Source organism: Citrobacter sp. S46_ASV_140, assembly GCF_018919545.1.
Classification (GTDB): domain Bacteria; phylum Pseudomonadota; class Gammaproteobacteria; order Enterobacterales; family Enterobacteriaceae; genus Citrobacter; species Citrobacter braakii.
In genome coordinates, this window is record NZ_JAHLRC010000001.1 from 169,949 (window position 1) to 222,056 (window position 52,108).

Consider the following 52,108-nt stretch of genomic DNA (forward strand, 5'->3'; position numbering starts at 1 on the left):
GGCCTGCGCGAACGTATCAAAACGCGAAATAACTTCACTTTCGGTAAACTCTACAATGATTTGTTCAGGCACCAGTCCATGCGCCGCGATTTCGTTTATAAGAAAGCTGACTGCATCGGGTCTGTTTACCAGGGTCATGGGTAACAGATTAACCGACAGCATTTTGTGATTAAGACCCAGTGCGCTTGCCATTGCAAATGCAGTCTTTTTGCTCTGCAGATCAGCGGTATACACATCTTCAGGTTTGAATTTGTCAAAATATGTTGCGGGCGTTTCACCGTCTTTACCGCGAATAAGGGCTTCCAGCGCAATGACGCGCTGTGACATAGGATCGATAATTGGTTGAAAAGCAAAGCTGAAATCTGTATCTGACGGGAGTGTGCTTTCATCCAGGATGGTACAGGTATTGTCGGTTATAAAACTCCAGTAATCAGGCGCAGGTATTTCAAAATAGCTCGATTTTTCCGTGGCGAGGACAAATGTGCGGAAAAACTGTAATGCTCTGTCATCATACGTGAGCTGAAATTTGGACGTACCCTTATTGAGTACAGCTTGCAGGACGTCATTCCGTTCATGTTTTTGTAAATCAAATAACTCCATCCCTACATTTCCGAATCTTCTCGCAGGTGCGTAATCACACATCAGTTCAACGATATTGTGGTGCCGGGGGTCGTTACAAATACAACGATAGATCTCTTTTACCTGCTCCTCTGGGCCTTCAAGCAGTTGGAAAAAGTGATGGCCGTTAAAGAGTAAGATCCCCGTAACATCTGATCGCCTGTTTTTGATATTTGCGGCTGTCACCATATCCTCAAGCGCTTTGAGAGGGGCGTCTTCACGTAGATGGCTACGGTAAATAATGGTCGTGAGCATGGACAGTCCGGGATCAAGGAAGGAGAAGAGGTCTGGTCAGTATCAGACAAACCAGGTTACGCCCTGATTTTAATACATAATTCTAACTTTGTCTTTACAAGTAATCGGGGCTAATACAGATCAATTATCATTGATAATACAAAGTGATTTGTACAAAGAAATTGAATTTCATGGAGAACTTAACCATCGTAACAGCATGATTTAATTAGTTTAGCATTTTTTGCTAAAAATTAGCGTGCTATGTTGTACACATTTTCGGTACAGCTTTGCTACTGTTATAAAACTTAATATTCACCAGCATTTTGTTACAGGAGCACTCCATGCAGCAGCATACTGTTCGCACTGATTCTGCAAGCGCGATTTCTCGTTACTTTGCTAAAGCGCATCTGCCAACCCAACAGGAAACGTTGGGCGAAATCGTGACTGAGATACTAAAAGATGGGCGCAATCTCAGTCGCAAATCACTGTGTACCAAACTTCTGCACCGTCTTGAAAATGCATCAGGTGAGAATGAACAGAAACATTACAATGCGTTAATCGGCCTGCTTTTCGAATAAAATAAAGCCCTACTATGATAATGGGTAAGTAGTGAAGGAGTTATGAAGAAACCTGACAGTGAACGCTTGAAACATGAAATTACAGGTTTGGCTGTGCTAGAAATTTTGCGAATGCATACAGACGTTTCGTTAGCTGCACTGATTAAGCAATTGCGGCTTATGCATGCCAGTGAAATGGATGGTACACGTAAACAATTAATTGACAGCGTTATCAATGATTTCACAAATGTTAATCCGGGGAAGATAAGCAGAAAACCGGAAAAAACGAGAGATGAGAGTGCTTTCAGTGCCAGCAAAAACCCTAAATTACATTAAAGATAATTCTCCAGACTATACAAGCGAGGTTACCATGCTTCATGAAATTAATGTCCACAGTGTAATGACGGATAAAGCTTTATCAAGTTACTTCCATAATGCAGGTGAACTATTAGCAGATGAGTCAGTGGTATTGGGGCAGGCGGTAACAAATGTAATTCTGGCAGGTGATAATGTTAATAATAAAAATATCATTTTAAGCCTGATTAGTTCGCTGGAGTCAACAACTGACGTTGTCAAGGCAGACATTATCAGAAAAACCCTGGAAATAGTGTTACGTTATACGGCTGATGACGTCTAATGAGATAACACATTAATATAAATACACAGCACAATTATTGTATGATGTAAGTTCTGTCGCTTCGCTTTTTGGATTAAGACTATACATAGCATCCTCTTATTTTTATGACTGCATATTATGGAGTTGATATGGCTAATTCAATTCCGGAAGATTTTATTTTCCGCTGCGCTTTGTATAAGGATATAGAGCGTAATGTCATGTTAAAACAGGGTTGTATCAGTAATGATGTTCTTATTCAGGCATTCAGCACGCAGTTGAAGAATGAGAAGAATGTGATACTGACCGATCTCTATTCACAGATTCTGGCACATCTTCAACTCGATAAAACTTCGCAGCCCGGTGAGGTCAATGGTGATTTTTCGTTGAGGTCATAATGATGAACATCGTGCAGGAACATGCTGGAAACGCAGTTTTATGGATTGATGATATCTATATCAGGCAAGGGTTAAAGAATATCCTTGCAGATATCGTTTTTGAAGATGACAAGGCGCGACTTGTTTTCTTCACCGCTAATCACTTTGACGCGGTAAAAAAGCAAAATTACGATCTGAATACGTATCGTCTGGTGCTGCTGATTGATGGCCATCTGTATCAGTATCTCAATGACATCTCACTTTACAGACTGCCAGTAGATAGCGATGTTGCCTCAATCAAGCAATTTATTATTGATATTACTCGTGCTGGTGGTAAGCACGAGCATCAATCGGAACTCAATATCTCCTTGACTGCGCGAGATAAATATATTTTAACGCAGCTAGGGGAGGGGCGAACTGTTTTTGAGATATCTGCCATGTTAAATCTACACTTAAAAACCATTTACCAGGCCAGGCAGAATCTGATCAAGAAACTTGGTTGCTCAGGGCTGATTGATTTTCAGGGAATACTGCAAGCGCAAATATTCCGGAACTGGCTGAAGCATGCCTGATCATCGATACGCTAAACTTACCTTCAGCGATTTGTGTACGTTTAAATCAATCGCTCGGGTTATCTCATCGATGATGTCTTCTGTTCTGAAAATAAATTAACGCGCATTATAAGAGGGCGATGATACAGCCTTGTCGGGATGCTTATGATTTATTTATAGATTTCAGCAACCCCGTGCGGTTCAGCTCGTTAATAATGCACTCAGGTTCTTCACACAGAGGCATATTGTCTATATCTAAAATGCCATCATTTTTTTGTGGATCATCAGCCTGCAGGTCTGCAAACAGTGGAGTAAGATCCGGCTGTGCTTCGCCTCGTTCGGCCACCAGCTCAAACGTTTTATTTTTTGCCGCCTCGTTAGTCAGGGCACTGACCAGAACCTGGGCGATTTGCTGCCTTGATATCACACCATCTTCTGGTGTTCCTGCATGGCGACGATCCCCCTGGAGCAAAACGATTCTGTGTTCATCATCATTGTTGTAATCAAACCAGCCGGGTCTGACGATGGTATAGGGGTGACCACTCGCTCTGACCAGACGTTCGGCACGTCTTTTCCAGTCATGAACCTCAGTGCGTTGATTCCAGGTACTGAGTCGTTCAGTCACGCCAATCGTGGTCATTAAACCGATGCGTACAGGTGTATCCCTGAAGAGTCGTAAAGTGTTACGCACACCGCCGTAATCTATCGCTCTGGCGCCAATACGCCCCTGGCCATCGGAACCGAGCGTGAAGATGATGGCATCAATATCTTTCGGCAAATCGGTAAGTGTTTCAGGCATTGAAACATCGCCGTAAAAAACATCCGTTCCACGCGGAAGTAATTTTACTTTCCGTTTATTTCTGACCAGCGCCACGGGCTGATGACCCATTTCGATAGCGGTATTCACGACATGAAGACCAATACTTCCGGTCGCGCCTGCAATGAGTATTTTCATGATAAACCTTATGATAATTCAGACTTATTTTCTCTACAGCCAGAATATCAATTATCATTATTGTCAGTAATAGGGCTAAAATGATTGTGTCTATGAACACCCTTCATGAGTGCGCGATGAAGGGAATGCCACCATAAGGAAATCGCCGATGCTTAAAGAAAACTTCAACGAACTGCAAATCTTTCTGGTGGTGGCAAGGGAGCGAAGTTTTACCAAAGCAGCGGGCAAACTGGGTGTATCTCAGTCTGCACTCAGCCATGCGATGAAGGCGCTGGAGGAAAGGCTCAATATCCGCCTTCTGACCCGTACGACCCGAAGCGTTGCCCCTACGGAAGCCGGTGAGAGAATTATTGCCTGCCTTGAACCGCGTATTGCCGATCTTGAACAGGAGCTGGAATCGCTGGTTCAACTGAACGGCACTGCCTCCGGCAATATCCGCTTATCTGCTGGGGAGCATGCCGCGCGAAGTCTGGTATGGCCAAAGTTAAAACCTTTCCTCAAAGAATATCCGGAAATTAATCTCGAACTGGTGGTTGATAACGGCTTTGTCGATATTGTTGAGGGCCGTTTTGATGCCGGGATCCGCCTGGGCGAAAGCGTGGATAAGGATATGGTTGCTGTAAGAATTGGCCCGGACATGCGCATGGCCGTGGTGGGAGCACCGTCTTACTTCGCGGCAAACCCTGCACCTGAAACGCCGCACGAGCTACAAAATCATCGGTGCATCAATATGCGCCTGCCGACTGCCGGTGGGCTTTATCACTGGGAGTTTGAGAAGGAAGGGAAACCGTTACGGGTCAGAGTGGAAGGGCAGGTAACGTTTAACCAGCAGGCAGAAAGGATTGATGCTGCTTTATCCGGTTTTGGCATTGCCTGTATGCCTGAAGACAGGGTGCAGGATTATATAAAGTCAGGAGAGCTTATTCAGGTTCTGCAGGACTGGTGCCCATCTTTTCCCGGCTATTATCTCTACTACCCGAGCCGTAAGCAGCACCCGCCCGCATTTGCGCTGATGATCGATGCACTTCGCTACGCCCAATAACGGGTCCGTAGACCCGTTCGGGTATTAACGGCCTACGCGGGCCAGGTGCTCAGGAGAGTAACGTTCACCGACGATGTTAATCGTTTCCAGCGCCTGGGTTATCTGCTGCGTATCCTTCTGCGAAAGAATGATGTCGGCAGCCCCCAGGTTTTCCTCCAGCCGGTGCAGTTTGGTGGTACCAGGGATAGGAACAATCCACGGCTTTTGTGCCAACAGCCATGCCAGCGCGATTTGCGCAGACGTCACACCTTTCTCTGCCGCCAGTTCACCCAGCAAGGTGACCAGCTTTTCATTGGCTTCAATCGCCTGCTCGGCGAAACGCGGCACTTGGCTTCTGTAATCATCCTTGCCAAAAGTGGTTCCTGGCTTAATCGATCCCGTCAGGAAGCCTTTGCCTAATGGGCTGAAGGGAACGAAACCAATACCCAGTTCCTCCAGTAACGGCAGGATTTCCTGCTCAGGTTCGCGCCACCACAGAGAGTATTCGCTTTGCAGCGCAGTAACCGGTTGAACAGCATGTGCACGACGAATGGTATGTGCGCCCGCTTCGGACAGACCGAAATGTTTGACTTTGCCTTCCGCTATCAGGTCTTTCACCGTTCCCGCAACATCTTCAATGGGGACATCCGGGTCGACACGGTGTTGGTACAGCAGATCAATGACATCAGTCTTAAGGCGGCGTAATGATCCTTCCACAGCTTCACGGATATGTTCAGGACGGCTGTTTAAAATCTGCTGCTTGTTGTCCGCACCGAAGGTAAAACCAAACTTGGTGGCAATAACCACACGGTCACGAAACGGTTTTAAGGCTTCGCCTACAACCTCTTCATTAAGAAAGGGGCCATACACTTCAGCGGTATCGAAGAAGGTGACGCCACGTTCAACCGCAGCGCGAATGAGCTCGATAGCCTGACGGGTATCGGTCGCCGGACCGTAGCCATGGCTTAAGCCCATGCAGCCGAGCCCAAGCGCGGATACTTCGAGTCGGGATTTACCCAGATAACGTTTTTGCATTGAATGAATACCTCTTTTATCGCGACTTAAACATCAAGTTTGCGGCCGGTCAGCCATTCCACCATCGCCGGATCGCGGTGAGAGAAGAAGGCGCTGGTTGCAGTGTCGAGCGTGGCAATCAGCAACATATCCTCAGGACTAAGTTCAAAATCGAGAATGTTAATGTTCTCTGCCATGCGTTCTTTGCGCACCGATTTCGCCAGTGAAATGATGCCTCGCTGGAAGATCCAACGCAGAACAACCTGGCCCACGCTTTTGCCGTACTTCTGACCAATTGCCGTTAACACGGGATGCTGGAACAGACCATTTTTCCCTTCAGCAAACGGAGCCCAGGCTTCCGGCTGAATGCCACGGCTTTGATTCCAAGGAACGGCATGCAGCTGCTGGTTGAAGGGGTTAACTTCAATCTGGTTTACCGCAGGGGCAACGTTGTTGAAGGCGATAAGGTCGGCCAGTCTGTCAGGATGGAAGTTGCTGACGCCAATGGCGCGAATTTTTCCTGCCTGTTGCAATTCTTCCATGGCACGCCATGCCCCATGAACATCACCGTAAGGCTGGTGAATCAGATACAGGTCGACATAATCAAGTTGCAGCCGATTCAGGGAGCGTTCGAACTGGGCTTTAGCGCCTTCGTAATGAGTATCCTGCAGCCACAGCTTGGTCGTTACAAAGAGTTCGTTACGGGCGATACCGCTTTGTTTCAGAGCGTTCCCGACCTGGGTTTCATTCTGGTAAGACGCGGCGGTATCGATCAGGCGGTATCCCGTATCGATGGCATCAATCACGGCTCTTTCGCATTCAGCGGCATCAGACATTTGAAACACACCAAAGCCCAGCAGGGGCATTTCAATACCGTTGTTCAGTTTTACAGTTTGCATGACGTTATCCTTTGGCTGTTGTCGAGGAAAAGCATAACGCAAAGTTATTTATTCGATTAGATGGGGTAATTAGCTAGGGTTTATTAGATGTGTTCATTAATTTTGTGGCGTGCTGACGGTCGGCGTTGTGCCAGATATCGTCATTCACACCCTGAGACCTTCAACAAAGGTTTGTCTGACGAACTTAGCACACAGCCTTATTTCTTGCGTGGCCGAAAATATACTCATCACTGGCATCTATTAGCGATTTATAGCTGATGGGTTCTCTATGAGCCCCGGGAATGGCTTTCCTGATTAGCAATAATCGTGGCCACCTGCATCACCTCTGCTGGTGGTCGCTGCATACTGATTTGTCTGGCCATATAACGCATATAAGGATCGACATGACTGAAAATTGCCTTGTAGCCCGCACACAGGTGATTATGCCAGCGCTCGCCCATTTTATGTATCCGGTGCTTCGGGCAACCGCCATGACAGGCAAATCGCCACTCACAGCGCATGCACTCTGAACTCACCTCTGTTTTAGCAAGCCCAAACTTGCGTTGCTGTTTGCTGGCGACCATCTTCGCCAGGCTATCCCGGCGCAGATTTCCCAACCGGTGCTCAGGGTAAACGTAATGGTCGCAACTGTAGACGTCACCGTTTTGCTCCACGACCAGACCAAAACCGCAGGAAGACTGCATTACGCACAATGATGGTTTTTCACCAAGCCAGGCCGCCAGCGCGCTATCAAACATCTGTACATACACGCGGCCAACGTCCCTGCGTATCCACAGGTCAAATACCCCCTTCATGAAGTTCCCCCATTGTTCCCCGGATACTGACCACTCCGTGACGGAACCGGCGAGTGTCTGCGGGTAGAGTAATTCACCATACTTTTCGTTAGCCGGGCGCTGCTCGACCGCCGGGATAAACTGAACAAACTCAGCCTTCAGTTCCTGGGTCAGATACGCGTAAATCTCTTGCGGATGTTCAGCTGTGACATTATTGACGACAGTCAGAACATTCACATCAACATGGTGTTTCTTCAGCAAATCCATCGCCCGCAGTACGTTGCCAAAAACAGACTGCTTACTCCGGGTCTTCCTGTAGCGGTCGTGCAACCAGGCTGGACCGTCAATCGACAGGCCGACCAGAAACTGATTTTTCGCCAGGAATGCAGCCCATGCCTCGTCAATCAGCACGCCATTGGTCTGGATGCTGTTACTGATACGCTTCTTCCCGGCATATTTGCTCTGCAACTGCATCGCCTTTTCATAGAAAGCAATACCGGCAAGCGTTGGTTCGCCTCCCTGCCAGGTAAATTCCACCTCTGGGCCAGGGTTCGCCTCAATGTACTGCCGCACATAGGCTTCAAGCGTGACATCATCCATATGCCGGGCGGGTTTACGGGGTTTCAGCGTGCTCTGTTCTTTTTCCAGATAGAAGCAGTAATCGCAGGCGATATTGCACTGATAGCTGACGGGCTTGGCCATCAAATGGAATGGTTTGCTCATGGTCGCTCCTGAATAAATCACACACGAAATTTAGTGATATTGCTCACTCTTTTATCACTGTGTTTTGACTTTGGCCAAAAAAGACTGAAACATAGTTTTCATTGATATCAATATAACATGAAATATAAACTTCATAACACCAACATTAGGGGTCTTTATGAGCAAACTGTTTGCCGGAGCACAAAATCTGGGTAAATCGTTTATGCTGCCGATTGCCGTCCTGCCAGCCGCAGGTCTGCTTCTGGGATTCGGTGGCGTGTTCACCAATCCGGTTACCATCTCCACCTATCCAGCCCTCAACAGTGAAGTGATTCAGGCGATTTTTACCGTCATGAAACTGTGTGGTAGCGTGGTCTTCGATAATCTCTCTCTGCTGTTTGCCGTGGGCATTGCTGTAGGTATGGCACGAAGCGACAAGGGAACGGCCGGTCTTGCTGCAGTACTTTGCTTTATCGTCATGAACAAGGCGATCAACGCGTCACTGTTGCTATCTGGAACGCTGGCCTCAGAGAATCTGGCCGCAGCCGGGCAGGCGAGTGTAATGGGGATCACTACGCTACAAACCGGCGTGATGGGCGGGATCATTAGCGGTCTGCTGGCCTTCTGGGTTCAAAAGCGGTTTGGCAAAACCGAGCTACCCAGTCTGCTGGCCTTTTTCAGCGGCTCCCGTTTCGTGCCTATTGTCAGTTCCTTTTTTGCCATCTTCCTCGGGGTGGCGCTGTTCTGGGTCTGGCCTCATATCCAGACGGGCATTACCCATCTGGGGGGGCTGGTTGAAAAAACCGGTTATGTTGGGACCCTGTTCTACGGCATGATCCTCAAATGCCTCATTCCCTTGGGCCTTCATCATCTGTTCTACCTGCCATTCTGGCTGACCAGTGTGGGAGGGGAGCAAATGGTGAACGGACACCTGGTACAAGGAACGCAAAAAATCTTCTTTGCCCAGTTGGCCGATCCCTCTGTGACGCAGTACTACATCGGGGTATCCCGTTTCATGGCCGGGCGTTTCGCAGACTTTATGTTCGGCCTGCCGGGTGCAGCGCTGGCTATCTACCATTCTGCCCGTCCTGAGAACAAGAAAAAAGTTGCCAGCCTGATGCTTTCCGCTGCGCTAACTGCGTTTGTCACCGGCATTACTGAGCCGCTGGAATTTGCGTTCATGTTCTGCGCGCCGTTGCTGTATGGCATGCACATTGTGCTGACCGGCGTTGCATTTATGTTTACACACATCCTGCAAATCACGGTTGGACAGACATTCTCCGGTGGGCTTATCGACTTTCTGCTGTTTGGTGTTCTTCAGGGTAATGCCAAAACCAACTGGCTGCTGATGCTCCCTCTCGGTGTGGTCATGTTCTGCCTGTATTACTTCTCCTTCCGCTTCCTTATCAAATGGCGTCAACTGAACACGCCGGGCCGTGAAGATGACGCAGAAGATGAACAGCCGGTAGCGGCATCTGTCAGTGGCAGTGAACGGGCTGCTGGGATCGTGCAGGCACTGGGGGGCCGGGACAATATTGTTGATGTGGATTGCTGCGCTACTCGTCTTCGTATCACAGTCAAAAACCCACAAAGCGTTGTTGTGGACGCCTTTAAACTACTCGGCAGCCGTGGGGCGTTTATCCGTGGAGAGGGGGTGCAGGTAGTCTACGGCCCACACGTGACGCTGATTAAAAACGAAGTCGAAGAATTTATCGGTTCATAAAGAAGAGACGTTTTATGAAAGCTGTAATGCTGATGTTTGATACGCTGACGCGTAACCACCTCGCCCCTTATGGGGGCGATGCCATCACTCCCAATTTTACCCGGCTAGCCCGTGAGTCTGCGCAGTTTGATAACTTCTATGTCGGCAGCATGCCCTGCATGCCAGCCCGACGCGAACTGCATACTGGGCGTTATAATTTTCTGCACCGCAGTTGGGGGCCATTGGAGCCGTTCGATTTCTCAACGTTCCAGGCGCTGAAGCAGGCTGGCATTCATACCCATATGGTGACCGACCATAAACACTACTGGCGTGATGGCGGAGCGACCTACCATACTCGTTATTCCACCTTTGAGTTTATCCGCGGCCAGGAAGGGGATTGCTGGAAAGGGCAGGTTGAAAAACCAGCCATCAACTGGCAGGGAATGGAAGACGAAGAAACCCTGCGCCGTCGCAGCGGGCGTATGATCCAGGACCTGATTAACCGTGCGGCGATGCCCATCCAGGACGATCACTTTACTCACCGTACCATCAGTGCCGGTATAGATTTCCTGGAAACCAATAAAGATCAGGATAACTGGTTCCTGCAGATCGAATGTTTCGATCCCCATGAACCGTTCTTCGTACCGGAAAAATACCTTGCACAGTATGGCTGCACCCCTGATGAATTTGACGGGTGGGTGCCTTACTACTGCGGCGCACCTGGCGGCAGGGATGATGATAAAGTCCGAAAATTCTACCAGGCACTCATCACCATGTGTGACGACTACCTTGGCCAGGTGATGGACAAGCTGAAAGCACTGGAGCTGTGGGAAGACACGTTGTTCATCGTCTGTACCGACCACGGATTCCTGTTGGGAGAGCATCAATGGTGGGGCAAGAACATCATGCCGGTGTACAACGAAATCGCAAACACACCGTTCTTTATCCGCGATCCACGTTGTAAAGCAGAAGGCGTACGCCGCAGCGCGCTGGCACAGACTATCGATATTCCGGCAACTCTGCTGGAGTATTTCGACGTTCCACGTCCGCCATCCATGACCGGTAAGCCGCTGCGTCCGGCTGTGGAAAATGATACCCCAGTACGTGATTATGCGATGTTTGGCTACTTTGGCGGCCACATCAATATCACCGACGGCGAGTACGTCTATATGCGCTGCCCACGGGAGGAAGGGAAGGGGGGGCTGTATGAATATACCCTGATGCCGGCCCGAATCGACAGCATGTTCAAGATGAATGAGCTGCAGAATATCACTATCCATCCCGGCTTTGATTTCACCCAGGGCGCGCAGGTCATGCAAATTCCTGCAACCTTTGGTTATCTGAATCCGTGGCGGTTCGGGGATAAACTCTTCGATCTCAACGCCGATCCGCAGCAGATGCGTCCTCTTCACGACAGTAAACGTGCGTTTCACTACGCGCAGGCAATAACCGGACTGATGGAACGGCATGATGCACCACCAGAACTCTACGTCCGTTTTGAACTGGACATGCTAACGCCGGAACGCGAAATTGCCTTCGCTGAGCGCTGGGCCAGACAGCGTCCATGGACCGGGAAAGCCTATCGCTGTGCGCATCATGGCGTGGAAGAGGCATTACGTTTTGTCCTCAGTGCAGCCAAAGAGCAGGGCATAACGCAGGATGAGTTGCTGAAGCATTTCCCGGCCGGACATTCACTGGCTGAAAGGGATATCTTCACGCTGATTGATGCTTGTTTCACCGGAGACCGGCATAAGGCGCTGGTTTATCAGAGCCGATTGCTGCTGAGGACAGAGTAACCATGAACGTCTGGCAGCTTGAAAATAACCGCTTTCTGGTCGTGGTGAACGCGGCGGGCGGTGAGCTATCTTCTCTGCGCGATAAATCCACGGGGCGTGAATGGTTGTGGCAACCGCAGCCAGGCGTCTGGAATAACTCGGCTACGCAGCTGTTTCCTGTGGTCGGGGCGCTCATCCATGAAGGACTGCGTGTAGACAATCGACATCTGCCGTTACCAGCGCACGGTTTTTTACGACATCAGACGTTTACCTACCTTGAACAAGGTGTGAACCATCTGTTGCTGGAAGCCTGCTCCACCTCTGAAACCCTTGGCGTATGGCCATGGTGCTGGCGGATTCAGTTACGGCTCATGTTGCATGAGTTTGGGGTCAGTGTGACACAGCGAGTTTTTAATGATGACCGTCAGCCATTCTTGTATTCCATTGGCTGGCACCCCGGGTTTGCGCTGCCTGTGTCCAGCCAAACGGGATGGCAGGTGAAGTTTGGTGAGCTGGCGGTCAGAGGGCCTTTTCCGACGCGTAACAGAACACTGGTCACGGAAGACCTGACTCGAACAACGCAGTCCTTTGCACTGACAGAGGCAGCCTTTCGCGAGGGTGCCATTTACTTCGGTGACTGCCAGCAGCAACAGATCAGGGTTTGTTCACCCGACGGCACAATCGTCATGACGCTTGAAACGGCTGAATATGACTGGCTTGCGCTCTGGGGCGTTCCCGGTGCTGACTTGCTCTGTATCGAGCCACTCGCCGGGACGACCGATGCGCCAGATTTTGACGGAACGGTGGAGAAGAAGCGCGGAATACGACTGCTTGCACCGAACCAGAGTCAGACATTCTCCGTGAAACTGCGTTTTACGGTGGACGCATGCGAAGGGGATTGACAGAATACCCGTTATTTTTCATGCAAAAGGATCGGGTGTTGCGATGAGCGTAAATCGTGAAAATGTGCGGGTGTATATCAGTAATGTGCTGGGTGGACTTGGTGAAACTGACCAGCATATTGCCCGGTTTATTCTTGAGCAGCCCGCTACTGTAGCGCAAATGCCGGTACGTAAACTGGCCGAAGCCATATCAGTCAGTGAAGCGACGATCGTGCGCTTTTGCAAAAAAATTGGTTATACCGGGCTGCTTGAGCTGAAAGCGGCGCTTAAACGTGAGCTTCTGGCCGATCGCGAGCAACTGCTGCCATCGTCCCCGGACATCTTCCTGGATGATTCCCGCAACGATGTGGCGCAGAAAATAGCCATGACGGTGGAAACCACCCTGAATGAGACCATCGGTCTGCTGGACATGAAAGTGGTCAATCCAGTAGTTGAGCGATTTTTGACCGCGAACCGCGTTTTGTTCGTGGGGTTTGGAGCCTCAGGTCTTTCCGCAATGGAAGCCCGCGACAAAATGAACCGTCAGGGCATTGATTCGGAAGCCTATACCGACCGTTTTACCATGACGTTGAAACTCGCCAACCTCAAACCAGAAGATCTGGTGGTCGCATTTTCTCATTCAGGCGAAACACCGGAAGTGGTTAATGCCTTCCGGCTGGCCAAAAAAGCGGGCGCGCATTGTCTGGCAATAACGCACAGTCCGCAGTCACCGCTGACTGAACTGGCAGACACCTGGTTGCTGACCAGCGGTAGTGCTGGCCCCTACCAGGGAGACTCGATCGCCACCCGTATGTCACAGCTGTTCATGATTGAGTTTCTGTGCACAGAAATCACTCGCCACAATCTGCGCGACAGCGAATCGACCGGACTGTCTATTAAAGAATTGTTGATAAAAGAAAGGATTAAACGTGAGTCTACAGGATAATACTCCGTCAATGCGCCCAAAGGGTAAGTGGTGGCTTGAGGGCAAAACCCCCGATTATCGTTTTACGCTCGCCAACGAGCGTACATTTCTTGCCTGGATCCGTACTGCGCTGGCACTCATGGCCGGTGCTGTCGGCATCGAGCAGTTTTCCCCCCAATTATCTTCTGCGGAACTGCGTATCGGTATTTCAACACTGCTGCTGGTCGCTGCATCAGCGATGGGATATATGGCCTGGCGACGCTGGCGCAAGAATGAATATGCTATGCGTCTTGAAAATGATTTACCTTACACCCGTTTGCTGGTGGTTCTGTCAATACTGATGCTGGTTCTCGCAATATTGCTGGGTATATTACTCTGGCAGGGAAGACCATTATGAAAAGAGATCCGGGCTTACAACCAGAACGTACACACCTGTCATGGCGAAGAACAGGATGGTCAATGCTCGCGCCAGGTCTGTTGTGTTTTCGGGGATGGAGTCATACTGGTAATCTTCTCTACGGTGTGGCGGGTATGCTGCTGATGGCTGGTTCTTTCGCTATTTTCTGCGGAGCCCTCACTTGCCGGCATGTAGTGATCTCATTCAATGTAATGATTGCAGGTGTATTGCTCTTGTTATCTCAGTTATAAGCGCACCGTGAAGGACGTAGAGGTAGAATTTAGTTTACAGGAAGGATTTCGTCCCAGGGCAGTCACTCTTTCACTCGGTTGGTGGGCCTGTTTTAGTTGACCACTACCCTTTGAAGGGATCAGGACATATGAGCCAAGAACGACTTTCGGTGAAATTCTTATCTTGCACCGTGGTAGTGGGGGTAATCCCCCACGTTGATAAGAAGAATCAGGTCAAATGAGACTCGCTGTAACAAATATACCAGCGAAGAAACCACCGTTCCGAACTTCTGTGCGGATTAGCGCAGGTGAAAGGTCATAAACGGTGCGCCAGCATTGGCTTTATCCTAGCCTTTATTAAGTCAGCAGCGAAAACCTGCATTGCATGTTTCCGGCTTCGGGATCATCGCTACAGTACCCTGTGCATACCATTCTCATCAGTTGAATTAAAGATTTCACAGCCTTTGCCGATATCACCTTGGTTCTTGCTTGTGATGCGTTCAGTGTTCAGCGCTGTTTACTGTAGCCCTCCGGACTGATTACAGACCGCCTCTTAAAAGCCAATCCTTACTCTAAAGGGAACTCATGAGATTAAAATACTCAGCACTCTTACTCGCCGTTGCCATAACAGGCTGTGATAACAAAAAAGACGTGATCGGTTGTTCCTCTGAAATGACCCAGTCAGCCCTCATGGATTTATTAAAAAAGTCTGCTTATGAAGGACTCTCTGAACAGGTCGATAAATATCCTGACGTCACTAATCAGACCAAACGAAGTGCTTTGGACAAGATCAAACTGGCCATCTCTGAAATCTCCACAACCTCAAGTGACACGGGTAGCACAATGAAAACTTGTGAAGGGACCGTGACGATGACCCTACCTGCGAACGAGTACGCCCAGCTTTCTGATGCTTACAGAAAGAACTTTAACCGTAATCTCGACAAGCAAATGGAAAGCCTGTCTTTGGATAACAACGCCAACGCCTTTTCAAAACGCATCTCCTACACCGCACAGGCGACCGACGATCAGAAAAACGTTTTTGTAAAAGCCTCTTCTGATAATCCGATATCAGTGGGTGCCGCTGCACTGACATCGCTTTCCATCATCAATCCGATCGTTGAGCAGCAGAAAATCCAGCAGGCTAAGCATGCCCAGCAAAGCCAAATTGAAGCGGAACAACAGGCGCAACTCAGGGCGCAGCAACAGGCTAAGTATGAGGCGGCTCAGCAAATAGAGAGGCAGACACAGCTTCAGGCTCAAGAAAAGGCGGAGCAGCAGGTTCAGCAGCAAAAAGCTGACAGCCTTGATCTGTCCCGAATGGCGTTTGCGAATGCCGACTCTGATTTGAATACCGCCTGGAGCACGTTAACGCCGGCGAAGAAAAAAGAATTGCTGCCTTCTCAGCGTCAGTGGATCAAAACTAAGGATGCTATGTGCGGCAAAGTTTCAATGCAGGGAACAGATGCTGAAATCAAGAAAATGATCGACTGCCAGACGCAAATGACCCTTTCCAGGACCGATTTCTTCAGAAACCAATAGCTGAAGTCCCCTTCAGGCTGGTGGCCAGTGCTAAGCTGGCGCCAGCGTAATGTGGGATAATTTCAGTCGTTTCCTCTGGACCACGCCGGATATATTGCTCGCGGTTAGAACGGGATTTTGGGGCGTAGGTATTTCATTAAAGGCGATGGCCAGTGTAGTCATCAAGTGCATTTGCTGTTAGAGATATGCAAGAATTAAGACATCTTGCTTTCCGTGATTACCAATAATGTTCATCGTTGCAGGCACTCAAAAAAGAATTCATCGAGCATCATTTGCAACTGGTATTGCTTGTTCGAGATCGATAAATAAAAATTAAAAATTTTACTGGAAAATACTGTCTAATTAATCGGAAACGTACCTATGCCATGAGTAAAATGTCTGCTCCTCGCTCACAATGGACCTTTAGATCAGTTAGCGAGTCCGCCCTATGCCATGAGCTGAAGTTCTAAAAACTAACTTCACTAATTTTTCATGATTAGAATCAATATAACCTCTTCCCCTTAATTAGCATCATACTGATTTGAGACAGGATAACATTATTCATTGTAACGTATCAACTTAACAATCTGTAAACTAGATAAAGCAACGATAATACTTCTGTATTATTGACGGTGACATGTACATTGAATATATATCTACCTGCAAATTATGCAATAGTCCATCTTAATTAATACCTTATCATAATTTCAACATTGAATACCTGCTGAGATAATCTATTCTAGTTAATGGCATATGATGAATTTATAATTTGTGCCATAATTTCCCATTAACATCATTATGCCCTTGACATTAAGGAGGGAATGGTGAAAAGACTTAATTTTCTCTTAACGATATACTTAACTGTGATACCTATTGCATCAGTAACCTCTGCGTCAACACTACCCACTGATGAACTGATTGAACAGGCAAAGGTTATAAGTGATATTAATGATGTAAAGCTTAGCCATAAGGTAGTAGTAAATGGCTTTGAGGAGTTTAAAAAAACGGTCTATAAAGAACCATTTTCTAGTGGTGTTTATATTGTTAATGGTGATACACCTATTGCTAATGAATCTGATTTGCGAGAGTTTTATGAAAGAGAACTTGCAGCCAGTTGGAAAAGTGTTTTATTCGGTTTGAATATAAATGAAAATACATGGCTTATTGTTGATGCCCCACAAGGGAATATAAGTAAATGGGACAACGTAACAAAAAGGAATATCACATATTGTGTCAGTACCTCGTTTGGAGAGAAATATGATTCCGTCGTAGCAGCAATGCAAGATGCAGCTAAAGCATGGTCAGAGGCAAGTGATGTAAGATTTATACATTCTTCATGGCTTGACCCACTTTGCAATGAGAATACAACTGATGTCATATTTGATGTTCGGCCTGTAGATGTCAATGGGCAATACCTTGCACGTGCGTTTTTCCCAAGATACGAAAGATTGCAACGAAATGTTCTTATCGACAAATCAGCGCTGAGTCTTTCCCCTGGAAAATTAACCTTGACCGGCATACTCAGACATGAACTAGGACATACGCTTTCATTTAGGCATGAGCAAACCCGCCCTGAAGCAGGCAAGTGTTTCGAGGACAAGGACTGGAAACCTTTAACTTCCTATGATGGGTTTTCAGTAATGCATTACCCTCAATGTAATGGGTTGGGTGACTGGTCACTTAATTTAACAGAAAAAGATAAAATAGGTTCTGCATGCCTTTATGGCCCAGTCCCCAATGCTGTTTTTGATCCTGCTGTATGCTCAATAAAAGGGTGATTATAATGAAATTATTACCACTCCTATTTTTAATTAGTATGCCATTATCTGGTATTGCTGCACAGGTGCCTAATAATGATTTACATGTGGATGGATATGATTCAAAAGGATTCCCTAATTTTGATAAGAAAAACCTTGGATCTGCTTTAAGTTCTGGTGGTCAGTATGGAAGGAAAAAAATTGCACAGTGGGGAGATCCTCTGACACCACCGCAAACAAGAATAAGATGTATTGGTGAAGCATGGGGTAACTGGCCATGGGGAGGTGAATGGCGTACCTGTAACCAGTGGGCAACAGATTACCGGACAATGCAGGTAGAAGTATATATGAATGGAATTGGGCCCACAGATCTTTCAGAAGCCGCGCGCAGCGTAGTGGAAAATATAGTAGCGACGTGCGTTGGTCTCTCCTCCGCCGTTGCAGTTGCCGCACTTTGGGCTACACCATCACCAGAGCCAACTGCCCGAGTTGCTGCGGCATACGCAGGCGCATCTGCCACTTTCACTGGATGCCTTTCCGGTAAGGCTACTGAACTAACTGCCGTTGGACTGGCTACGGCTGCAATAAAACTGGCCTTTGAACAATCCGCTGGGTGGTCAAACTGGAGTAATGAATAAAATAATAGACGGTCACATATAACTTCTTGATTATTATCACACTAATCATACCCAAAGCTTACTTTTAAGATAACCCTTTTACTCTAAAAAAGAGTAAAAGGGTTCAGTCATGAAAACACGAATGTTATCAGCCGGCTTGTAGCGTCATTCTTGTTAGTGTAATGCCATTGATCTGTAAAAATATTACCGAAAGACTAGAGGTATGAATCACTGTGATTAACTTTGTCAATTATGAATAATTTATTATCAAAGACGTTCTCAAACTTAACGTCCCCTTGATTAAGGATAGTGTTGTATCGACCCGTTGAACTCAAACGTTATAGCAGACTTTCGCTCCCCCATTTTATTTTTTTGATATAACTGATGATTGTATTGAGCCCTCAATAATGAAGGCTCAATATTATCTCTTTCTATTGCAGGTCTTTCTCCTTCAGGAATTTACTCACCATATCAGCAATCTGCACGTTATTCAGATCCGAGAACGGGAAGTGGGTATTCCCTTTGATTCCTTCCTCAGGCAGATGCGTCACAGTGACATCCCCGCCATGCTTGTTCACCACGTCACGCCACTCGCGAGCCATTGCCAGACGCACGCGCCAGCTGTCCTGCGCGGGCATGGCGACAGGTTTATCAGGGATGTTATCGCCGTAAATAATCAGAATCGGAATTTTAGTCAGTGCCATAAACTGCTCCATCGGCACCGGTTCACCCTTCAGCGTGTCGAACGCGCTTGGCATTGGGGCAGGGAGCTCTTTCTCCGGGAAGACAAAGCTGCTACCAGGCTCGAAGGCGACAATCGCTTTGACCTTGTCGTTTTTCATCGCCGTGTACCAGCCTGGTCCGCCACCCTGAGAGTGGGTGAAAAGGATAGCCGGGCCGGATTTATCCACGACGGCGGACATCGCATCAGAGATAACATTGATATCAAACGGCCCGGTATTCGGGGTCATCTGACGGAAATACTGATTTAGCGCTTCTTTATCGTGAGAAAACTGAACGCCCTGAAAATACTCCGGCCACACGCCAACGCGGAACTGGTTAAACCACATCTGTTCATCCGGTTTAGGCGTAACCGTACCTTCTACCGTCGTGCGCCCGGCGCTGCCCCGGCGGGGCTGATCGACAAGATAAGTTGAGAATCCACGACGCAGGAATATGTTCTGGAACCCTTCGCGACCATCCGGCGTGGTTTCCCAGGTGCGGGAGAACTGACCTGCGCCGTGCAGCATGACGATAGGGTATTTATGCGGATTTTCCGGAATTTGGTAGAACACAGACGCATGATCGCCATGCCAGGTTTGACCTGCAGAGTCCAGCGGCGTTTTCGCGTCAAATTTCCCTGGTGCGGTGATGATTGTGCCACCAGCAGAAAAGCTTCCCTGTTCCTGAATGACCAGCGGCTCGGCGTATACCGACTGAGCCACCATGCCACCCGCCATCGCGCAGATGGCCAGCGTTTTTAAGACAGTTTTCAAGATTACATCCTCTGTTATGTTTGCCGTTCAATCATATCTGAGTTGTCAGCGTGAATTATTTAGCACCTTTGATTGCCCTTATTTGGCAGATTCATGAATGCGGAGGATTAGCACCGTATCGTCTCAAACCAACGCCTAACTGTTTGTTAACGCCCGTTGCAGCGCCTGTTCCGCCCGCGTAGCCGCATCTTCTTCGCCATGTTCACGCAGAACTTGTGCCAGTTGGCGCAGTTGCGCTGCCGTCAGGCCGACTCGCATGCTGGCTCGCGTATGCGATAACAGCTGAGCTTCAACGCCCGGCGTGGCGGCTAATGCGCCAACCGTTGCCAGCTCGCGGCTTTGCCAGTCGAGGTTATCGCGGGCGAAAATGTCGCCGAACAGATGCGTTTGTAGGAATTGATTAATGACCGGGGCAAAATCAAACAGAGGTCCCTGGACGGGGGCGCCGGAGATTTTAGTCTGGTTTGCGGTACCGACACGGCGAAGCTCATCTCCGACAGGGATGGCGGCGACCGGCTCTTTACCTTCAACGTCTTCAACGCCTCGTTGTTTACGTGCTTCGACGACTTTCATCAGTTCATTCAGCGCGTTCAGGCTACGGGGAAATCCCGTATAGGCATAAAGCTGGACGAGAATCTCTTTGGTCTCGTTTATCGTGAGTCCTGCATCAAGCCCCTGATTCAGTGCCGCATTCAGCTTATCCATCTGACTGCTGGCCATTGATGCCGCAATCAACGGGATGGCTTGCTGGCGAGCTGACAGCGTATCTGAAACCGTTTGTTCGTGGTTCATTTCTGAGGTTCCTTTATTGACGGGCGCAGCATGTGCCGTGAGACCCAAACCAAAGGTCAGCAGTACCGCTGCCGTTAATGCCTTAATGGGCGTGGTATTGTTCATCTGTCACTTTCTCCATCCAGTTAACGCTTTTGCCATCCACAATCCCGGTTATCGCCAGGTGCGTCATTGCGCTGCCGGGTGCCGCCCCGTGCCAGTGTTTGACGCCCGCCGGGCAAGAGACAACGTCGCCAGCGCGGATGACCTGCACCGGCTGGCCTTCTTGTTGGGTAAGCCCAACTCCCGAGGTCACAATCAGCCGCTGGCCTGCCGGATGCGTATGCCAGGCGGAACGAGCACCTGGCTCAAAGGTGACATAAGCCCCGGAAACGCTAATTTCGTTATCTGGTTTGAAGAGAGGATCAACCCGGACGCGACCGGTAAAGTTCTCTGCTGGCCCGTACACCGCATTCTGGCTTCCGGCGGTGGCGATATGGACAGCGGGATTTTGCTCCGCCGCCCAGGATGAAAACGTAAAGAGGGGCAGTAACAGCCCGAGGTAACGTAAATGTCTGATCATGCAAAGCGTCCTTATCTACAATGATGGAGAGGGTCTGCAATGATTCTAATCAGGGGGAGATGTCGTCAGACTGACGCCAGCCTGACAATTCTGTCAGTTAACCCTTATTATGGTGACGCTGCTTTGTCTTTTCTAAAAATAAGGCCCCAAAGCGAAAACCGTGTCATTAATGAAAATAAAACAATAATGGCCAGGTAGCGTAGATAAAAAAGAAGGGCAGATTCATCGTAATCGAAAAAGGAGAAATCGACCTTTATCAACAAATAATCGAGATAGTCTTGGTTCAGTAATTCGTACAATCCCAGTAGAGCAATTAGCGAAAAAACTCCTGGCATCATGACATTTGCAAAGAATGAATTGCTGGAGATGTTCAGGACCCGGCAGAAAAAGGTCGCCAGCATTTTCCAGTGCAACCCGATATGCAGCGCCAGAATGAGCATTCCCCAGTGGACCGACGTCATGTGTACTTTCCTGACCCAGCTCGCCGGGTTGTGGAACGCCTGGTCCAGAAGGATATGTCGGGACAGCATCATGCCCGAGACAATTGCGGTCAGAATGACAACGAATGTCACTGCATTAATGATTCTGTTAACTACCAGCATGGTTAACGGAATATTGGGCGACAGTGACCACAAGCGATGCCGGTTAAGATATAAATGCAGCATGATGAGCAGCGTAAAAATAATACCCGCCCATTCATGCACGATTTCACCGTGAAGGTGAAATCCCATCAATACCAACAGAAGTAACGTCATCAGCGCATCCTGCATGACCTGGAAAATATAAATTTTCTTCATGTCGAGGGATTAACGCTGTGGCTGGACTTGTTTTACCCATTGCTCAACCTGCGCGGGTACGTCAGGAGCTGAAATATCGTTGCGCGAGATCGCGAGCGCACGAGTGATTAATTTGGCCTGTGGCTGCATGCGAGCAATTTCTCGCAGGGAGTCGGCTAACCTGCTGCCACCATGGGTGGTAAAGGGAACGACCGTTTTGCCTGCAAAGTCATTTTGCTCAAAGAGGCTGTATATCACCATTGGCATGGTATACCACCAGATGGGGTAGCCGACGTAAATGGTGTCGTAATTGCTCAGGTCAGGGAGCGGCGTTTTTAGCGAGGGTCTGGCTTTCGTTTGCTGTTCCTTTTCGGCAACGCGCAAAAGTGCATCATGCTGGCGAGGGTAGGGAGTGGCGGTTTCAATGCGAAACAGGTCGCCGTGAGTCTGCTTCTGAATCAGTTGCGCAATAAACTGCGTGCTGCCGGTCTCCGGCGTATTTTTTTGTAATACGCTGGCCCCGGAAAAACCATCCACGGCACCAGGTTTCATCTCCTCTGGCTGTGAAAAGTAGATAATCAGCGTGCGGGCGTGTGCGGATAAATCCTCTGATGCGAACGCGGGCTGCCCCAGAAGCCCCATGACCATCATCGCCAGAAACCCGCTAAATACCTTTTTCATTCTCACTGTTTCATTCCTTCAATCAGCCGTGGTGAGTATCAGCAGTGATTCTGGCGCAGATAGCCTGACATCAGACTGACGACTCTCTGACAATTTTGTCAGAAGTCTTTGCGCGCGGAGATCCCGATTTTGTCTCTGAAATCAGTCTCCCGGTTCGGATAGCGTCAGGCTGTTTAGCAAACGTCAGGCCAAAGGTATTGATACCGTTCTCGCTACGGGCAAAGACATCTCCCCGGTGCATAATGGCGACGGCACGGACAATCGACAGGCCCAGCCCATGATGGGTATCACTCCTGGCCCGGGAGGTGTCAACACGATAGAACCGTTCGAAAAGCCGGAGTAAGTGCTCTGGCGCTATCGGATCGCCAGGGTTAGAAACGTCTACACAGGCTTGATTGCCTTTTTCGCTTAAGCGTACCGTAACCGTGCTATTGGAGGGGGAATGCCTGGCGCTATTTTCCAGCAAATTAGCCAGTGAACGGTGAAACAGCCGCCTGTCGATATGCGCCGTGACGTCGCCCTCAACCTCCAGCGAAAGCTGTTTTTCAGCAAAAGAGGGTTCAACATATTCCGCTGTTTTCAGGGTTTCTTCTCGCAGGGAGACTTGCGTAAGCTGGGAAGCATGTTCACCCGCGTGCGCATGAGACAGGAACAGCATGTCGTTAACTATCGACGTCATGCGTTCAAGCTCCTCCAGGTTTGAACCCAATAACTCTTCCAGTTCATCATGTGAACGTCGCCGTGATAGCCCGAGTTGCGTCTGGCCGATCAGGTTAGTCAGCGGGGTACGAAGTTCATGCGCAACATCGGCATTAAAGCTCTCGAGCTGTCGCCAGGCGATTTCCTGACGCTCTAACACACCGTTAAATGATGATGCCAGTTGCTGCAGTTCTTCGGGCAACGCGCAGGTATTCAGGCGCTGGCCATGGTCACCTGGTGCAAGGTGTTGTGCCTGCTGACTGAGCATGCCCACCGGACGCAGGCCAATCCGTGAAACAACGTATCCCAGTAAGGCGACAATCAGTACGCCCAGCGCGGCAATAATCAGCAGCGTTCGTGTGAACGCATCAAGTGTGCCCATATACGGCGTAGAGTCGATGGCAACCACATAGCGCAGCTCAGGCCTTTCACCGTTGGCGGGGATGGTTTTCACTAACAGGAACAGTGAGCATGCACCTTCCGATGCGCCGGGCACTTTATTAAATCCCTCCAGCAAAGAAGACCACTGAACGCCCACCGGTGGTATTCCCCCCATGCTAAAGCGCGGGTTATCGCTCACTATCCAGTAGCGAACGCGCTCACCTTCAGAATTGGTTAGCAGAGTAAATTTATTAGCCAACGTCGACCAGCCGTCAGCCGAGGTTCGTGCGGTGATCCACGGGCTCATTAATGATTCCCGGAACAGCAGCTCGTTGTGCATCTGCTTTTGCAAAGAGTCATGTAAGGAGCTTCTGAGCAGGATACCGATAATAGACACAATCAGCAGCGCGGATAAGGCAAACATCAGCGCCAGGTGAACGGAGATGGAACGTTTAGGCATGCTGAGCCTCTTCATTTATTCCGACCGGACTTCGAGGACATACCCCATGCCACGAACGGTATGTAACAGTTTGACGTCGAATGGGGCATCCACTTTGGCTCGCAGACGTTTAATGGCGACTTCAACCACATTGGCATCGCTGTCAAAATTCATGTCCCATATCTGCTCAGCAATCATCATTTTTGACAGGATCTCCCCCTGATGCCGGGCGAGAAGACTTAACAGGGAAAACTCTTTTGCGGTCAACTCCAGTCGCGTTCCGGCGCGAAATACGCGGCGGGCCAGCAGGTCGAGATGCAGATCGTGAATTTGCAGCTGGGTGATGTCTGCGCCATCCGTAGCGCGGCGACGCACCAGTGCCTGAATACGCGCCACCAGTTCAATCAGTGAAAAGGGCTTAGGGAGATAATCATCAGCGCCAAGCCGAAGCCCTTTGACGCGCTCGTCGACCGAACCGCGGGCCGAGAGCATTAGTACCGGCGTCTGTTTGACGGCTCGCACCCCCTCAAGTACCCGGTAGCCATCCATCCCCGGCAGCATCACATCAAGGATTATCGCGTCGTAGTCAAGCTCCAGCGCGTAATGAAGACCTTCAGCGCCATCTGCAGAGACATCTACCGTAAATCCGGATTCACTCAACGCACGGTTGAGATAGGTTGACGTTTTTTCTTCATCTTCGACTAGCAACAGGCGCATAACGGGATTTCCTCTTAACTGTTCAATCGGGCTTATTCTGCCTCTTGATTGCCAACATAAAGCTGACGCTTACCTGACAGCATTGTCAGAAACATGAAGCCATCTCTGCCTGCTTGCTGACAAAAATGTTATTTACCTGTCACGATGCTGACAGGCCTCTCTCTCTAACCTGAGTCTGCACATTTAAATCCGCAAGCCTGAAACTCATCGGGAGAGACCATGAAATTCAATCTGTTAACTGCAATACTGCTCACGGCAATAACCGGAGCCACCTCAGTCAATGCGGCTGATTACAAAAAAAATCCATTCACCCTGGCCTATGACGGTGCCATCACTGAGAACGTCAAAGGCAAGGTCAACATTCATCCGGTGAAGTACGATCTGCATGGCATTCAGATAGCTGCGAATGTCTATACCCCTGTTAACTACGATCCCGCCAAAAAATACCCTGCCGTAGTGGTTGCACATCCGAATGGCGGCGTAAAAGAGCAGGTCGCAGGCTTGTATGCCCAGCGTCTCGCCGAGCAGGGCTACATCACGATTACTGCCGACGCGGCTTATCAGGGCGCGAGCGGTGGGATGCCTCGCAGCGTGGATAAACCCGCTAATCGCATCGAGGATATCCACGGCATGGCTGACTACATCAGCCAGTATCCGGGAGTGGATACTTCCCGCCTCGGTCTGCTGGGTATTTGCGGAGGTGGCGGTTATTCACTTGTTGCGGCCGAAACGGATCAACGGTTTAAATCGATCGCAACCATCAGCATGTTTAATTCAGGCCTGGTGCGGCGCAACGGTTTTCAGGACTCACAGCTGGATACTATTCAGCAGCGTCTTCAGCAGGCTTCTGACGCACGTGCTCAGGAAACTTCCGGAGGTGAAGTCCTGTACTCCGGTGATGCCAATCTGACTGATGAACAGATCGCTAAGTTACCTTTTGCCTTATATCGACAGGGCTATGAGTACTACTGGAAAACTCACGCGCACCCGAACTCTACGTTTAAATACACGACAAGTAGCCTGTTGGATTTGATGAGTTTTGACGTTACGGACCATATCAATCTCATCAATAAACCGCTGCTGATGATTGCTGGTACAAAAGCCGACACGCTCTATATGACGGAAGATGCGTTTGCGAAAGCCACCGGTACAAAAGACAAAGAACTCTTCTTGATCGATGGCGCTACCCATATCGAGACGTATTGGGTTCCTGAGTACGTCGACAAGGCTTTGCAAAAGCTGGACGTCTTCTTCGATAAGAGTATTTAACCCCCTATCAGACGATACCTTTGGCCAGCCACTCAGGCTGGTCATATCAGGACATAATGAGTGTGTCCGCATGTGACCAAGACTAACGAAGTCGGGAGGAAAGATAATTACGCACATTAAATAGCCGCTATGAATGAAATTCATAAAACGGCAGGGACATCTGAGGATTATTATTTGCCTGTAAGGTTTTACTTCGTGGTACAGGCCAACTTTAGGTTTAGCATTACGGCATTGAGTGCCTCCTTATCCAGCATGGCTTCGGCTTGCAGCTTCTTGAGGCGGGCGTTCTCCTCTTCAGGCGACTTGTTCGTCGGAAAAAACTTTAAAATAATACTTAACGCGTTAAGTGCTAATACCCGACGCCTTTCAGGTTACTTGCAGGACGGTCACAGCGGGAAAATGCAAACACGGTTGTGCTATTAGTCCGATACCCACCTTTTAACTTGCTAAGAAAAGCTATAATCTGATGTCGTCAACGCAAACAATAAGCTCAATGAGAGAATATACAGGAACTGAACTGGAATAATCACACTTTCAGGAATACAAAGGAGCACCAGGATGATATATCTGAATTTTGACAGAGCTTATCTCTGATAAGCCAAATTAATAGTCACGCTCAGATGCTCAAACTTGCATTTTTGTGGTTTATGTAAATATAAGGGAAAATATATGAAATTCAACAATGTAAGACTGTTAGTCAAAGATTACCGCAAATGTTTCAATTTCTACACCCAGAAGCTTGGTTTGGAAGCTGTCTGGGATATTGAAGATTGCTATGCCAGCTTCAAAGTCGCCGAAGGTATAGAAGGTCTTGCTATCTTTACTTCTGATCTGATGGCACCAATTATTGGAAATGCTGACAGAGAAAAAACGATAATATATCGCGAAAAATCAATGGTTTGTTTCGAGGTTGATAATGTAGATGAAAGCTTTGAGGCCTATTCGTTAAAAGGGATTAAATTCATTAACGAGCCAATGGATATGCCAGAATGGGGTGTGAGAGTGGTTCATCTGTACGATCCGGAGGAAAACTTGATTGAGTTATTTACGCCGCTTGGAGGCTAACAGGGGTGTCATTACTTGAGGCATAACACCCGACTGTTGATACACGTTTATCCGGACCAACACTAAACTCGTTGGGGACTGCAGACGTTTTGGCTATCGCCATATATGACACCTCTGTATGGCTGAGGTCAGCATGCCTGCAACTGCTCCGTCATGCGCCCCCTAACTTCTCGTTCGTGCTTCCTATTTCAAGCAGATTCCCCTCTGGATCGGAAATATAAAAATTTCGGATGCCAAAAGAAAGCATCATTGGTCTACCTGCAGAAAGTTGCAATTTCGACTTTAACTCTTTACTTGCAAATAATGGTTATTATCACCTGATAATATGACTGAGCTAATTCACTTATTACTTAACCACCTTTAGCTAAATTCGCAAAATCCCTTTTATTTCTACTGTAGTGGTTTATTGAATTTGGCCACCTGAACAGAGGTGATATGCTCATCTCAGAACAATACAGGTGTCCCAACGAAAAAAAGAAATTTCAGCGCAGAGTTTAAACGCGAATCCGCTCAACTGGTCCTTGGCCAGAACTACACCGTTGCAGCTGCGGGATGAACGACAGTGTAAAATGCCAAATGCCTCCCCTATAACCCCGGAACAGGTACGTATAACAATGGTAACGCCCTGTTTGCGTGGATGCTCCCCTGCTTTTTCTGTGTTAATTCGGTATATTCATATTCAGAATCGTTAAACGCAACTCTAACCGCTGGTACCTAAATATGGATATTGACCATTTTAAGACGTTCCACCAGGTTGTTATCAGCGGCAGTTTTACTAAGGCCGCACAGGCACTCTTTTTATCTCAGCCCGCCATCAGCATGCAGATCCAGGCACTGGAAAGCTATCTGAAGGTGTCATTATTCGATCGTTCCCGTCGGCAAATTAGTTTGACCAAAGAAGGCGAAGTCCTGTTTGAATACACACAGCGTATTTTTCATCTTTTTGATGAAGTACAGAGCGTGTTTCAGGACATCAGTAAACTACAGGTAGGCCGTCTGACCATCGGGGCGACGGGCGTGATGGGCACTTACTATCTCACGCGTTTTATTCAGCGTTTCCACGAACGCTTTCCGGGAATTGAACTGGAAATTCTGACCGGTAACTCGCACCACATTGCGGAACTGGTCGCCAGCGGCGAGGTTGAGATCGGTTTTGCCGGACGTTCCGTAATTCGCTCTCCGTTACAACAGGTATTTCTGCATCGGGAAAACTACAAAGTAGTGGTGGGCAAGCACTCCCCCCTGGCGGCATGCGCCAAGGGGGATATGAGTCCGGATGAATTGCTACAATCACCTTTCATTATGCGTGAGAAAGGAACGCGGATAAGAGCCAAAATAAATTCGTGGTTTAAACGTCACTCAGCGAACACCGCTCCGCAAAACTGTGTGACGCTCTCTAATCTGGAGGCGACTAAACGGCTTATCGGCAGCGGTTATGGCGTAACCGTGATTCCTCATCTGGCGATATCCGATGAGCTGAACAGCGGTGAGCTGGTTGAACTTCATGTCAAAGGTTTTAATCTCGCGGTAGATTACTACCTTGTTTACCAGGGGGAGCACTCACTGTCCCGCGCCGCCCTCGGCTTTATTTCACTGCTTTATGATGACACTCCAGATAATGAGTGGGGGAGTTTTCCTGAGCTGCTGGAAAATATATTCCATAATCATCGCTAAGTGGCATTGTTCATTATCCTTGATACAACAAGGACTCATACGCTTATGTCTGAAAAAACAGCCTATAAGCCGAACACATTGTTTACGCCCCTATCAAATTTAACTCTCTAAAATTAATGAGAAAATAATAAATATGATCGACATCAATCTATAAACTGAGCTTATAGGTCTGATACTGATTTACAATTTTTAATCCTGCCAGAAGCCTGCCTAATATGGAGTCAATTAAGAGAGATAGTGAATAACTATCGACAGATGTTCCGACAATGAGAGGCTTAAGATGGCTAAAGAAATTGAAAGGAAATTCCTGGTGTGCTCAGAGCAGTGGCGCGCACTTGCAGAGGGAACCGTTTATCGTCAGGGATATCTCAGCAGTATAAAAGAGAGAACCGTTCGTATCCGGACGATAAACGATAAGGCGTTCCTGACCATCAAGGGAGTTACCGTTTCTGCAACGCGAACTGAATATGAATACGAAATTCCGTATGCCGATTGCTGTGCCATGCTGGATGAGCTGGCAGAGCGTCCCATTATCGAAAAGAAACGCTACAAAATCCCGGTGGGTGATGTGGTGTGGGAAATCGACGAATTTATGGGGGTTAACGCCGGACTGATCGTCGCAGAAGTGGAATTGAAAAGTGAAGAGCAGCAGTTCGATAAACCCGAGTGGATTGGTGAAGAGGTGAGCGGCGATCCGCGCTACTTCAACTCCAATCTGGTCGCCCATCCTTTTACCGAATGGGATAAATAGCGGCATTCACCATTCTTAATGGAACAGGAGAATTACAATGGCTACGCATATGGATAAGAATACCGCCACGTCGTCGAGCGACGCTGAAAAAATCATTCCTCGCGCGGAGTTCCGCGTATTCGGCCACGGCATTATCGAACGGGTAAAAGAAAAAATGTGGGATGCCAAAGCCACATTATTTAAGGCTCGTAAGATGCCGGAAGAGACCTACTTTCTGTCGCTACATACCGATACGGTTAACGTTAAAGTCCGCGACGGTCTGCTGGATATCAAAACGAAAACCGGCGAAACCCCTGAAGGCTATGAGATCTTCCAGCCGCGCGGCAAGTTTCAATTCCCGGTGCAGCGCGAGGAGTTAGCCACCATTTTGCAGCACCTCCAGGTCAACATGGCGCTGGATAAAGAGAGCTATACCCTGGAAGAATTTACCAATATGGCGCGGGCCAGTAGCGATTTAGTACCGGTTAAGGTAGAGAAAATGCGCTACGGTTTTTCCGTTAACGGCATCATCAGCGAATACGCGCAGGTATGGTTTAACGGTGCGATGGTCGAAACCGCCTGTTGCGAAAGTGAAGATTATGCCGGAATTAAGGCAGCGGTTGCGGCGCTGGGGCTCGACGAACTGCCTAACACGAATTATCTGAAAGCCGCCAGACAGGTTGTTGGCATGTGAAATTCACGCCTCCATGGGTAGCTTGCTGCCCATGGAGGCGCATAAGGAGACATGGCCATGTCAGACAAAGGCGCTAAGAAAGTTTTCGATCCGCTGGATATGAGCAATTATTCTCTGGAGAAATTCAAGGAGATTAAAGCCGGTATCTGGATGGAGCGGATCAAATTCATCGGTATGCCGCTGGCTATCCTGCTGTTCCTGTTCTTTCATTTACAGTGGGTCGGGCCTATCGAAATGTTCGATACCCAAACCAAAGTTCCTCCGGCCAACTGTTACAGCGCAACGGGAATTTTTCTTGCCTCGCTGGTGCTGTGGTTGACGGAGGCGATTCCGAACTATCTCACCTCGCTTATCGTGGTCGTCACGGTGATCCTGACCGGCACAATGAAGATGCGTCCTGCGTTTGCCATGCTGGGTGAGCCAGTAATGATCCTGAACATTGCCAGCTTCATCATGGCCAGCGCTCTGGTGGTGACAGGGTTGGCGAAGCGTATGTCGCTCTGGCTGTTGGTACGCATGGGGAATAATATCTCGTTGCTGTTCTGGTGCTTTATATTACTCAACCTGATTCTCGGGGCGTTCATCAGTGCGACCTCAGCGAAAACGGCGCTGTTGTTACCGCTGTTTATGGTTATCGCCGCCATCTACGGTGCGACCGGCGGGGAAAAACGCAATAACGTCGGGCGCAACATGGTGCTGCTGAACCTGCTGGCGAATAACGTGTCGGCCAGCGCCTTTATTACCGGTTCCGCAGCTAACCTGCTGGCGGTCGCGATGATGGAGCAGGCGGGATTCAAAGTCTATTACGGCGACTGGTTCATTGCCCTGTGTCCACTGGCGCTGATTCAGTGTGCCATTGCCTGGTACACCGGAACTCGCTGGATTTTCCCCATTAAGAAAGAAGATGCTAAGCCGAAAATTGAAGGCGGCATGGATCGCCTGAAAGGGGAACTGGCGCAGCTCGGTAAGATTAGCGCGGGTGAAGTTCGCGCGGCGCTGACCTTTATTATCGTCCTGTTGCTGTGGGCAACCGACCGGGTGCACGGTATGCGTGCCGAAGTTATCGCCGTGGCGGGTGCCTGCGTTGTTCTGATGCCTTCGGTGTGCAAACTTCCGGCGCTGGGCGTGATGAAGTGGAACGACGCGGACATTCCCTGGCATATGCTGATGTTCAGCTTTGGTGCTTACGTCCTTGGCGGAATGGTCGATCAGACAGATATCGTCGGCCTCTATATTCACAGCCTGTTTGATAAATGGCAGATCGACCCTTCAGGTGGCGGCAAACTGTTGGTCTTTGCCGTACTGAGCGGCGTGTTCGCCATCACCACGCTGGTGAGCGAAAGTAAAACGGCACGTACCATCATTATGTTCCCGATCATTATCAGTATCGCTAAAAAGTTCGGCTGGGACGTGGTGGGATTCTGTCTGCCGATGGCATTCCTGATTAACCAGGTTTACGTGCTCTACTTTAACTCTAAACCCGCAAACATCAGTTACCTGCTCGATCACTACTCGACCGGTGAGTCTTTCAAATATGGTATTATCCAGATGGCTATTATTTGGGTGTTACTGATTTTATGGACTCAATATGTCATGCCGCTGATGGGGTTCAATAGCGCCCTCTGGTAGCATTGATGTGAAGGCGGTAATTCAAATTACCGCCTGATTTGCAGGAGGCAAAGATGCCAGGCGATACGATAAAAGCATCAGGAAAACGCTGTATCGAAATTAAGCAGCGGATTTTTTTCCCGCAGAAAGTCGGCACCAAACCTCTACGAAGCGAAAACTACCATATTGAAACCTGGCTATTCTTTCCTTCCAGTTTGCAGATCAATCGTTGGACATTTCCGCCGCAGGCCTTTCAGCAAAACCTGAAGAACTATATTCGCCTGCGTCCTCCCACCCTGTCGCTGCGTAAATTGTCCGTCAGCGTGCCGAAGACGCTAGGGACAATTGAACGGTTAATTACCGAACAGAGCAAAGATACCTCTGCGCAGGGTTTTGAATACCGACTCAAAATGTTTTGCCTGACCTTCAAACGGGCGCTTCACGTAGAGGTACGTTATATCGGCAAGTTGAGTGAAGACAAACAGGAGCAGGCGCTGCTGAGCTTCGCCGCCACCGCAGAGGATATTCTCAATAACTATCGTCGGATGCGGATAAAAATGTCAAAGGTGGCTGAGGTCAATGCGTTACGCATCATTGACTATGGTGACGAATTCCTCTCACTGATGCTGACGCACTATGGGCGTAAATTGCTCAATGATCTTTCGCCTTCACCGGGATACGATACTCTGCGTATTTTCTGGCGCGAGCAGATGCTGTATCGCAAAGCCAATCATCCGGGGACTTTCCCGTCACCTAATTCGGATAACGAACTGGTGATTTATCACGTTAATACCCTGAAAAAATATATCAGCAGTCCAATGTATCTGGATATCCGGCGTAAAAAAGGCGAGACCTTTCTGGCGCATACCATTGCCGGAATCGCCGCGGCAATTGCGATGATTTTCGCGACGGCGGTGGCGTTTATTTGGCAGGGGAAATACGGAGCGCTGAGCTTTCAACTATTTCTCGCAATGGTGATTGGCTATATCTTTAAAGACAGAATGAAAGAGGGATTTCGGGCGCGATTGTTTTCGACATTTCGCCGTTGGTTACCTGACCGACAGCAGATAATTTATAAAAACCTGCGCTCTCCGGTCGGTAAGTGCAACGAATCTTTCGTCTTTGTGGGGGAGCGTCAGCTACCCGATGACGTCAGGACGATGCGCCGTAAGGTGCACATTCTGGATATTCAAAACTATTATCTGAGCGAAGACATTTTGCACTACTCCAAACACGTTCATCTGCGCGGCGGGGACCAGATGTTTTCCGCCGTGAATCGTTCTGTGATGGATATTACGCGCCTGGATATCACCCCTTTTTTGAAATACACCGATGAGTTGCTGAATGAATTACCGACTCTGGATGATGAGCAGGTGCTGTACGGGGAAAAGGTCTATCACATCAACCTTATTCATCGGGTGACGGATGGCAAAGAGAGTTTTCTGGAGCGGGCACGCATCATTATTAACAGCGCGGGTATCAAGCGCATTGAACCAGTTTTTACTGCCGGGGAATCAGAAAGCGAAGAGGGCTGACGACAGAGATAAAATGCCTGATGGCGCAGCGCTATCAGGCCTGCGGGTTCCACATCTGTAGGCCTGATAAGGTGTTTACGCCGACATCCGGCAATAAAAGCTGAGCAACCGTTCAGCCTGTTTTACGCACAGGGCGATAGTGGGTGGATTCGTCAAGAAAACGGCGGATGTGGATTTCTTTTTCCAGCCGCTGTTGAAGCTGACGTTCGAGCGCTTCAGGAGAGTGCAGATCGGCCAGCCGCTCGTTGATTCTGCTCACGGCTTCGCTGCGCAGCTGTATATGTTCCTGGATATTCTTCTGTGCCCGTGCTGTCCGGGTATCACCGAAGAGCATAAAGGTCATTAATTCACGCTGCTGCTCAGAGTTAAGGGCGTTCAGATATTTGGTGCACAATGTTTGGTAGGTGATGATGCGACGATCGAGTTCGTCAACCCAGGCGGTCAGCTCGTCACGCTGCGCGGGTGAAAGCTCAGCCATTTCCTGCTGACCGAAAAGTGTTGTTCTCAGCGCCTGAAGCCCGGCGAGATACTGCTGCTCCAGAGGAATCACCCGCTGAGCAAAGCATTCATCCAGGGAGGTTTTAGTTTCCTGCGCGATATTCTGATAAACAGGTTGACTCATTTTTTCCTCCCGCACGCGTGGTGCTATTAGATAAGACCAGAATTGCAGCCAGGATGAGTACGATCCCGCGTCTTAATTTAAGCTAACATAATAAATTATAAACAAAAAATCTATTCTGCTTATCTGAATGATAACCTGCTCTGATAGTTCACCTTAGTTTCTTTGCGTCAAAAATAGATTGACCGCCAGGCCTTGTAGGCTGCTACACACACCGTTTTCCACGTTGCCGCTGTGTCTGGTCCTTCTTTTTCGATTAGTTTTCCACGTCCGACGATAAAGCATTTGCTTGTTCATAATCGATTCTGTCGATCGTGCCGATCGGTATTATTCATTATTCCTGTCCGCTATTGGCGTTTACCCCGATGTTTCTCTGGCTGAAGCCAGAAGTCAGCGTCAGGAGGCTAAAAGGACATTCGCGGCTGGCAACGATCCTTCTCTTGCACGAAAAAGAGTGTGTTTTCGAACCTGCATGTTGGAGAACCCGGCAGTGGGGCACTCTACTCGCGGGACAGCAACAGACGACATAGCTGCAATCGATATGTCGCCCGTTAACATTCAAGGATGTTGACATTAAGCGGTGGGATTACGGGGTAAAAGAAGGGGCGCGCCAGCCCAGTTCCAGCGATATTTTTTTAGCGCACTCTTTGACGTGAGGGACGAGTTCTTGCATGCGCGCGTCCGGCATATAGATGACCGTGCTGGCGACGGAGATGGCCGCGACCACATGGTTTCCGGCATCGTAAACCGGAGCCGCCACGCAGCGAATCGTCGGCTCATTTTCTTCAAGATCGAACGCGAAGCCTGCGTCGGCGTAGCCGCGCATCCGGGCGAGGAAGTCCGGGAGATGACATAATTCGCCATGGGCTAAAAAAAGCTGACGCCATTCGGATTCATCCGCGTCGAGTAACAGCGCTTTGCCAATGCCGGTCAGCACCAGCGGCATGCGATGCCCAATACGCGAGCGCATTTCCAGTCCCTGTTGGCCAGGAATTTTATCGATATACAGGACTTCCGCGCCTTCCCGTTGCCCCAGATGAACCGTGTCGCGGGTAAAATCCGCCAGCTGTTGCAGGAAGGGGCGCGCCAGAGGATAAAGCGGCGTATTTTCCAGTGAACGGGTGCCCAGCTCAATTAAGCGTGGGCCGAGCGCATAGCCATCGTGGTGAGTGAAGCGAAGAAAACGCTGTTGTACCAGCGCGCTGAGCAGCCGATGGGTCGTGCTTTTACTGGTTCCGGTAAACTCGCCGACGCTGCGTAAATCCCGACATCCTGACGCGACGGCATCAATAACAGCAAGACCGCGCAGTAGGGTTTGTACTCCCGTAATTTCGGTAGGTTGAGCATCCATAATTCACCCTGATACAGTGGTCATATTCATGTTTAAGATCAGTACGATAACAATAACCGATTCTGTGTGATAAAAATGTAACCGCGCCGTGATTTCGCCACCGCGGGCAGAAATTCCGTGTAACAGTGACGGATTTTCTGCCCGTTTCTGCTCACTCAGGAGAGCAACTGATTTTTACGTGCGCGTCTTGCGGCTATGGCCTTGCGTACCATTGGGCCAAACAGAGTCAGCATCGCCAATAGCAGGAGCGTGGCGGTGATGGGACGGGTATAAATGAAATCAAAACTCCCGTTGGACAGCGACATCGCGCGACGGAAGTTACTTTCCGCCATCGGCCCCATGATGAGTGCCAGCACGACAGGAGAAGCCGGGAAACCGCCTTTTTGCATGAAATAGCCGATCACGCCCGCGACCAGCATAATGCCGACGTCAAACATGCTGTTGTTCAGAGCATAGGTGCCGACGATACACAGTGCGAGGATCAGCGGAGTCAGGACGCTCTTGGGAATGTTGATCATTTTGGCGATGAAACGAACGGAAACCAGGCCAAGAATAAGCAGCATCAGATAGCAAAACAGCATTCCGACAAACAGCATATAGACCGTGTCGCTGTGTTCGGTAAATAGTCGAGGCCCGGGCTGCATTCCCTGTAGCGTCAGCGCGCCCAGCATTACCGCCGTCGTGGCGTCACCAGGAATTCCCAGCGTCAGCATAGGTAACAGCGCGCCGCCCGTGCAGCCATTAGCGCCTGCTTCACAGGCCGAAACCGCTTTGAGTTCACCCTTGCCAAACTGATCTTCCGGCCTGGCAAAGCGCTTCGCTTCATTGTAAGAAACGAAAGCGGCAATATCCGCCCCCGCGCCGGGAATCATGCCAATAAACACGCCCAGACCGGAGGAACGCAGCAGTGTGACAATAAGACGTTTGAACGTAGACCACGGCGGAATGATTCGACCAATAGCGTACTGCACCGTCTTGCTCACTACCTCGTCTTTTTCCAGCGACTTAAGCACTTCTGCAGTGGCGAACAGGCCAATCATCACCGGGATAAAAGGCACGTTCATCAGCTCGACAAAACCGCCGGTGAAACGCGGAAATCCGCCCATCGGATCGAGGCCAATGGTCGCGACCAGCAAACCACCAACGCCAGCGATCAGCCCCTTAATCAGCGATTCACCGGAAATACTGGCAATAATACTTAAGCCGAAAACGGCTAGCGCAAACGTCTCTGCGGCGCTGAATTTTAGCGCCACCTCGGCCAGAATCGGCGAGAGGAACATCAGCACGATTATGCTGAGGGTGCCGCCGAAAAAAGAGGAGAAAGTCGCCGTACCCAGCGCCACACCGGCCTGACCTTTTTTCGTCAGTTCATAGCCGTCAATCGCCGTTGCCGCGGCGGCTGGCGTGCCGGGGATCCGGAGCAGAATGGCAATAATCGAACCACCATAAACGCCACCAAAAAAGACGCCGGAGATAATCAGTAAGCCAGAAATCGGATCCATGCCGTAGGTAAAAGGCAGCATTACGGCAACGCTCATGGTGACAGTCAGGCCCGGTAACGCGCCCACCAGGATGCCAAGCCAGACGCCAATCATTGAAAATAAAATGGCTTCCGGGTGGGCCAGCAAGCTATTTACGCCGCCGAGAATAAGATCAAATTGGGACATAATTACTCCAGAGTCAGCGATTCCAGGAGGCTGCTTTCCGGCAGCGGAACGTTAAGCGCCAGCGAAAAGAGGATATACAGCGTAATGGAGAGCACGATGGCCAGCAGCCCATTAACCCACCAGCGTTGGATACCGGAGATTTTCATAATCAGCATCATAAAAAGTACCGTTGCGGCCAGGTAGCCAAAAAGCTGCATGGCGTAGAGGTATGCCACGCAGGTGACGACGGTACAAAACGGCCCCGTCCAGCGTCCAAACCCCTGAGTGGGGCGAGTGGGTAGAACCATCAGCCGGCGTAACGTGGTACCAGAAAACTGACCAGCAATTAAGATCAACGAGAGAATAATCAGCAACCAGCTATAAACCGAAGGAAATGCGCCCGCCCCGATATCCGTAGAAATGGACGTTGCAGGAAAGCTTTTGGCAATCGCCAGCACCACTACGGCGATCAGACACAGCAGCAGAGCGACCAAAATGTAGCATTGTCGTTCTGCCGTAGACGCTGGCGGCGTTGTCGGAGTTAACGGATTTTCAACCATAAACGACTCCCATAAGGACTATCCGGCCAAAGGGGGATGGCCGGACGTCACCGTTATTTTTGACCGAGGCCCAGTTTTTCGATGGTGACGGAGAAATCGCGCTGCTGCTCTTCAAGCAATGCCTGGAATTCAGCACGATCGAGCCAGACATAGTTGAGGCGCATTTTGGCTAACGCTTCCTTGAAAGAGGGTTCATCGGCAGTGGCGGCGATAGCGGTGGTCAGAAAATCGATCACGTTTTGCGGGGTTTTGCTGGAGATAACCAGCCCACGCCATGCGCCGATCGACAGATCGATGTTTTTTTCCTGAAGCGTGGGGACGTCAGGCATGTTGGCGTCACGTTGAGTGCTCATTACGGCCAGTGTTTTCAGCTTGCCATCCTCAACCTGGTTGAGGACCTCCGCAGTGCTCACCGTAACGGCTTCAATGTGCCCGCCTAAAAGCGCGGTGACGGCTGGCGTCGCGCCATCGAAAGGAACGTGGTTGAAGGTCACGCCGGTTTTATCTTCCAGCGACGCGGCTGCCAGGTGCCAGATTGCGCCCGTTCCTGAGTTGCCTACCCTGACCTGGCCCGGATTCTCTTTCGCCCAGGCGAGGAACTCTTCCAGCGTATTCCATGGTGCGTCGATTTTAACGGTCACGGCGCTGGGTTCCATATTGAACAGACCCAGTGGAGTAAAGTCCTCCGTTTTAAACTTCACCATTCCCAGAGAGGGCAGGATAGTCAGTTCGGCGGTGCCCATCGCCAGCTTGTAGCCGTTAGGGCGCGATGCAGCAAGCTCGCTAAAACCAATTGCGCCGCCTCCGCCAGGCTTATTAATGACGCCAACGCCGACCGGAAAGTGCGGTTTAGAGGCTTCAGCAAATGCGCGCGCCACCAGATCGGTGCCGCCGCCAGCGGCGAAGGGGACGATCAGCTCTATCTGGCGCGTAGGATAATCTGCCGCCTGAGTCGGGCTTGCCAGCAGTAATGAACTGGCGGCTAACAGCGAGGTTAATAATCCAGAGGTAAATTTTTGAATTTTCATAGTCAACTCCGTTTGGTTCTTTTTATGTATTAAGGGGCGAGGACGTTCTCCAGGCGGTCACGAAGTCAGCGGCGCGACTGGCCACTTGCTCTGCTGTCATACCTGGTTGGTAAAGCGCGCCGCCAAGGCCGAATCCACTGGCTCCGGCAGCGCGATAGTCGGATATTGCCTGCGGTGTGATTCCACCAACGGGCAGCAGCGGGATCGCCGCGGGGATCACGGCGCGCCACGCTTTCACCACGACGGGAGGGATCGCCTCAGCGGGAAACTGTTTCACCGCATCCGCTCCCTTCGCCAGCGCGCTGAAAGCCTCGCCTGGCGTCGCCGCCCCGGGGAGGCTTATCAATCCCGCGCGCTTTGTCTCTTCAATTAATACCGGATCGGTATGGGGAGAGATAATCAGCTGGCCGCCGCTTTGCGCCACGTCATGCAGCTGAGTCACGGTCATCACCGTTCCAGCGCCCACCCAACAGTCCGAAGGTAAAATACGACGCAGACGTGAAATACTCAGCAAGGGTTCAGGCGAATTAAGCGGGACTTCGATGATGCGGAATCCCTGTTCATACAGGGCGGCTCCGACGGCTTCAACCTGTTCGGGCGGTATACCGCGCAGAATGGCAATCAGACCGGTTTGACGTAGCGTGGTGATAAAATCCATAGTCAGTTCCTGGTGTTGGTCGAGAAAAAGGTCAACGGGAAATCAGGCCACAAGACTGGCGTAACGCGCTACCTGCCACATTCCCTGTTCCGCCGCACCGGGAGCGATATACACCGGATTGCGGCATTCAAAAATCGCCATGGCGCGCTGGTAGCGCTGACACAACGGCTGCGAACCAATTAAGGTGATGTCGGTATCGGCGGAGATCCCATCCAGCGCGATGGCAAGCTCATTGCCCAGCAGGAGACCCGAGAGATAGTCCGGCTGTTGTTGCGGCGATAGCTGCTGACAAAGGAGCCGGGTACGCACCGAAAAGAGAGAGCCGAGCAAATTGCCTGGCTGCTGGCGGGCGACGCGGATGCCTTCAGCAAAAGCCTGCCAGTCAGGAGCTTCAGGGGGCTGCATCGTCAGCCCCAGTATCGAATGGTGGCGCAGCACATCGTAAAGTTCCCCCGACATAAACGTACGCAGGCGGTCAATTTTCTCCTGCGTGACGCTCACCCATTTTGAATGTGTACCGGGCAGGGCAATCAGCGATTCTCTGCCGCTGGCCTGAACATCACGCAGGCGTTCATCACCCGCGATTGCGCCGAACACCTGGGTTTCTTCTCCACGCATCACTTCCGGCAAAAGGTTCGTTTGCTGAACGCCTGGAATGATATAGAAGCAGCGCTGGTCATCGACATCGACGCGGGTTAACTGCTCCGCCAACTGACGAGCATCGCAGGGCGCAGGCAAATAGGGCGCGGGCTGCCAGCCCTGGGCGCTGCCAATCATGCCGCTGGCAATAACCGGACAGGCGGGATCGCCTGCCAGCCAGTCTGCGCAGGCCAGGTCGAAGGCCAGACGAAAGCTCATCAGCCGATTGGGCGCGTCGGGTAATTTCATGATGCCGTGGGGAAGTTCCCGCCGTGCAGTCACGGTACCGTTTGCGGCTAAGCGGTAGGCGCGTAGCGCGCTGGTTCCCCAATCCAGGGCGATCAATGCAGTCATATCAGGATCCTTTTGCATGCGTAGAGACGAAGGGATAAATCAGAGAGGTTCGATGTGCCACCCAGCCCAGCTCTGCGGAAATGTCCTCAGCGTAACGTTTTACGATGCCGCTGAGCTCCTGCATGCGTTCATCCGGCATGTAGGGGGCGATGCTGGCGACAGAAATAGCGGCGACAACATGATTTCCGGCATCCCGAATCGGTGCCGCCACGCAGCGGATGGCGAGCTCGTTCTCTTCCAGATCCAGGGTGTAACCGCGCTCAGCGTAATGGTGCATGCTGCGAATAAAGGAACCGGCGTCCGCGCCGGGATTATGCAGTCGATAAAAGTGCTGCCATTCCGCCATCGTCGCGCCGAGCATCAGCGCTTTGCCAATGCCAGTCGAAAACAGCGGCATACGGTGCCCAACGCGCGAGCGCATCTCCAGCCCGCGGGTACCGGGAATTTTATCGATATACAACACGTCGCCTTGCTCGCGAATGCCGAGATGGACGGTGTCCTGAGTGAGCTGAGCCAGCGCTTCGAGCAGCGGGCGGGCGGCGATGCGTAGCGGATAACCGGCAAGCGATGCGCCGCCCAGCTCAATCAGTCTTGGCCCGAGAAAATAGCCCCGGCTGGAAATTTGTCGCAAATATCGTTGAGCGACCAGGGCGCTGATCAGACGATGCGTTGTACTGCGCGGTGCGGAAATGTGCTGACTGATTGCGCGTAAATCATGATGTCCTGCGGCAACCGCTTCGATGGCAGCCAGTCCGCGCAGTAACGTTTGTACACCGTTCACAGTCGAAGGAGAGGAGGTCATGATAATTTCCGCCTGGTCGCTTATTTGATGGCGGTATATTTCCATAGTCAATTAACTGGAAATATGAATTCGCTCACACAATACCACATTATAAACTCGTGTTTCATATATAGGGATTATTAGGGTGAATAAAGCGATAGTAATCACAATTGAGGTTCAGGGTGAAATATATATTTTGGACTGTCGGTGATGCGTATTGAGTAGCTTCTCGTTCAGGCGAATGGCTGATTATTAATGGGCATCGCGCGCCGCATTAACTTCATCGTGAATTCACACCATAAGGGAAAAATTATGTCAGGATTTAATTTCGTTAATCCGGTTAATTTCTATTTTGGCCAGGGGAAACTGGCACAGGCGGGAACAATTACCGCGCAATACGGCAAAAAGGCGCTGATCATTGCTTCAGATAGTGCGAAGCCTACGGGGCAGTTGGCGGCGTTGGTTGATGTATTGACGCAGGCGGGCGTGACGTCCGTCTGTTTTGATCGTTTCATGCAGAACCCGCTTTCAACCCTTGTCGATGAAGGGGCTGCGTTCGCCCGTGAACAGCAATGCGATGTGATTGTCGGCATTGGCGGGGGAAGCGCGATGGATATGGCAAAAGGCATTGCCTTTATGGCCTGTAATAGCGGAGGAATTTGGGACTATGTATTTGGACAAACTCCGGCTGATTCGGCGCTACCGGTAGTGTTAATTCCGACTACCGCAGGCACGGGCAGCGAAGCGAATAAAACGGCGGTATTTACGAATCCACAAACCAATGACAAAAAAGGGCTGGTGAATCCGCTGATTTATCCGAAGGCGGCAATTATTGATCCTTTATTAATGCTGACGTTACCCCGGCGCGTTATTGCCGGTCCGGGAGCTGATGTCCTGTTTCATTCGTTGGAGTCATTTATTTCGAAAAATGCCCATCCGATGAGTGAAATGCTTTCATTACAGGCGCTTGAGCTGATTGGCAAATATTTACCGCAGGTTTATGACGATGTCACCAATATTGAGGCGTGGGAAAAAGTCACTTTTGCCAGTTCGCTGGCGGGTATGGCGATTGATTGTGCCGGGACGACATTGCCCCATGCGTTGCAGCACCCGATGGGCGGGTTGCTTGATGTCGTACATGCCGAAGGCATTGCCGCCATTTACATGGCCTTTATGGAATTCACCTGGCAAAGCGCGCCGCAAAAATTCGCCGCTATCGCCAAAGCGCTTGGCGTGAATACCCTCAATATGACCGAAGAAGAAGCGGCGAGAAGCAGTATTGATGCGGTGCGTTCGCTGCTGGGCTACGTCAATATGCTGCCGTCGCTCAGCTCTCTGGGCGTTAAAGAGGAACATTTCGACTGGTTTATTGGCAATGCCACTACCACGATGCGTGTCGTGCTTGCGAATAATCCCCGCGTGCCTGACGCCGATGAGATTCGCGCCATTTATCAGCAAAGCCTCTAAACCCACGTCACCGCCTCAGGAGCAAGCTTATGATTATTATCATCGACAGCGGTTCAACCCAGACCCGGCTCTATTTGTTACGCGATGAGGAGATCGTTGCTGAACATCTCCTCGCTGTTGGCGTTAACTCCGGGAAGGCCCGTTCTCAGGGGGATTTCAGAGACGCCATTGCCGCAGGGATAAGTGAACTGCTGCACGCTAACCAATTGACGCCCGGTGATGTGCGTTTTGCGATTGCCTCGGGAATGATCACCTCTAACCTCGGGCTGCTGGAGATACCGCATATCACCGCTCCGGTGAGCCTTGAGCAGCTTGTCTCCCGGGTGGTGAAGGTAAAAGATCCCGCAATACTGCCTCTGGATTTGGAGATCCGTTTTGTCCCTGGTATCAAAAATGCGCAGGCGGATCGTAGCTGGTCCAGCCTGCGGGATATCGACCTGATGCGCGGGGAAGAGACTCAGGCCGTGGGGCTGATGACGTCGCTTTACAGGAACCTGCCGCTGACGATGATCGAACTGGGTTCAACAACCAAGCTTATCCACATTGACGCGCAGGGAAGAATCGCCGGCAGTATTACCAGTCTGAGCGGGCAGGTTTATGCGGCGCTGAAAAAAGAGACGTTTATTGGCGCCAGTATGCTGGAAGAAGAGGATGACGATTTTTTCTCGGCGGACATCCTGCAATATGCCTGTGATAGCGTGCATCATGCGGGCCTTCTGCGCACGCTGCTGTTTACGCGTTTTATCGAGTTCTCGTTGCCGTGCACCGCAGTCGAAAGAACATTTTTTTGTCAGGCGGCGCTGGCGGCGGATGACATGAAACTCTTTGATGAGGCCGAGCGTTTAGGCTTTTCTCTGCAAGGCGACATTGTGCTGACAGGCAAGCGGCAGCGCTGCGAAATGTATCGTTCTATATGGCGCAGCCGATATGGACTTGAGAACCCGGTCCATTTTATCTGTGATAAAGACGAGATCGCCCAACTGGCGATCAAAGGGGCAGGGTATATTGCCCGTCAGATGACGTAACGCACCAGATAGCAAAGCCTCGCAGGCTACGCGGGGCTTTGTGGTTTTTCACTGTTTCGCATACAGCACATAAGGACCGGATGAGTAAGAGATAACAATGATTTTATTGGGCAATTTCCTCAAGCCTGCAGGCACATCCAGGTCATCCTCAGGCCGCAGGCCATTCAGACGCTTCGCGAAGTATGTCGCGGCCTTCTGGAGGATGGTCAGTTCATCAGCCTGCTCAGCGAGTTGAAGTCAGACGTTAAACCGTGATTTTGGTATTATGTAATTGATATATATTGCTTTGTTTGTTGGATTGTCTTAAATGTACTCATTGTTGTACTCATTTTGGAGTTGGCTTGCTTTCGTAATGTGAAGGTCGTATGTTCGACTCCATTATCGGTACCATTTCAAACTCTTGCCAAGTCTGAACGGCGGGGTAATGTCTGGGATTCACACGGCCTGCATTGATCAAATCACGCCCGTATCAGGCATGAAGAATACCCGGCAACCCTCATGTGCCGGGAAATAGATTGCAAGAATTCATTCTGGCAATAAAAGTTATCGCTATATCCTGAAATGAAATATAAGGTTATTGGCCGTGATTTCTCATGGTAGTAATTGCAGTAAAATAATCATTGTATACATTGTAAAAGCAGGATGGAATTTTAAAAAACCACTGTTGATGACAACTTCATTTTTTATTCGGTAGACACTTTTTTTACACATGTTAATTTCATCAGCAATGCCTTGAATGCTGTGCCCTTGGTTAAAAAGTTCCAGATTTCTCATATTTCGACTGTTGATGACAGGATGGCTTATTTCGGTTGCATTTTGCAGGCTCTTGATAATGTAACCGGATGGGTCTTTTTTAGATAAAAACTGTGGTTCATCTTAAGAAAACGGAGCGGTAAATCAAATATATAGATAAAGTGACATTTTTTATTGATGTCATGATGCAGAAATGTAGTATCTGAAAAACTGTCAACATCGATAATAATAACATCACCTTTATTAATAAAAACAGTCTTTATAATATCTGTAATGCTTTTAAATAACACGGGGTAAACACACAATCCCCCCTCGCGTAAAACGGTAGTGAGTCCGAATGAAAAAAAATGGTCTCGGGAGATTATCATTACGCTCATAATATTTCCTTTTTTCTTTCATGCCTTTGTCATTATTTTAGCGATAGGCATAAATATGCTGAGACAAATCCGCATTAAAAACGTTTACTGTAACGATATGGGGGAAGGGCTGAATCTTACTTTTTAATTGTAGTTTTTGCTTAAAATTATGCTCGCTATTTTTTAAAGGAATAGCTACAAGTAATAATACCAACCCCACTTAGCAATGAGAAAAATAATAATGTTGGCCATCGATTATCCTGTGGACTCTTTTCTTTATTTAATTTTGAAACACGATAGTTGCCGTTGCGATCGACAAATATTTCATACGTCCGTGCATATCGGGTACCACGCTTTTTGATGGCGCTGGCCTGAAGAGGGGTTATCTGATCTTCTTTCTCATACTTTTTATCTGCGGACCTGAATTTAGCATAGTAGCGGTTTACTTTTTTATAGGAGCGTCGGTGAATCGCCACGGATAATCTAGACACTTCCGAGCTGTTGATAATACTGCTTTTCGTATTCTGTCGGTAACATCTGATCGCTTGAACTATGCCGACGCTTACTGTTATAAAACATTTCGATGTAATCAAAAATATCGCTACGGGCTTCTTCACGCGTTCCGTAGATCTATTTCTTTATCCGTTCGCGTTTCAGTAGCTGGAAAAAGCTCTCTGCAACCGCGTTATCATGACAGTTACCGCGACGGCTCATGCTACCTTCCAGCCCGTGTGACTTCAGGAACGACTGTCACTCATGACTTGTGTATTGACTGCCCTGGTCTGAGTGAACCAGCACCTGTTTTTGGGGATTACGTCGCCATACAGCCATCAGCAGTGCGTTAAGAACAATATCTTTTGTCATCCGGGGTCGCATTGACCAGCCGATAACTTTGCGCGAGAACAGGTCAACAACTACGGCCAGATACAGCCAGCCTTCGTGGGTTCGGATGTAAGTTATGTCCATTACCCAACGTTCATCCGGTGCTTCCGGGTTGAACTGCCGCTGGAGTCTGTTGGGTGTCACGATACTGGCTTCACCTTTACGCGCTCATGGGGGTCGATACCCGACCTGAGTCTTTATCCCGGCACGCTTCATCAGTCGCCAGACTCTGTTCACTCCGCACTGTTGCCCGCTGTCCCGCAGGTCCAGATGGATCTTGCGATAGCCATAAACACAACCGGACTCCAGCCAGAACTGTTTGATCTGTCCCGTCAGTCTCAGATCTGCCTGGTGGCGCTGAGAATGCGGCTGCTGAAGCCAGGCGTAAAAACCACTGGAATGAACATCCAGCACCCTACAGAGCAGACGAATAGGCCAGCAACAGGAGTTGTCACGGATAAAGGCGTACCTCAGTCGGACAGCTTTGCGAAGTACGCGGCTTTTTTTAATATGTCCCGTTCGTCAGTAACCCGCTTCAGCTCCTTCTGGAGTCGGCGGATCTCGGCCTGAGCATCTGACTGCTCTTTGTTGGTGGATGAGTCCGGCCCCTACTTCTTTATCCAGGCATAAAGACTGTGGGTAGTGATATCGAGACGTGTTGCAACACTGGAAACAGAATAGCCACGATCAACAACCTGTTTAACTGCTTCAATTTTAAACTCTTCAGGATAACGCTTACTGCTCATGTGCACCTCTCTTTAAGCCATTTCAAATGAGTCCGAGGTGTCTGTTAAACCTGTGGTGATTCAGACCTCTTGATTTGGGGTACATGGAAAATGGGCGTAGCAAGCCTCAGCTAGATAACTAACCGTAATAAAGGGCTTTTCTGCGTGCAATGTAAGGCAAGGATAACCAGGCAGGTTGCAAGAAAGATAATCGTTTTGATAGATCAGTTTCTCGATATTGATCGTTAGTGCCGATCGATAAGAAGTGCGGGAACGTTAGACTCACCTCTGTTGCTCCATCATGATGATGGGGCTGTTGGCCCTAGAATCTATCTGTCTATTAGCATCGGCATGACAAATACCATGTGTCGTCAAAACAAAAGACAACAGAAAAATACATATGTATAAAAACAAGTATGGTTTTATTCTGTCACTTCAATACTTCCTTTCGCCTAAGATTGCCCGTAATAATTCCCCATGCAGTACTATTACTGCGATATAACAACATGAATTATATTGTAATGATGGATGCTTGCCTCTACTGGTTCCTGTAAGGATCATGACTCCATACAACATCATTTTTAATTTTCTCCAGTTCAAAAAATCTACATACGTCACAAATAAATTTACATTTGATAATGTATAGTTGTCATGTGACAAGTTGATTATCATTCTGTGTAGACAAGGAGAACTGTTATGACGGATTCAATTCCATCAGGTTACAAGCCGCTGACATGTGACACGCTGCCGGGTTATCTCTCATCCAGACTGACCCCTTCATGCGAACCGGGAGGGTTACCTGAAGAGTGGAAAGTTTCAGAAGTGGGGGACGGAAACCTGAACATGGTGTTTATCGTTGAAGGGACGCATAAAACCATCATTGTAAAACAAGCTTTGCCTTGGCTTCGTGCGGGAGGCGAAGGATGGCCTTTATCTCTGAGCCGAGCAGGCTTTGAGTACAACGTTTTATGTCAAGAAGCAAAATACGCGGGTCACTCACTGATTCCGCAGGTCTATTTTTACGACCCGGAAATGGCACTGTTTGCCATGGAGTATCTGACGCCTCACGTAATTCTGCGTAAGGAACTGATTAACGGTAAAAAATTCCCTAAGCTAGCAGAAGATATCGGCAGATTTTTAGCTCAGACTCTCTTTAATACGTCTGACATTGGCATGTCAGCAGAACAGAAAAAAGCGCTTACTGCCGAGTTCTCGTTGAATCATGAGCTGTGCAAAATTACGGAAGATCTGATCTTCACAGAGCCCTATTACAACGCTGAACGGAATAACTGGACTTCTCCTGAACTGGACGATGCCGTCCATAAGGCCTGGGCTGATGTAGAGATGATCCAGGTTGCCATGCGTTATAAGTACAAATTTATGACAGAAGCGCAGGCATTGTTACATGGTGACCTTCATTCAGGGTCAATCATGGTGACCGACACGGATACCAAAGTGATAGATCCAGAATTCGGTTTCATGGGTCCAATGGCGTTTGATATCGGCAATTATATTGGCAACATTCTGCTGGCGTTCTTCTCACGCCCTGGGTGGGATGCGAATGAGCAACGTCGCGCTGACTATCAGGAATGGCTGCTTCAGCAGATTGTCCAAACCTGGTCCGTTTTCACCCGGGAGTTCCGTCAGCTTTGGGACAACAAAACACAGGGCGACGCGTGGCCGACAGAAATGTATCAACAGAACAGGGCCGCTCTTGAGGACGCACAGGATCAGTTTTTTGCCACCCTACTTGAAGATTCCCTGGTGAATGCCGGCATGGAAATGAATCGCCGGATCATTGGTTTTGCTGGCGTTGCCGAGCTGAAACAGATTGAAAATACAGAGCTTCGCGCAGAATGTGAACGACGCGCTTTGACCATGGCGCGCGATCTTATCGTCAATGCCCGCCAGTTTAAAAATATGGACTCCGTCATCCAGTCTGCGAAGGTTAAGTAAGAGGTCATTATGAATATTAAAGGTAAACACTACCGTACGGTCTGGGTTTCCGGGGATGGAAAAGCGGTAGAAATCATCGATCAGACTAAGTTGCCTTTTAAGTTCGAGGTGGTGGCGCTTACCTCTGCGGAAATGGCCGCTACGGCTATTCAGGAGATGTGGGTTCGTGGCGCTCCGCTTATTGGTGTCGTTGCAGCCTATGGTATCGCGCTGGGAATGAATCACGATGCCAGTGACATGGGTCTGCAGCGTTACTATGACCTTCTTATCAAAACCCGACCAACGGCAATTAACCTCAAATGGGCTCTCGACAGGATGATAGCCACACTGAAGAATCTCTGTATATCAGAGCGCAAGGATGTGGCCTGGGCGCTGGCGGCAGAAATTGCCGAGGAAGATGTCGCGTTGTGTGAACAAATTGGATTACATGGCGCAGAACTCATTCGCGAAATAGCCCAGAAAAAACCGGCAGGCAGTGTGGTAAATATCCTGACGCACTGCAACGCAGGATGGCTGGCGACCGTAGATTGGGGCACGGCACTTTCCCCCATCTATAAAGCGCATGAAAACGGAATTTCCGTTCATGTCTGGGTGGATGAAACGCGGCCACGCAATCAGGGAGGGCTCACGGCATTTGAACTGGGATCACATGGCATTCCTCACACCCTGATTGCCGACAATGCGGGAGGTCACCTGATGCAGCACGGCGACGTTGATCTTTGTATTGTCGGGACCGATCGAACAACGGCCAAAGGAGATGTCTGTAATAAAATAGGCACCTATCTTAAAGCGCTGGCCGCCCATGATAACCATGTGCCCTTTTACGTCGCTTTACCTTCACCCACCATTGACTGGACTATTGAAGACGGAAAAACCATTCCGATTGAACAACGTGACGGAAAGGAACAGTCCCATGTCTACGGGATAAACCCTCATGGAGAGTTGAGCTGGGTGAATATTGCCCCTGAAGGAACACGTTGCGGAAACTATGCTTTCGACGTCACGCCTGCCAAATATATCACCGGCCTCATTACTGAACGGGGAGTCTGTGCCGCCAGTGAGTCAGCGCTGTCGGGGATGTTTGCTGACCTTAAGAGTAACTCACTCTAGCGACGGCCAGTGCTGTTAAGGAGCAAGAATGGAAAGGATCAAATTAGCAGAAAATATCATTTCCACTTGTCGGGAAATGAATGCGTCAGGTCTTAATCAAGGAACATCAGGTAATGTGAGTGCCAGATATACCGGTGGCATGTTGATTACGCCGAGTGGGATCGCTTATTCAAAGATGACGCCGGACATGATTGTCTTTGTAGACGATAAGGGAGTACCTGACGCGGGTAAAATACCATCAAGTGAATGGTTATTTCATCTGGCGTGTTATAAAGCCAGACCAGAGTTGAATGCTGTCATACATACGCATGCGGTGAATTCCACGGCGGTGGCAATACATAATCATTCAATTCCGGCCATTCATTATATGGTGGCGGTATCGGGGACGGATCATATTCCCTGTATTCCCTATTATACCTTTGGCAGCCCTGAACTGGCCGACAGTGTATCTAAAGGGATCAGAGAAAGTAAGTCCTTGCTGATGCAGCACCACGGTATGCTGGCCATGGACGTCACGCTGGAAAAGACGTTGTGGCTGGCGGGTGAAACCGAGACGCTGGCTGATTTATACATCAAATGTGGCGGATTACATCACGATGTTCCCGTTCTGTCTGAAGCCGAAATGACCATCGTTCTTGAAAAATTCAAAACGTATGGTTTGAAAGCGTAATTACAGCTTTATTTTAATTAATAACATATAGCAGCCATTCGCGGAATGGCTGCTATCCCCTCTGTCCACAACGATTGATTATAACTACCACAAGGAGTTATTTATGTTTATCGTGGAATCGTATGCTGTCGCCATAATAATGTGTTTTATTACCATGATTTGCTGGGGTTCATGGGCGAATACAACCAAACTTGTCAGCAATAAAAAATGGGAGTTTCCTCTATTCTATTGGGATTATTCAATTGGATTATTGCTGTGTTCTTTGTTATTTGCCTTCACGCTGGGTTCTATGGGCGAAGCCGGTCGTAGCTTTATACCTGATATTCAGCAGGCGAGCAGTAGTAGTCTGATGTCGGCAATACTGGCAGGGATTATTTTCAATATTTCCAATATCCTTCTGGTAGCTTCTATTAATCTTGCCGGTATGGCGGTAGCTTTTCCTGTGGGTGTGGGGCTGGCACTGGCTCTGGGTGTAATCACCACCTATATCGGCAATCCGCAGGGCGATCCGCTCATTCTGTTCCTCGGTGTCGCCTGCGTTGTGATCGCCATTATTTTTACCGCGATAGCCTATGGTCGTGTCACGCAGGAGGCGGATAAATCCCGTCGTAATAAAGGTCTCATCACTGCCATTCTGGCGGGTATCATCATGGGATGGTTTTTCCGCTTCCTGGCTGACTCCATGTCTGACAATTTCAGTCAGCCTGCCAGCGGTCTGATGACGCCGTACTCAGCACTTGTCCTGTTTGCCATAGGGCTGTTTTTGTCGAACTTTATCCTTAACACGCTGGTCATGAAAAAGCCTATTTCAGGAGAACCTGTCAACGGGAAAATGTATTTTTCCGGGAGTTTACGGGATCATGTTTGCGGCTGGCTGGGCGGTATGATTTGGTGTGTCGGTCTTGCATTCAGTCTGATTGCGTCTGGTCAGGCGGGTTATGCCATTTCCTACGGTCTGGGACAGGGTGCCACGATGATTGCCGTGATCTGGGGGGTCTTCATCTGGAGAGAATTTGCCAGTGCGCCAGCCGGAACCAATAAACTGCTGCTGACCATGTTTATTTCATACATTGTGGGTATTGTTCTTATTATCGCCGCTAATCAATAAAATCCTGCCCCATATCCACATGGGGCAGTTGTTCATTCTTTTAGTGTGGTAATTCACACGCCAGCAAAAACTCTGCCGTTCCTTCATCAACAATCAGGTCCGTGACATATCCTCCCAGCAGGGCACCCAACGTTGCGTCATAGCCTCTTTCCCCACCAGCAAGAAAGATCTTCCGTTCAATCTGCCTTAACTGAGCCAGACTGATTCCCAGAATACGCTGGTCAACATCAGCCACGACGGGCATCCCTTCCTTGTCATAGAAGCGGCCACAAATGACACCTACTGCGCCTAAATCCCGATACGTCTGCATTTCCTTCTTATTCAGCACGCCCACCCGAATCAGGGGATTTTCATCAAGCGCGTTACCCACGACAAAAAAGGCTTTCGTACAGCGAGTCAGAACGTCAAAATTCGATCGAATAATAGGCTCTGCCTGTAATTCCATGGCCAGTCTGGCACTTGATACCACGGCAGGAACATGAAGCGAAGCGACACGGCCTGAAAGCTTGTAAGCGATTTGCGATGAGGATTCAATAATCGTCAGGTCTGGTTGAGAGGGCATGGAACCGAGCATCTGAATAACGGTGACATTTTTACATGACTTCGGCGTCATGGTTTTGCTCATCTGATGGATTGTTCTTCCCCAGGCAACCCCCAGCACATCACCATTCTCAATTACCTGATTCAGATACATGCCACCGGCACGTGAAAGACGAGTACGCATCAGCTTTGTATCATCACGTTTTCCGGCATGTTCGCCATCAGGCACGATGATCACTCTCTGGAGATTGAATTTATCGCGAATTTGCAAAGCTGCGTCGATAGATCCAAAGACATTCACATCCAGGTTGATATGAACCAGTCCATTTTCCCTGGCTGTTTGCAGGTATTTGACAACCGTGACGCGGGACACCCCCATGATAGATGCAACTTCAGTCTGGCTTTTGCCTTCCTGATAGTACAGCCATGTTGCATGAAGTACGGGATCATCATTGAACAGGCTGCTGTTTGTTAGATCTCTATCCACTTTTGTATACCTGTATTAAACCGGGGAAATGCTTATCTTAACCCTGTTTACCCGGAGAGTTGATGCAGATTGCCAGTGGCATGATTTTATACAGATATTTTATTCTTTTACATGAAATAAACCAGCATACCATTTGAGCGATCGCCCTCTGTTCCCCCA

General features: G+C 49.3%; 49 protein-coding genes and 3 pseudogenes (1 of these 52 only partly in view). 29 read left to right on the forward strand and 23 right to left on the reverse strand.

The genetic code is table 11. The features are described from left to right. Window positions 1-873, reverse strand: the 5' portion of a protein-coding gene (locus KQJ19_RS00885) for a diguanylate phosphodiesterase (RefSeq protein WP_200080020.1). It extends 339 nt beyond the left edge of the window; 873 of the gene's 1,212 nt are visible here — the first part of the coding sequence; the start codon lies at window positions 871-873; its stop codon lies off the left edge, out of view. Between the two features lie 320 nt (window positions 874-1,193). Here KQJ19_RS00885 and ycgZ point away from each other — a divergent pair, with 320 nt between their 5' ends. From ycgZ to KQJ19_RS00910, 5 genes are all read left to right on the forward strand, one after another. Then, complete coding sequence (gene ycgZ, locus KQJ19_RS00890) at window positions 1,194-1,430, forward strand: regulatory protein YcgZ (RefSeq protein WP_016153345.1); 237 nt, start codon at window positions 1,194-1,196, stop codon at window positions 1,428-1,430. A gap of 42 nt (window positions 1,431-1,472) precedes the next feature. Continuing rightward, window positions 1,473-1,745 (forward strand): hypothetical protein, encoded by a 273-nt coding sequence (locus tag KQJ19_RS00895; protein ID WP_047502190.1) that lies wholly within the window; start codon window positions 1,473-1,475, stop codon window positions 1,743-1,745. Between the two features lie 34 nt (window positions 1,746-1,779). Next, window positions 1,780-2,046 carry a biofilm development regulator YmgB/AriR family protein gene (locus tag KQJ19_RS00900; protein ID WP_016153343.1) on the forward strand — a complete coding sequence of 89 codons (267 nt, stop codon included), beginning with the start codon at window positions 1,780-1,782 and terminating at the stop codon, window positions 2,044-2,046. Window positions 2,047-2,174: 128 nt separating this feature from the next. Then, window positions 2,175-2,420, forward strand: a complete 246-nt coding sequence (locus KQJ19_RS00905) for a hypothetical protein (protein WP_016156767.1) — start codon at window positions 2,175-2,177, stop codon at window positions 2,418-2,420. Beyond that, complete coding sequence (locus KQJ19_RS00910; protein ID WP_016156766.1) at window positions 2,420-2,971, forward strand: LuxR C-terminal-related transcriptional regulator; 552 nt, start codon at window positions 2,420-2,422, stop codon at window positions 2,969-2,971. The genes KQJ19_RS00905 and KQJ19_RS00910 overlap by 1 nt, the downstream gene beginning before the upstream one ends. A 142-nt stretch (window positions 2,972-3,113) precedes the next feature. Here KQJ19_RS00910 and KQJ19_RS00915 read toward each other — a convergent pair whose 3' ends face one another. Then, window positions 3,114-3,905: an SDR family oxidoreductase gene (locus KQJ19_RS00915; RefSeq protein ID WP_216403239.1), complete on the reverse strand. Its 792-nt coding sequence runs from the start codon at window positions 3,903-3,905 to the stop codon at window positions 3,114-3,116. A 148-nt stretch (window positions 3,906-4,053) separates the two neighbouring features. On the opposite strand from KQJ19_RS00915, the gene KQJ19_RS00920 reads away from it, so the two are divergent. Beyond that, window positions 4,054-4,947, forward strand: coding sequence for a LysR family transcriptional regulator (locus KQJ19_RS00920; RefSeq protein WP_047502196.1), 894 nt, complete (start codon window positions 4,054-4,056; stop codon window positions 4,945-4,947). A gap of 24 nt (window positions 4,948-4,971) precedes the next feature. Here the strand turns inward: KQJ19_RS00920 and KQJ19_RS00925 are convergent, their stop codons facing one another. The 3 genes from KQJ19_RS00925 to KQJ19_RS00935 all read right to left on the reverse strand — a co-directional run bounded on the left by KQJ19_RS00925 (window position 4,972) and on the right by KQJ19_RS00935 (window position 8,335). Then, entirely contained in the window at window positions 4,972-5,961 is a 990-nt protein-coding gene (locus KQJ19_RS00925; RefSeq protein WP_047502198.1) for an aldo/keto reductase, read from the reverse strand. Window positions 5,962-5,987: 26 nt separating this feature from the next. After that, on the reverse strand, window positions 5,988-6,839 hold the full coding sequence (locus KQJ19_RS00930) for an aldo/keto reductase (protein ID WP_047502201.1): 852 nt from the start codon (window positions 6,837-6,839) through the stop codon (window positions 5,988-5,990). A gap of 266 nt (window positions 6,840-7,105) precedes the next feature. Further along, on the reverse strand, window positions 7,106-8,335 hold the full coding sequence (locus KQJ19_RS00935; protein ID WP_141875265.1) for an anaerobic sulfatase maturase: 1,230 nt from the start codon (window positions 8,333-8,335) through the stop codon (window positions 7,106-7,108). A 157-nt stretch (window positions 8,336-8,492) separates the two neighbouring features. Between KQJ19_RS00935 and KQJ19_RS00940 the strand changes: the two genes are divergently transcribed. From KQJ19_RS00940 to KQJ19_RS00960, 5 genes are read left to right on the forward strand one after another with little or no spacing between them, the layout of a single operon-like run. Then, the gene (locus KQJ19_RS00940; RefSeq protein ID WP_141875264.1) at window positions 8,493-10,037 is read left to right on the forward strand and encodes a PTS transporter subunit EIIC; all 1,545 of its coding nucleotides are present in this window, start codon (window positions 8,493-8,495) and stop codon (window positions 10,035-10,037) included. 14 nt (window positions 10,038-10,051) lie between these two features. After that, window positions 10,052-11,812, forward strand: coding sequence for a sulfatase (locus tag KQJ19_RS00945; RefSeq protein WP_141875263.1), 1,761 nt, complete (start codon window positions 10,052-10,054; stop codon window positions 11,810-11,812). Window positions 11,813-11,814: 2 nt separating this feature from the next. Then, complete coding sequence (locus tag KQJ19_RS00950) at window positions 11,815-12,693, forward strand: aldose epimerase (protein ID WP_141875262.1); 879 nt, start codon at window positions 11,815-11,817, stop codon at window positions 12,691-12,693. Between the two features lie 43 nt (window positions 12,694-12,736). Continuing rightward, window positions 12,737-13,618: a MurR/RpiR family transcriptional regulator gene (locus KQJ19_RS00955; RefSeq protein ID WP_047416661.1), complete on the forward strand. Its 882-nt coding sequence runs from the start codon at window positions 12,737-12,739 to the stop codon at window positions 13,616-13,618. Then, window positions 13,602-13,994, forward strand: coding sequence for a DUF202 domain-containing protein (locus tag KQJ19_RS00960; protein WP_080762991.1), 393 nt, complete (start codon window positions 13,602-13,604; stop codon window positions 13,992-13,994). Before KQJ19_RS00955 ends, KQJ19_RS00960 begins: the two co-directional genes overlap by 17 nt. A gap of 59 nt (window positions 13,995-14,053) precedes the next feature. On the opposite strand, the gene KQJ19_RS24190 is transcribed toward KQJ19_RS00960, so the two are convergent. Then, window positions 14,054-14,185: a hypothetical protein gene (locus KQJ19_RS24190; RefSeq protein ID WP_256445260.1), complete on the reverse strand. Its 132-nt coding sequence runs from the start codon at window positions 14,183-14,185 to the stop codon at window positions 14,054-14,056. A gap of 624 nt (window positions 14,186-14,809) precedes the next feature. Between KQJ19_RS24190 and KQJ19_RS00970 the strand changes: the two genes are divergently transcribed. The 3 genes from KQJ19_RS00970 (at window position 14,810) to KQJ19_RS00980 (ending at window position 18,137) form a co-directional block, all read left to right on the forward strand. After that, window positions 14,810-15,763 (forward strand): lysozyme inhibitor LprI family protein, encoded by a 954-nt coding sequence (locus tag KQJ19_RS00970; protein WP_047358269.1) that lies wholly within the window; start codon window positions 14,810-14,812, stop codon window positions 15,761-15,763. Window positions 15,764-16,563: 800 nt separating this feature from the next. Next, complete coding sequence (locus tag KQJ19_RS00975) at window positions 16,564-17,520, forward strand: matrixin family metalloprotease (RefSeq protein WP_227021138.1); 957 nt, start codon at window positions 16,564-16,566, stop codon at window positions 17,518-17,520. Window positions 17,521-17,525: 5 nt separating this feature from the next. Then, on the forward strand, window positions 17,526-18,137 hold the full coding sequence (locus KQJ19_RS00980) for a hypothetical protein (RefSeq protein ID WP_141875261.1): 612 nt from the start codon (window positions 17,526-17,528) through the stop codon (window positions 18,135-18,137). 410 nt (window positions 18,138-18,547) lie between these two features. On the opposite strand, the gene KQJ19_RS00985 is transcribed toward KQJ19_RS00980, so the two are convergent. From KQJ19_RS00985 to KQJ19_RS01015, 7 genes are all read right to left on the reverse strand, one after another. Then, the gene (locus KQJ19_RS00985) at window positions 18,548-19,612 is read right to left on the reverse strand and encodes an alpha/beta fold hydrolase (protein WP_047416683.1); all 1,065 of its coding nucleotides are present in this window, start codon (window positions 19,610-19,612) and stop codon (window positions 18,548-18,550) included. Window positions 19,613-19,747: 135 nt separating this feature from the next. Further along, window positions 19,748-20,509: a carboxymuconolactone decarboxylase family protein gene (locus KQJ19_RS00990; RefSeq protein ID WP_216403240.1), complete on the reverse strand. Its 762-nt coding sequence runs from the start codon at window positions 20,507-20,509 to the stop codon at window positions 19,748-19,750. Next, the gene (locus KQJ19_RS00995; RefSeq protein WP_047497910.1) at window positions 20,487-20,966 is read right to left on the reverse strand and encodes a cupin domain-containing protein; all 480 of its coding nucleotides are present in this window, start codon (window positions 20,964-20,966) and stop codon (window positions 20,487-20,489) included. The genes KQJ19_RS00990 and KQJ19_RS00995 overlap by 23 nt, the downstream gene beginning before the upstream one ends. Window positions 20,967-21,073: 107 nt before the next feature. Then, window positions 21,074-21,721: a DUF4405 domain-containing protein gene (locus KQJ19_RS01000; protein WP_131405043.1), complete on the reverse strand. Its 648-nt coding sequence runs from the start codon at window positions 21,719-21,721 to the stop codon at window positions 21,074-21,076. A gap of 51 nt (window positions 21,722-21,772) precedes the next feature. Continuing rightward, window positions 21,773-22,423, reverse strand: coding sequence for a flavodoxin (locus KQJ19_RS01005; RefSeq protein ID WP_216403242.1), 651 nt, complete (start codon window positions 22,421-22,423; stop codon window positions 21,773-21,775). A 70-nt stretch (window positions 22,424-22,493) separates the two neighbouring features. Further along, entirely contained in the window at window positions 22,494-23,963 is a 1,470-nt protein-coding gene (locus KQJ19_RS01010) for a heavy metal sensor histidine kinase (RefSeq protein WP_216403244.1), read from the reverse strand. 15 nt (window positions 23,964-23,978) lie between these two features. After that, window positions 23,979-24,659, reverse strand: coding sequence for a heavy metal response regulator transcription factor (locus KQJ19_RS01015; RefSeq protein ID WP_049282242.1), 681 nt, complete (start codon window positions 24,657-24,659; stop codon window positions 23,979-23,981). A gap of 219 nt (window positions 24,660-24,878) precedes the next feature. On the opposite strand from KQJ19_RS01015, the gene KQJ19_RS01020 reads away from it, so the two are divergent. The 8 genes and pseudogenes from KQJ19_RS01020 to KQJ19_RS01055 all read left to right on the forward strand — a co-directional run bounded on the left by KQJ19_RS01020 (window position 24,879) and on the right by KQJ19_RS01055 (window position 33,234). Further along, window positions 24,879-25,928: an alpha/beta hydrolase gene (locus KQJ19_RS01020; protein WP_216403245.1), complete on the forward strand. Its 1,050-nt coding sequence runs from the start codon at window positions 24,879-24,881 to the stop codon at window positions 25,926-25,928. A 669-nt stretch (window positions 25,929-26,597) separates the two neighbouring features. Next, window positions 26,598-26,993, forward strand: coding sequence for a VOC family protein (locus tag KQJ19_RS01025; protein ID WP_153690292.1), 396 nt, complete (start codon window positions 26,598-26,600; stop codon window positions 26,991-26,993). A 433-nt stretch (window positions 26,994-27,426) separates the two neighbouring features. Further along, window positions 27,427-27,604: pseudogene (locus tag KQJ19_RS01030) on the forward strand (transposase); the annotation flags it as partial. A 109-nt stretch (window positions 27,605-27,713) separates the two neighbouring features. Next, window positions 27,714-28,667, forward strand: a complete 954-nt coding sequence (locus tag KQJ19_RS01035) for a LysR family transcriptional regulator (RefSeq protein ID WP_216403247.1) — start codon at window positions 27,714-27,716, stop codon at window positions 28,665-28,667. A 280-nt stretch (window positions 28,668-28,947) separates the two neighbouring features. Beyond that, window positions 28,948-29,418 carry a CYTH domain-containing protein gene (locus tag KQJ19_RS01040; protein ID WP_047497931.1) on the forward strand — a complete coding sequence of 157 codons (471 nt, stop codon included), beginning with the start codon at window positions 28,948-28,950 and terminating at the stop codon, window positions 29,416-29,418. Window positions 29,419-29,455: 37 nt separating this feature from the next. Next, a complete protein-coding gene (locus KQJ19_RS01045; RefSeq protein WP_047389878.1) occupies window positions 29,456-30,091 on the forward strand; it encodes a hypothetical protein in 636 nt (211 codons plus the stop codon). Window positions 30,092-30,148: 57 nt separating this feature from the next. Further along, window positions 30,149-31,720 (forward strand): SLC13 family permease, encoded by a 1,572-nt coding sequence (locus tag KQJ19_RS01050; RefSeq protein ID WP_016153315.1) that lies wholly within the window; start codon window positions 30,149-30,151, stop codon window positions 31,718-31,720. A 53-nt stretch (window positions 31,721-31,773) separates the two neighbouring features. After that, entirely contained in the window at window positions 31,774-33,234 is a 1,461-nt protein-coding gene (locus KQJ19_RS01055) for a hypothetical protein (RefSeq protein ID WP_016153314.1), read from the forward strand. A gap of 112 nt (window positions 33,235-33,346) precedes the next feature. On the opposite strand, the gene KQJ19_RS01060 is transcribed toward KQJ19_RS01055, so the two are convergent. Further along, entirely contained in the window at window positions 33,347-33,856 is a 510-nt protein-coding gene (locus tag KQJ19_RS01060; protein ID WP_016153313.1) for a hypothetical protein, read from the reverse strand. A 337-nt stretch (window positions 33,857-34,193) separates the two neighbouring features. On the opposite strand from KQJ19_RS01060, the pseudogene KQJ19_RS23925 reads away from it, so the two are divergent. Beyond that, window positions 34,194-34,304 (forward strand): annotated as a pseudogene (locus KQJ19_RS23925) (Arm DNA-binding domain-containing protein); the annotation flags it as partial. A gap of 135 nt (window positions 34,305-34,439) precedes the next feature. On the opposite strand, the gene KQJ19_RS01070 reads toward KQJ19_RS23925, so the two are convergent. The 7 genes from KQJ19_RS01070 to KQJ19_RS01100 form a co-directional block, all read right to left on the reverse strand. After that, window positions 34,440-35,204: an IclR family transcriptional regulator gene (locus KQJ19_RS01070; RefSeq protein ID WP_047389881.1), complete on the reverse strand. Its 765-nt coding sequence runs from the start codon at window positions 35,202-35,204 to the stop codon at window positions 34,440-34,442. A 155-nt stretch (window positions 35,205-35,359) separates the two neighbouring features. After that, the gene (locus KQJ19_RS01075; protein WP_016153311.1) at window positions 35,360-36,871 is read right to left on the reverse strand and encodes a tripartite tricarboxylate transporter permease; all 1,512 of its coding nucleotides are present in this window, start codon (window positions 36,869-36,871) and stop codon (window positions 35,360-35,362) included. A gap of 2 nt (window positions 36,872-36,873) precedes the next feature. Next, window positions 36,874-37,410 carry a tripartite tricarboxylate transporter TctB family protein gene (locus tag KQJ19_RS01080; RefSeq protein WP_103766390.1) on the reverse strand — a complete coding sequence of 179 codons (537 nt, stop codon included), beginning with the start codon at window positions 37,408-37,410 and terminating at the stop codon, window positions 36,874-36,876. A 53-nt stretch (window positions 37,411-37,463) separates the two neighbouring features. Next, entirely contained in the window at window positions 37,464-38,438 is a 975-nt protein-coding gene (locus KQJ19_RS01085; RefSeq protein WP_016153309.1) for a tripartite tricarboxylate transporter substrate binding protein, read from the reverse strand. Window positions 38,439-38,460: 22 nt separating this feature from the next. Beyond that, window positions 38,461-39,096 (reverse strand): 2-dehydro-3-deoxy-6-phosphogalactonate aldolase, encoded by a 636-nt coding sequence (locus tag KQJ19_RS01090; protein WP_103777286.1) that lies wholly within the window; start codon window positions 39,094-39,096, stop codon window positions 38,461-38,463. A 42-nt stretch (window positions 39,097-39,138) separates the two neighbouring features. Then, window positions 39,139-40,089: a 2-dehydro-3-deoxygalactonokinase gene (locus KQJ19_RS01095; protein ID WP_216403249.1), complete on the reverse strand. Its 951-nt coding sequence runs from the start codon at window positions 40,087-40,089 to the stop codon at window positions 39,139-39,141. Between the two features lies 1 nt (window position 40,090). Further along, window positions 40,091-40,891 (reverse strand): IclR family transcriptional regulator, encoded by an 801-nt coding sequence (locus KQJ19_RS01100; protein ID WP_016153306.1) that lies wholly within the window; start codon window positions 40,889-40,891, stop codon window positions 40,091-40,093. A 291-nt stretch (window positions 40,892-41,182) separates the two neighbouring features. Here KQJ19_RS01100 and KQJ19_RS01105 point away from each other — a divergent pair, with 291 nt between their 5' ends. Together KQJ19_RS01105 and KQJ19_RS01110 are read left to right on the forward strand one after the other, a co-directional pair. Continuing rightward, the gene (locus tag KQJ19_RS01105) at window positions 41,183-42,337 is read left to right on the forward strand and encodes an iron-containing alcohol dehydrogenase (RefSeq protein WP_064484478.1); all 1,155 of its coding nucleotides are present in this window, start codon (window positions 41,183-41,185) and stop codon (window positions 42,335-42,337) included. A gap of 29 nt (window positions 42,338-42,366) precedes the next feature. Next, window positions 42,367-43,362, forward strand: a complete 996-nt coding sequence (locus KQJ19_RS01110) for a 2-dehydro-3-deoxygalactonokinase (protein WP_216403250.1) — start codon at window positions 42,367-42,369, stop codon at window positions 43,360-43,362. A gap of 1,592 nt (window positions 43,363-44,954) precedes the next feature. Here the strand turns inward: KQJ19_RS01110 and KQJ19_RS01120 are convergent. After that, a pseudogene (locus tag KQJ19_RS01120) lies at window positions 44,955-46,099 on the reverse strand (IS3 family transposase). Window positions 46,100-46,774: 675 nt separating this feature from the next. On the opposite strand from KQJ19_RS01120, the gene mtnK reads away from it, so the two are divergent. From mtnK to KQJ19_RS01140, 4 genes are all read left to right on the forward strand, one after another. Then, on the forward strand, window positions 46,775-48,034 hold the full coding sequence (gene mtnK, locus KQJ19_RS01125; RefSeq protein WP_103766385.1) for an S-methyl-5-thioribose kinase: 1,260 nt from the start codon (window positions 46,775-46,777) through the stop codon (window positions 48,032-48,034). Window positions 48,035-48,043: 9 nt separating this feature from the next. Then, window positions 48,044-49,144 carry an S-methyl-5-thioribose-1-phosphate isomerase gene (gene mtnA, locus KQJ19_RS01130; protein WP_141875247.1) on the forward strand — a complete coding sequence of 367 codons (1,101 nt, stop codon included), beginning with the start codon at window positions 48,044-48,046 and terminating at the stop codon, window positions 49,142-49,144. A gap of 28 nt (window positions 49,145-49,172) precedes the next feature. After that, window positions 49,173-49,814 carry an L-fuculose-phosphate aldolase gene (locus KQJ19_RS01135; protein ID WP_103766384.1) on the forward strand — a complete coding sequence of 214 codons (642 nt, stop codon included), beginning with the start codon at window positions 49,173-49,175 and terminating at the stop codon, window positions 49,812-49,814. Between the two features lie 103 nt (window positions 49,815-49,917). Continuing rightward, the gene (locus KQJ19_RS01140) at window positions 49,918-50,922 is read left to right on the forward strand and encodes a GRP family sugar transporter (RefSeq protein ID WP_216403254.1); all 1,005 of its coding nucleotides are present in this window, start codon (window positions 49,918-49,920) and stop codon (window positions 50,920-50,922) included. Between the two features lie 40 nt (window positions 50,923-50,962). Here the strand turns inward: KQJ19_RS01140 and KQJ19_RS01145 are convergent, their stop codons facing one another. After that, entirely contained in the window at window positions 50,963-51,949 is a 987-nt protein-coding gene (locus KQJ19_RS01145; protein WP_216403255.1) for a sugar-binding transcriptional regulator, read from the reverse strand. Window positions 51,950-52,108 lie beyond the last annotated feature (159 nt).

What these genes read in the sequence shown, in the direction of transcription:
- KQJ19_RS01110 (WP_216403250.1), top strand. Translation starts at nt 42,367, where the DNA reads ATGATTATTATCATCGACAGCGGTTCAACCCAGACCCGGCTCTATTTG.
- KQJ19_RS00945 (WP_141875263.1), top strand. Translation starts at nt 10,052, where the DNA reads ATGAAAGCTGTAATGCTGATGTTTGATACGCTGACGCGTAACCACCTC.
- ycgZ (WP_016153345.1), top strand. Translation starts at nt 1,194, where the DNA reads ATGCAGCAGCATACTGTTCGCACTGATTCTGCAAGCGCGATTTCTCGT.
- KQJ19_RS00895 (WP_047502190.1), top strand. Translation starts at nt 1,473, where the DNA reads ATGAAGAAACCTGACAGTGAACGCTTGAAACATGAAATTACAGGTTTG.
- KQJ19_RS01060 (WP_016153313.1), bottom strand. Translation starts at nt 33,856, where the DNA reads ATGAGTCAACCTGTTTATCAGAATATCGCGCAGGAAACTAAAACCTCC.
- KQJ19_RS01045 (WP_047389878.1), top strand. Translation starts at nt 29,456, where the DNA reads ATGGCTACGCATATGGATAAGAATACCGCCACGTCGTCGAGCGACGCT.
- KQJ19_RS01095 (WP_216403249.1), bottom strand. Translation starts at nt 40,089, where the DNA reads ATGACTGCATTGATCGCCCTGGATTGGGGAACCAGCGCGCTACGCGCC.
- KQJ19_RS00955 (WP_047416661.1), top strand. Translation starts at nt 12,737, where the DNA reads ATGAGCGTAAATCGTGAAAATGTGCGGGTGTATATCAGTAATGTGCTG.
- KQJ19_RS01040 (WP_047497931.1), top strand. Translation starts at nt 28,948, where the DNA reads ATGGCTAAAGAAATTGAAAGGAAATTCCTGGTGTGCTCAGAGCAGTGG.
- KQJ19_RS00910 (WP_016156766.1), top strand. Translation starts at nt 2,420, where the DNA reads ATGATGAACATCGTGCAGGAACATGCTGGAAACGCAGTTTTATGGATT.
- KQJ19_RS01140 (WP_216403254.1), top strand. Translation starts at nt 49,918, where the DNA reads ATGTTTATCGTGGAATCGTATGCTGTCGCCATAATAATGTGTTTTATT.
- KQJ19_RS01000 (WP_131405043.1), bottom strand. Translation starts at nt 21,721, where the DNA reads ATGACGTTACTTCTGTTGGTATTGATGGGATTTCACCTTCACGGTGAA.
- KQJ19_RS00915 (WP_216403239.1), bottom strand. Translation starts at nt 3,905, where the DNA reads ATGAAAATACTCATTGCAGGCGCGACCGGAAGTATTGGTCTTCATGTC.
- KQJ19_RS00905 (WP_016156767.1), top strand. Translation starts at nt 2,175, where the DNA reads ATGGCTAATTCAATTCCGGAAGATTTTATTTTCCGCTGCGCTTTGTAT.
- KQJ19_RS01015 (WP_049282242.1), bottom strand. Translation starts at nt 24,659, where the DNA reads ATGCGCCTGTTGCTAGTCGAAGATGAAGAAAAAACGTCAACCTATCTC.
- KQJ19_RS01020 (WP_216403245.1), top strand. Translation starts at nt 24,879, where the DNA reads ATGAAATTCAATCTGTTAACTGCAATACTGCTCACGGCAATAACCGGA.
- KQJ19_RS00920 (WP_047502196.1), top strand. Translation starts at nt 4,054, where the DNA reads ATGCTTAAAGAAAACTTCAACGAACTGCAAATCTTTCTGGTGGTGGCA.
- KQJ19_RS00980 (WP_141875261.1), top strand. Translation starts at nt 17,526, where the DNA reads ATGAAATTATTACCACTCCTATTTTTAATTAGTATGCCATTATCTGGT.
- KQJ19_RS01010 (WP_216403244.1), bottom strand. Translation starts at nt 23,963, where the DNA reads ATGCCTAAACGTTCCATCTCCGTTCACCTGGCGCTGATGTTTGCCTTA.
- KQJ19_RS00970 (WP_047358269.1), top strand. Translation starts at nt 14,810, where the DNA reads ATGAGATTAAAATACTCAGCACTCTTACTCGCCGTTGCCATAACAGGC.
- KQJ19_RS01105 (WP_064484478.1), top strand. Translation starts at nt 41,183, where the DNA reads ATGTCAGGATTTAATTTCGTTAATCCGGTTAATTTCTATTTTGGCCAG.
- KQJ19_RS01135 (WP_103766384.1), top strand. Translation starts at nt 49,173, where the DNA reads ATGGAAAGGATCAAATTAGCAGAAAATATCATTTCCACTTGTCGGGAA.
- KQJ19_RS01085 (WP_016153309.1), bottom strand. Translation starts at nt 38,438, where the DNA reads ATGAAAATTCAAAAATTTACCTCTGGATTATTAACCTCGCTGTTAGCC.
- KQJ19_RS01090 (WP_103777286.1), bottom strand. Translation starts at nt 39,096, where the DNA reads ATGGATTTTATCACCACGCTACGTCAAACCGGTCTGATTGCCATTCTG.
- KQJ19_RS00940 (WP_141875264.1), top strand. Translation starts at nt 8,493, where the DNA reads ATGAGCAAACTGTTTGCCGGAGCACAAAATCTGGGTAAATCGTTTATG.
- KQJ19_RS01050 (WP_016153315.1), top strand. Translation starts at nt 30,149, where the DNA reads ATGTCAGACAAAGGCGCTAAGAAAGTTTTCGATCCGCTGGATATGAGC.
- KQJ19_RS01100 (WP_016153306.1), bottom strand. Translation starts at nt 40,891, where the DNA reads ATGACCTCCTCTCCTTCGACTGTGAACGGTGTACAAACGTTACTGCGC.
- KQJ19_RS24190 (WP_256445260.1), bottom strand. Translation starts at nt 14,185, where the DNA reads ATGCCGGCAAGTGAGGGCTCCGCAGAAAATAGCGAAAGAACCAGCCAT.
- KQJ19_RS01080 (WP_103766390.1), bottom strand. Translation starts at nt 37,410, where the DNA reads ATGGTTGAAAATCCGTTAACTCCGACAACGCCGCCAGCGTCTACGGCA.
- KQJ19_RS01070 (WP_047389881.1), bottom strand. Translation starts at nt 35,204, where the DNA reads ATGGATGCTCAACCTACCGAAATTACGGGAGTACAAACCCTACTGCGC.
- KQJ19_RS00990 (WP_216403240.1), bottom strand. Translation starts at nt 20,509, where the DNA reads ATGAACAATACCACGCCCATTAAGGCATTAACGGCAGCGGTACTGCTG.
- KQJ19_RS00995 (WP_047497910.1), bottom strand. Translation starts at nt 20,966, where the DNA reads ATGATCAGACATTTACGTTACCTCGGGCTGTTACTGCCCCTCTTTACG.
- KQJ19_RS00950 (WP_141875262.1), top strand. Translation starts at nt 11,815, where the DNA reads ATGAACGTCTGGCAGCTTGAAAATAACCGCTTTCTGGTCGTGGTGAAC.
- KQJ19_RS00925 (WP_047502198.1), bottom strand. Translation starts at nt 5,961, where the DNA reads ATGCAAAAACGTTATCTGGGTAAATCCCGACTCGAAGTATCCGCGCTT.
- KQJ19_RS01035 (WP_216403247.1), top strand. Translation starts at nt 27,714, where the DNA reads ATGGATATTGACCATTTTAAGACGTTCCACCAGGTTGTTATCAGCGGC.
- KQJ19_RS01005 (WP_216403242.1), bottom strand. Translation starts at nt 22,423, where the DNA reads ATGAAAAAGGTATTTAGCGGGTTTCTGGCGATGATGGTCATGGGGCTT.
- KQJ19_RS00930 (WP_047502201.1), bottom strand. Translation starts at nt 6,839, where the DNA reads ATGCAAACTGTAAAACTGAACAACGGTATTGAAATGCCCCTGCTGGGC.
- KQJ19_RS00900 (WP_016153343.1), top strand. Translation starts at nt 1,780, where the DNA reads ATGCTTCATGAAATTAATGTCCACAGTGTAATGACGGATAAAGCTTTA.
- KQJ19_RS01075 (WP_016153311.1), bottom strand. Translation starts at nt 36,871, where the DNA reads ATGTCCCAATTTGATCTTATTCTCGGCGGCGTAAATAGCTTGCTGGCC.
- KQJ19_RS00975 (WP_227021138.1), top strand. Translation starts at nt 16,564, where the DNA reads ATGGTGAAAAGACTTAATTTTCTCTTAACGATATACTTAACTGTGATA.
- mtnA (WP_141875247.1), top strand. Translation starts at nt 48,044, where the DNA reads ATGAATATTAAAGGTAAACACTACCGTACGGTCTGGGTTTCCGGGGAT.
- KQJ19_RS01025 (WP_153690292.1), top strand. Translation starts at nt 26,598, where the DNA reads ATGAAATTCAACAATGTAAGACTGTTAGTCAAAGATTACCGCAAATGT.
- KQJ19_RS00935 (WP_141875265.1), bottom strand. Translation starts at nt 8,335, where the DNA reads ATGAGCAAACCATTCCATTTGATGGCCAAGCCCGTCAGCTATCAGTGC.
- mtnK (WP_103766385.1), top strand. Translation starts at nt 46,775, where the DNA reads ATGACGGATTCAATTCCATCAGGTTACAAGCCGCTGACATGTGACACG.
- KQJ19_RS01055 (WP_016153314.1), top strand. Translation starts at nt 31,774, where the DNA reads ATGCCAGGCGATACGATAAAAGCATCAGGAAAACGCTGTATCGAAATT.